The organism is Sphingopyxis sp., from assembly GCF_034380315.1.
In the GTDB taxonomy this organism is placed as follows: domain Bacteria; phylum Pseudomonadota; class Alphaproteobacteria; order Sphingomonadales; family Sphingomonadaceae; genus Sphingopyxis.
Genome location: NZ_JAXMPB010000001.1, coordinates 1 through 55,633 on the forward strand (window position 1 = coordinate 1; position 55,633 = coordinate 55,633).

Consider the following 55,633-nt stretch of genomic DNA (forward strand, 5'->3'; position numbering starts at 1 on the left):
CCTTCGTGATCCAGGACCATCCGGACCGCACGTGCGCGAACCTCAGGTGCAAATTTGTTCGTTGTCTTACTCATTACAGGCCCTTCCTCTCAGGAGTTAGGGCCTCCGGCAATCCCGGGGCGGTTCAGAACTATTTGATCGCTATATCTACGTGGGAGCCACACGCGCCGCGACTTTCCTGGGATTAACTTGCCAGGAATCGACGCTCCCGGCCACGCTAGAACACCCTGAGTTGTGCTACGGGGCAAAATGGTGAGCCATATACTGAGTCGTCATTGGGTGGCCTACCGTATGATTTTGGCCGCAGCCGGTATCGTGCAACGGAGGGAATGCTGATTCAATGAGCGACCTGAAGCTTTTTCGCACCGGCGCTGGTTCCGTCACCGAAATTTCTGGCGGCGCAGTGGCGCTGGAAAAATCGTTGCAAACGCTTTTCGAGGCTAATCTGGAAGCTCTGCTCGGCGTCCGTTTCCTGGCGTCCGAATTCGGAACCAATACCGGCGGACGGATGGACACGCTCGGTATTGACGAGAACAACGCGCCGGTCGTCATCGAGTATAAGCGCGCGTCGAACGAGAACGTGATCAACCAAGGGCTGTTCTATCTCGACTGGCTGATGGGCCACCGCAAGGACTTCGAGTGGCTGGTTATGGAACGCCTGGGCAAAGAGGTTGCCGAGAAAGTCGATTGGTCTGGATCTCGCCTGATCTGTGTCGCGGGCGATTTCCAGAAGTGGGATGAACATGCCGTAAAGCAGATGAATCGGACGATCGACCTGGTGCGCTACCGCCGATACGGCGAAGACCTGCTACTTCTGGAACAGCTGACCGCGACAACCGCCAGCGGCGCAGGCGCCGTCTCCTCGGCGGCGACCTCGACCGGCAATTTGCCGCCGGCCAAGAAATACAAAACTATATCCCGGCAACTCGAGGAGGCATCGCCCGCTTTGCTCGACCTCTATCACGCCGTCGCCGATTATCTTCAGGCCCAAGGCGATGATGTGCAGGTGAAAACGACCGACTTCTACGTCGCGTTCCGACGGCTCAAGAACTTCGCTTGTGTGGAGTTACGCAATCAGATCGGCAAGCTGCTGGTTTATGTCCGGATTGATCCAGACACGGTCACTATCGAATCCGGCTTCACGCGCGACGTTCGCGGGATCGGCCACTTCGGAACCGGCGATCTCGAGATAACGATCCAGTCGATGGGCGATCTGGACAAGGCTAAGCCCCTGTTCGATGCAGCGTATCAGAATAGCTAGCCTCGATCTCGGAGAACAACGGTGGCGAAAAGCGCCCTTCTTATCGATTTCGACAATATATTCAGTGCGCTTTGGTCCCTAGACCAGCGTATTGCGATAAAGTTCGCCGCCGAACCGGGAGATTGGCTTCAAATTCTCGCTAACAGCTATTTGAGCGAGGACGCGCGCCGATGGTTATTCGCACGCTGCTATCTTAACCCGGCGGGCTTTGTTAGTGGACCGGGGGATGCGGGCGAACGTCTATATTTTTCCAGATTCCGGCCCGGATTTGTCCGAGCTGGCTTTGAGGTCGTCGATTGCCCTGCCGTGTCGCGAGGCAGAAAAAATGCTGCCGATATCCGGATCGTAATCGACGCACTGGATTTGCTCTCCCACCGCACGCGCTTTGACGAATTCGTAATCGCATCCGGCGATTCGGACTTCACGCCGCTGCTTCAGCGCTTGCGGGCCGAAGACCGACGTATAGCCGTTCTTTCACCGGGCTATCTCGCGGCGGCCTATTCTGCGGTGGCAGATCGGATCATAGGGTTCGAAGCGCTTGAAACCATTCTGAACGCTGACATAGAGAACGACGCCCCCTCGTCGCAGACAGGGCCAGAGCCGGCCGGAATGGGCCAGGAAAATGCTGTCAGTGATGAGGCGAGCAACTTTGCCGCCTTCATCAGGACGCGATATGACCAAGCGACGGAACCGCTAAATCTTGCTGCATTAGCGTTCGAGACTGCGAGGATTTGCCCAGCCGCAAAGCAATCTGCGTGGTTCGGAAAGGGTTTCAAAGGCGCCGTTTCGGATTTGCACCTCCCCAATGTGCGGACATCCCAGCATCACATTTGGGATGACGAACGGCATCAGCCTCCGTCCGCCGCGCCCACTTCGGAAAGCTCCATTCCTAATTCCGTTGCCGAATTGAGCAGGCAGCTCGAGCTTCCTCGCCTCGAAACCGGTGGTTGGCAGGCGCTCTTTGCAACGTTGGAACTCTATTCCGACAGCCATGAATTTCGTCTTTCCGAGGCCACCCGTTGGACTCGCGACAAACTTGCTGAGCAGGGTGTGCAGATCGCGCGCGCATCGATCGGTCAAGTGGTTCGCGGCGCGCAAATCGGCGGAGCCCCGCTAAACGAAAGCGCAATTCCGAGCGCGAAGGCGATAGGAGATGCGTATCTTGCATCATTAATGGGGCGCGCTGAGACTCTAGGCGTATCGATTGATAAACCCACCGAAGAGACTCTCGCGGCCCTGTTCGGCATATCCGACGGTCATCGCCAAGAGGGATAGAGCCGCGCGCTCCCAAGCGGCTGCGAGCAGTCAAATATCATTGCAAACGCCCCGATCAAATCTGCTCTTGCAATCTCGTCCGCGTAGATTCATCGTAGACCTACAGGGGCCACGGCCAGGTGCCACGGGGTGCGGCCTCCGTATTTCATACGCAGAAATTCGTTTTGATTATCAAATAGTTGAAATAACAGCACCGACTGGCTGGGGCGGCAGGATTCGAACCTGCGCATGGCGGTACCAAAAACCGCTGCCTTACCGCTTGGCTACGCCCCATCGGCCGGTGCGAGCGGGTCTATAACGCCGCCGCGCCGATTGGCAAGGCAGCGTTGCATATCCCCTCTCTTAAAGGCGCGTCACCCAACCGTGCGGATCGGCGGCGCGGCCGCGCTGGATATCGACGAGCTTGTCCTTGAGCATCCCCGTAATCTGTCCCGGACCGCCCGCCCCGATGGTGAAGCTTGTTTCACCGCGCGTCACGCGCCCGACCGGCGTAACCACCGCGGCGGTTCCGCAGGCAAAACTTTCGGTTAGGCGCCCGCTTTGCGCATCAGCCTGCCACTGGTCGATTGCATAAGGTTCCTCACGCACGGTCAGGCCGGCGTCACGCGCCAGAGTCATGATCGCATCACGGGTGATGCCGGGCAAGATACTGCCGGTCAGTGGCGGCGTGATCAGGCTGCCATCGTCGAACACGAAGAACATGTTCATGCCGCCCAGTTCCTCTATCCAGCGATGTTCGGCCGCATCGAGAAACACGACCTGATCATGCCCCTTGGCAATCGCTTCCTGCTGCGCGATCAGGCTGGCGGCGTAGTTGCCGCCGCATTTGGCCGCGCCGGTACCACCTGGTGCCGCGCGGGTATAATCCTCTGACACCCAAAGCGAGACTGCCGGTGCGCCGGATTTGAAGTAGTTTCCGACCGGCGACGCGATAACGAGGAAATGATATTCCGACGCCGGCTTCACGCCCAGAAACACCTCGCTCGCGTACATGAAGGGGCGCAAATAAAGCGCACCGCCATCGACCTGAGGGAACCAATCCGCATCGGCGGCAACGATTTCCTTGACCGCAGCGATGAACAATTCTTCGGGAAGTTCAGCCATTGCCATGCGGCGCGCCGAGGCGTTGAAGCGCGCGGCGTTCGCTTCGACCCGGAACAGCGCCATCGAGCCATCGTCAAGCCGATAGGCCTTTAGCCCTTCGAAAATCTCCTGCGCATAATGAAGCACCGCGGTTGCGGGATCGAGTGACAACGGACCGCGCGGCATGACCTGCGCATCGTGCCAGCCCCGACCTTCGGTATAACGGACCGACACCATATGGTCGGTGAACACCCGTCCGAACGCCGGATCGGCGACGGCCGCAGCCCTGATACCGTCCGCTGTCGGATTGGGGTGCGGCAAACGGGCGAAAGCGGGTGCGGACATTGCGGAAACCTGTGTTCTGAAGGTTGATGGCTGCGCGCCTCTTGCCAAAGGCGGGCGCGGCGCGCAACGGTAGTGATTATGATCGAGGAAAATTTTCTTTCACAAGTCCCCGCTGCATCAGCCCTTTTCTTACGCGAAGAAGAGGTGCGTCGAGGAATCGAATTTCTGTTTTTCGCCCATGGTTCCTTGTGGCGCGCCATCGACGCGCGGTTGGGGGAGCATTGTTTGGGGCGGGCTCATTATCGTTCTCTCTATTTTATCGCGCGTCAGCCCGGGCTGACGATCACCGATCTGCTGACGCTGCTCGGCATCACCAAACAGTCGCTGGGTCGCGTGATCAAGGAGCTGGAAGCGCGCGATCTGGTGACGACGCGCCCCGGCAACCGCGACCGGCGACAAAAGGAGCTGCGCCTGACCGACGCCGGACGGGCCATCGAAAAATCGATCTTCACCGCGCTGCGCGACGCGATGAGCCGCGCCTATACCCACGCGGGTCAGGCGGCGGTAACGGGATTCTGGCAGGTCAGCGAAGCGCTGGTGCCGCCGCGCGACCGGGCGCGGGTGATCGCGCTAGGCCGCGCCCCGGACTGACCGCGGCCAGCCCCGGCGCCCCCGCCCTTCCCGCGCTTTTTCAGCCGTCGCCGCGGGCGATATCGGCCAGTTCGCGTCCACGATCGCGCGCGGCGCGCAGCACATTGGTCATCAACGCCGCGAGTTGGCCGCCCTCGTCGAGCACGTCGAGCCCGGCCTGTGTCGTGCCGCCCCGGCTGGCGACCTGCGCGATCAGCCCCGCCGGCCGTTCACCGCTGTCGGCAAGCAGCGCGGAGGCACCGCCGAAGGTCGCATTGGCAAGCACGAGCGCGTCTTCGGAGCTGAGGCCCAGCCGTTCGCCCGCCGCCGCATACGCCTCGATCAGGCGGAACACGAAGGCAGGGCCGCTGCCGGTAAAGGCGGTAACAAGATCCATCGTCGTATCGTCGGCGAGTTCGACGACCCGGCCGAGCGGGGCAAGCAACGCGCGGATCGCCGCGTGATCGGCATCACCCAGGCTGGCCACCGCCGAAACCCCGGCGCCGATCCGCGCGGCAAGGTTGGGTAGGATGCGCACATGCGCCCCTGCTTCGGGAAAACGGGCAGCTAGATCGGCGAGCGAGACCCCCGCGAGGATCGACAGCAGGCGAACGTCGGGCGCGAGTTGCGGCGCCAGTTCGCCGGCTACCTCGCCAAGCTGTTGCGGTTTCATGCCCAGCATGATCCAGTCGGCCCGGCCGCCGGCAGCCTGCCATTCGGCGATCGATCCATGCTGTGCCACCCCGTCGCGCGGTGTCGCGCCCGGATCCACGATCGCCACCTGCGCCGCGTTCAGCCCCGATGCCAGCCAGCGATCGAGCATCGCCCCGGCCATGTTCCCGCATCCGACCAACAGAAGCTGGCCGGAAAAATTCCGCAAACCCTTTGTCATTGTCTTTCTTTTCGTTCCCTATCGGCAACTGCTCTCTGGCCCCGACAACAGGTCGAGGCAGCGGCCGTCAATCTTTGCCGGATCGACCGGCAGGCCGATCAACGACGCCAACGTCGGCAAAATATCCACCGTCATCACGGCATTGGGCTGTTCGAAACCGGCCAGTCCCTTGCGCCAGAAGATGATGGGCACGCGGCGGTCATAATCCCACACCGAACCATGTGTCGCGACATAACCGACGCCCGGTTCGGCAATCGGGGTGACACGCGGCTTGAGCGCGATGATGAAATCGCCCGAGCGGTCGGGGTGCCAGGATGCGCGCAGCTTGTCCATCAGCGTCCAGACGTCGGCCGGACGCTTGGAAATCGGGTGCGCCGCCAGTTCCTCGCGCGTGACCACGGCCTCGATCTGCGGATGCGCGCGCAGACGCGGCAGAATCTCGGCCAGCGCCGCCTTGCGCTGTGCCGGGGTCAGCGATTTCGAGAGATAATAATCGCCGCCATCGCCGACCAGAAGCGGTTGCGGCAGGCCGAGCTTTTCGGCCACCACCTTGCCCAGCGCCTCGGGATCGAGCGCCCGGTCGACGCGCTGCGCGTCGGGCCAGGCGTTCTGGCGATTGCGTTCGGGCAGGTCGTGACCGCCGTGATCGGCCGTGAGCGCGACAGCATAGTCGATGCCGGTGGCATCGAGCCGCGCGAAGAAATCGCCCAGTTCGCGGTCGAGCCCCGCCATCTGCAGACACATTTCGCTGCCTTCGGTGCCGGTGCTGTGGCCGACATAGTCGGTCGCCGACAGGCCGACGATCAACAGGTCGGTGGTATCGCCTTCGCCCATCTTGCGCGCAGCGCGCAGCGCAGCCGCCGTGGCGAGCACCGCACCGTCAGCCTCTGGAGAGGCGCGGAAACGATTGAAATCGCCGGCATCGCGCGCCATCCGCCCCGTGCCGACCGTACCGCCCTTGGCCAGCGGAATCGCGATGTCATGGCCCGCGCAATCGGCGGGCAGGACAAGACCCGGACGCGGCTGTGCCAGCGCTGCCACGATCGCCGCGCTCGCCTTTTGCGCGGTCGGCGACAGGGTGGTGCCACGATAGCTGGTCAGCCCGCCGGCCGTCAGCCACATCAGTTCATCGGCCTGACGCCCGCCCATCATGATGGCCGCGCGATCCTTGCCCGCGACCGACACCACCTGCGCACGCGGATCGCGCGCCTTCATCAGATCGCCCAGCGTCGGGACGAGCAGATGCTCGACCGAAGCAGCATATTGTTTCGACGACGTGCCGGGCACGGTTTCATCTTCGGCGCAATAGATGCGCTTGTCTTCGCGCGCCGCCGACAGGTCGATATAATTGTTCGCGATGATCCCGGTGTGGGTCGGATGGTTTCCGGTCAGGATCGTCGAATGGCCGGGGCAGGTTTCGGTGGCGCCATGCGCCTGATACCCCGAAGGAAAGACGACACCGCTGGCAAGCCGGGCCAAGCCACCGGTAAAACTGCCGCGATATTCGGCGAAGATATCGGCCGAAAACTGGTCCACGGCGATCATGACAACCAGCTTGGGCGCCGGTGTCGCCGCCGTGACCTTGGCCGCCGGCGGCGCGACATTCTGAGCAAAACCGGTTCCGGTTCCCGCAACGCTGAGGAGCGCCACAAGGGGAAGAGCAGCAAGAGCGGTGGTCAGACTTTTGAGCTTCACGGGCGAATTCTCCGTCAGGGGTCGTCGGCGCGGGCTGTCCTCTCGGCCAAACCCGCCTATATGGCAAGCCTTGAACGACGCATGATGACAGGATGGCCATGAATTTCGGCAGGCAGGACAGCGCAATTCGGGGATGGCGCGCGGCGATCGCCCTGATGATCCTCGCGCTGTTCGCGGTCGCGCCGGCGCGGGCGCAAATGCCCAATATTACCGCTCAGCTTGTCGCCGAAACCCAGACGCCCGCCCCCGGCAGCACGACCAGCATCGCGCTGACCATGGACCCGGCAAAGGGATGGCACGGTTATTGGGTCAATGGCGGCGACGCCGGATTTGGCCTGTCCGTCGAATGGAACGCGCCCGAAGGCGTCCATATCGCCCCCTTTCAATATCCGGTTCCCGAACCGCTGATCCTGTTCGGCATGATGAACCATGTCTATGAGCATCCCTATGCGCTGCTCGCCGATGTGCGCGTGGACAAAAGCGTCGCACCGGGCACCGACCTGACCGTGTCGGGCATCGCCAACTGGCTGGCCTGTACCGACAAAGTGTGCGTCCCCGAAAAGGCGGTGATTTCGGTCAAGCTGGTAGCAGGCAACGGCGCAATCGCCGCAGCCGAGCGCGAACGCTTCGATGCCTGGCGCGCCCGGTTGCCCCAGCCGCTGGGCCAACCGGGCCGCTGGGAACGGCGCGGCGACATGCTGCGCTTTGCCGTTCCCCTGCCCAAATCCATGTCGCTGACCACGCCGCACCTGTTCGCCGAAACGCAGAATCTGGTCGATTATGCCGCCCCGCAAAGCTTTAGCCGCAACGGCGATGATATCATCATCGAAACCAAGGCAAAGGGCGAGGCCGCCGGCATGGTGGCGGCTCTGCTCAAACTGGATGCCGCGCGCGGCCTGTCGGTGCGGTTCGAACCCGGCGCCGTGCCCGCGCCCGGCGAGCGGATCGCGACCGGCACGGCGAGCGGCGCCAGCGCGTTCGACATGGCGCTGTTCTGGACGGCGCTCGGCGGCGCGATTGTCGGGGGGCTGATCCTGAACCTGATGCCCTGCGTTTTTCCGATCCTGAGCCTGAAGGCGCTGAGCCTGGCGCGGTCGGGCGGCGAGCCGCGCGCGGCGAAGGTCGAGGGGCTGGCCTATACGGCGGGTGCGGTCATCACCGCCCTGTTGCTCGGCGGCCTGCTTTTGGGCCTGCGCGCGGCGGGCGAACAGGTAGGCTGGGCCTTTCAGCTTCAGCACCCGCTGAGCGTGCTGATCCTGTTGCTGCTCGCCGTGGCGATCACGCTGAACCTTGCCGGAACCTATGAACTTCCGTCCTTTGGCGGGGGCGCGAAGCTGAGCGAAAAGGGCGGAGCGACCGGCGGTTTCTGGACCGGTGCGCTCGCCGCCTTTGTCGCGACGCCGTGCAGCGGGCCGCTGCTCGGCGCGGCGCTGGGCGCGACGCTGGTGTTGCCCGCCTGGGCCGCGCTGCCGATCTTCGGCGGGCTGGGACTGGGACTGGCCCTGCCCTTTCTGGCGATCGCCTTTCTGCCCGCCCTGCGCAACCGGCTGCCCAAGCCGGGGCCGTGGATGGCAAAATTTCGCCGATGGATGGCGGTGCCGATGGCGCTGACCGCGCTGGCGCTGGGCTGGCTGTTGTGGCGGCAGCTCGGCGGGGCGGCGATGCTGGCCTATCCGGCGATCGCGACCATCATGGCCGCGCTATTCCTGTGGCATTATGGCGCGATCCAGCGCGGCGACCGTCGCCATTGGGTGTTGGGTGCCGCCGGGTTGCTGTTCGTCGGCAGCTTTGCCGGAGCCGCAGCCGAAAGCCTGACCTTTGAACGGCAGGCCAGCCTGTGGGGATCGACCTTTTCCCCCGAAGCGCTGGCCAAGGCACAGACGACGGGCCAGCCGGTTTTCGTCTATTTCACCGCCGACTGGTGCCTGTCGTGCAAGGCGAACGAGGCCGGAGCGATCAACCGCGAGGCGGTGCAAAAGGCGTTCGACAAGGCGGGCGTCGTCACACTGGTCGGCGACTGGACCAATGGCGATCCCGTCATCACCCGGACGCTGGCCGAGCATGGGCGCAACAGCGTGCCGCTGTACCTGTGGTACGCGCCGGGTGCCGCAAAGCCCGAGATTCTGCCGCAAATCCTGACACCCGGGATGCTGGTGGAAAAGGCGAAGGAACGCTGATGGCCAAGGTGCGCGCCGACCAGTTGCTCGTCGACCGCGGGCTCGCCGAAAGCCGGACGCGCGCGCAGGCGCTGATCCTGGCGGGACTGGCCTTTGTCGGCGACCGCAAGATCGACAAGGCGGGGCAACAGATCGCCGAGGAAGCGGCGATCAGCGTCAAGGGCCGCGACCATCCGTGGGTCTCGCGCGGCGGCATCAAGCTCGACCATGCACTCGCCCATCTGGGCTGGGACGTCGCGGACGCCGTCGCGATCGACGTCGGATCGTCGACCGGCGGCTTTACCGACGTGCTGCTGAGCCGCGGCGCGGCGCGCGTCTATGCCGTCGATTCGGGGACCAACCAGCTCGCCTGGAAACTGCGCCAGGACGAACGGGTGATCGTCCACGAACAGACGAGCGCGCGCATCCTGACCGCCGATCATATCCCCGAGGCGATCGAGCTGATCGTGTGCGATGCGAGCTTTATCGCGCTGTCCAAGGTGCTGCCGGTGCCGATGGGCTTTGCCCGGACCGGCGCGCGGCTGGTCGCGCTGATCAAGCCGCAGTTCGAGGCCGAACGCCACGAAGTCGGCAAAAAGGGCGTCGTCCGCGACAGCGCGGTCCATGCCCGCGTCTGCGAAGCGGTGCGCGACTGGCTGGATGGCGCGGGCTGGACGGTGATCGATCTGGTCGAAAGCCCAATCACCGGCCCCGAAGGAAATGTGGAATTTCTGATCGCCGCCGAGCGGCGAGCCGCTTGACGCTGGCGCTGCTTGTCGCGACATCTGTGCGCAAAGATTCGTGAGAGGGGACCAGCCGAGCATGAGTGAAATCGCCACACCGGGCCAGCTACGCATGTCCTATTGGCGCTGGGCGATGATCACGGTGCCCGCCATCGTGCTGGTCGGCAGCCTGATGGGGCTTGTTTCGAACAGCGGTTATGACAATCGCTGGTTCGCGGCGCTAAACCTTCCCGCCATCACCCCGCCGGGCTGGGTGTTCGCGACGGTCTGGCCGCTGCTTTACGTCTGCCTCGGCCTGTCGCTCGCGATGATTCTCCATGCCCGCGGCGCGCAGGGGCGGGGGTTTGCTTTGATCCTGTTTTTCGTTCAGCTGTTGGCAAATTTCGCCTGGTCGCCGCTGTTTTTCGGGGCGCATCAGGTGACGACGGCCTTTTACCTGATCATCTTCATCCTGATGGTGACGATCGCCACCGCCTTTGCCTTTGCGCCGATCCGCAAGGCGGCGGCGTGGCTGCTCGTCCCCTATATGGCCTGGCTGAGCTTTGCCGCGATCCTGAATTTCCAGATCGATCAGCGCAATCCCGACGCCGAAACCCTTGTCCCCGCCGCCGCCAGCACCCAAATAGGATGACGGCAAGGGGGTCCCCTCCCCCCACAAAGGAATGGATGACATGCAGAGCGAAAACCGCATTTTCGACGATCTGGCCAAGATGGTGAACGGCCTTGCCGGAACCGTGGCCGGGGCCGGCCGCGAGGCCGAGGCGGCGATGCGCGAACGCGCGCGCGAATTCATCGGCAGCATGGATTTCGTGAGCCGCGAGGAATTTGAAGCGGTGAAGCAGATGGCCGCAACCGCCCGCGCCGAGGCCGAAGCACTGAAGGCCCGGATCGACGCGCTGGAAGCGGCCGCCAAGCCCGCCGCGCCCAAGCCCGCCGCCAAGAAGCGCGCAGCCCCGGCCAAGGACGCCTGAACCCGCAGGCCCGAACGGGGCGGCCGAACGCGGCGGCAGACGCCCCGCATTGGCCGCCCGGCAGGACCGGGCGTTTGTATGGTATTATGTATGGTACGGATCGACCGGACCATGGCTTTGCCGCACATCGCGCACGGATCGCGCAAGCAAGCGCGCCGCCCGCGACACCCCAAAGCCGATCACGCGACTCGCGTCCGGAGGCAAGTAAGGCTAAAGGCCAGCGCATGAGTGACGATATTTACGACGATGACGACGGCCAGGACGCTGCGCCGCTGGACATGCTGGCATCCTATTTCGGGGCGCACGACTGGCCGCACGAGATGGTCGGCGAGGACGAGATCGTCGCCACCGCGCAGGGCAGCTGGACCACCTATGAACTGCGCGCGGTGTGGCGCGCCGACGACGGCGTCATTCAGTTGCTCGCCTTTCCCGACATTCGGGTGGTCGAGGACAAACGCAGCGTCGCGCACGAAGCGCTGGCGATGATCAACGAGCAACTGTGGCTCGGCCATTTCGAACTATGGTCGAACAGCGGCACCATCCTGTACCGCCACGGCATGTTGCTGGGCAGCGAGGCGACGCTGTCGCTGGAGCTGGCCGAAACGCTGGTCGAAAGCGCGATCGACGAATGCGAGCGTTTCTATCCGGTGTTCCAGTTCGTGCTGTGGGGCGGCAAGACGCCCGCCGAGGCGCTGGCGGCTTCGCTGATCGAAACGCGCGGCGAGGCGTAAGCCCCCACCCCATGCCCTTGCTTCCTGCCTCGGCTTCGTGCCTTGGCGTCGTTCGGCACGAACGGGGAAGGAGCGGCAGCGGCCGGGGGCCTGGCGCCTGTCCCTAGCGCCTTTCGTAGCGCGTCAGACCCGGCCCGAGATCGTTGGCGCCGATCGCCAGTTCCTCTCCGCTCCAATCCGCGACGAACGCCGATTTGCGCCCGATGCCCTGCGGCAGGCTGGCGCGATTGCCCTCTATCACCAGTCCGCGCGACGGATTGCGGCGTTCCTCTGCCGCCACCGCGATCAGCGCCGAATAATTTTCCTTGTCGCGGCCCTGGACAAGCAGATTGTTCGCGATGCGGCCGGTGGACCCGGCGGGCAGATCGATCAGATAGTTGGTCGTGCTGCCCTGGCTGTCGTCGAAGCTGTTGTCGCGAATATCGACCCGCGTCGCGCGGGTTTTCAGATAATGGCCGCCGCTGCCCTTTTCGAAGCGCGTCCGGGTCACGGTGACGCGGCCATATAGGCCGGTATAGACGCTGTGCGCGCAGCTGAGCCCGCGATCGCAGCGCCCGAGGCGCGAAAAGGTCGAGCGATCGATGGTCAGCGCGCCGCCGGGATCTTCGGCAGTCAAAATACCTTGTTCGCTGCCGCGGAACAGGCTGTTGACCACATCGAGATTGCTGCGTTCGAGCCGGATGCCCGCGCCATTGCCGTCGGGCACGCGCATATTCTGGAACACCAGCCCGTCAACGCGCGCGCCGCCGCCGCGCAGCACCAGTGCCGCCTTTCCTTCGCAGGTCACGCCATCGAAGATCGCGCGGCCGGGTTCGGCGGCGACAAAGGCGATGCGCCCCGCCGTCTGCACCGCGCATTGTTCGTGATAGCCGGGGGCGATGCGGATCGTGCCTTCGCCGCCGCCGATCGCATCGACGGCATCCTGCAACCGGGCGAACCCCTGCCCCGTTTCGGCGACCACATAGGGTGCGCCGCCCGATTGCGCGGGCGCAGCGCCGGGCACGAGCAGGAACGGAAGGGCGAGCAGCGGCAGCAACGGCCGACGAAGGGAGCGTTTTACCATGGCGCGACCCTATCGCATCGCGCGCGCCAAGTCTTTCGCGAAGGCGGTTAACGGCGCGGCCGTCCCCATATCGGACAGGCGCGGCGCCGCGCCTTAACGCCAGTTGAGCGCAACCAGATAGAGGCTGGACCCGACGATCCACAGCCCGTCGAGCGTTTTCAGCCGCAGCGCGCCGAGCCAGAGCGCGATCGGCCGCGCGAGGAAGCCGCCGACCATCGCGCCCGGCCCGGCGAGCAGCACAACCTCCCACGGGATGGTTCCCGCATCGACATGCCATATCGCGCCCGCCAGCACGCTGACCGCCGAAATGACGCAGGCGGCGCCGGTGCTGAGCAGCACCGGATAGTGGCGCGTGAACAGGTAGAGCGCGACCAGTTCGCCGACCCCGACCGAGAAAAAGGCGGTCACAAAGCCGCCGGGCACCGCGAGCAGCGCGACGACCGCCAGATCGACCGGCGCCAGTTGGCGGCGTTCAGGAAGGTCGCGATTGACGGTCCATGTCGCGATCAACAGCACGCTGCCGAACAGGATCGAAAAGCCCTTGAACCCCAGCAGAACCGACTGGGCGTCAAAGGCGGCGAGGCGCTGGGTCGCCAGCATCACGGGAAGCGAAATGAGCAGCACCACCGCGCATATCCGCGCATAATCGCCGAGGCGAACGGGCGCGTCGGGGCCCGCGGGCTGGTGGATCAGCCGATCGGTCCAGCGCGCCGCACCCATCGTCATCCCGAAACACTGGATCAGGAAACTGGCCGCCGTCACCTCGATCGGCGAGAGGTCGAGCACGCCCCATTCGCGAAAGATACTGAACACCGGGACGAAAACGACCCCGCCCCCGGTCCCCGAGGTGTTGGCGATGATCGCGCCCGCCGTCCCGATCAGCGGCAGGAACCAGAGCCGGGCGAGCAGCGGCCAATCGACCGGCGCCAGACAGAGGATGGCGAGCCAGATCGACGCAGCGAGCGTCAGCGCAAGATGCGGAAGCCTGACGCGCGCCACCGGCCCGGTCAGTCGAGATTGGGACGCAGCCAGCGCGTCGCGGTGTCGATATCGACCCCGCGCCGCAGCGCATAATCGGCGAGCTGGTCCGGCCCGACCCGCGCGACGCCGAAATAGGCGGCGTCGGGATGACCGAAGTAGAAGCCCGACACCGCCGCGGTTGGCAGCATCGCAAAGCTGTCGGTCAGCGTCGCGCCCGAATTATTGCCGGCATCGAGCAGATCGAACAGGATCGGTTTCAGGCTGTGGTCGGGGCACGCCGGATAGCCGGGCGCGGGACGGATGCCGCGATATTCCTCTTTGACGATCGCCTCGGGCGTCAATTGCTCGGCGGGGGCATAGCCCCACAAATCGGTACGGACATGCGCGTGCAGCCGTTCGGCAAAAGCCTCTGCAAAACGGTCGGCGAGCGCCTTCAGCAAAATATCGCTATAATCGTCGTGCGCCGCCTTGAAGCGCGCGAGATGCGGCTCGATGCCGTGGATCGCGACCGAAAAGCCGCCGATCCAGTCGCCGTCGTGGCTGACGAAATCGGCAAGGCACATGTTCGCCCGCCCCTCGCGCTTGGCGATCTGCTGACGCAGGAAGGGGATGCGGACATGCTCCTCGCTATCCTCGAGGTGGATGATGACATCGTCGCCCTCGCGGCGGCACGGCCACAGCGCCGCGACACCGCGCGCGGTCAGCCAGCCTTCGCCGACGATTTTGTCGAGCATCGCGCGCGCATCGGCATAAAGGCTGCGCGCGCTTTCACCGACCACCTCGTCGTCGAGGATCGCGGGATAATTGCCCGCGAGTTCCCAGGCGCGGAAGAAAGGCGTCCAGTCGAACCATTCGACGAGGTCGGCCATGTCCCAATTGTCGAAGACATGGACGCCCGGCTGTTCGGGCGGAAAGGGCCGGATATGTTCGTCGATCGCAAAACCGTTGGCGCGCGCGTCGGCGATGGGGACGAGCGCGCTTTGCCCCTTGTTCGCGCGCACGTCGCGGACATGGGCATAATCATCCTTATAGCCCTTTACATAGGCGTCGCGCCCGGTGTCGCTGACCAGCGCGGTCGCGACCCCGACCGCGCGGCTGGCGTCGAGGACGTGGAGCACCGGCCCCTGATAGGCGGGATCGATGCGCAGCGCAGTATGGACCTTCGACGTCGTCGCGCCGCCGATGAGGAGCGGCATCGTCATGCCCGCGCGCTGCATCTCTTCCGCCACCGTCACCATTTCGTCGAGCGAGGGGGTGATGAGGCCCGAAAGGCCGATCATGTCGGCGTCATTTTCGTTCGCCGCCTCTAGGATCTTCGACCAGGGCACCATGACGCCGAGGTCGACGATTTCAAAGCCGTTGCACTGGAGCACGACGCCGACGATATTCTTGCCGATGTCGTGGACGTCGCCCTTGACGGTCGCCATCACGACCTTGCCCTTGCCCTTTGCCCCCGGTTCCTTCGCCGCTTCGATGAAGGGCAAGAGGTGCGCGACCGCTTTCTTCATCACCCGCGCCGATTTGACGACCTGGGGCAGGAACATCTTGCCCGACCCGAACAGGTCGCCGACGACGTTCATGCCGTCCATCAGCGGCCCTTCGATCACCTCGATCGGGCGGTCCATCGCCTGCCGCATCTCTTCGGTATCGGCGACGATATGCGCGTCGATGCCCTTGACCAGCGCATGTTCGAGGCGCTTTCGCACCTCCCAGCCGCGCCATTCCTCGGCCGCCTTTTCCTGCGCGGCGTCCTTGCCCTTATAGCGTTCGGCGAGCGCGATCAGCCGTTCGGTCGGGCTTTCGGCCTCCCCCTCCACCTTGCGGTTGAGGATGACGTCCTCGCACGCATGGCGCAGTTCGGGGTCGATCGTGTCATAGACGTCGAGCTGACCCGCGTTGACGATCGCCATGTCGAGCCCGGCGGGGATCGCGTGATAGAGAAAGACGCTGTGCATCGCGCGGCGCACCACTTCATTGCCGCGAAAACCGAAGGAGAGGTTCGACAGCCCGCCCGAAAAATGCGCGTGCGGGCAGCGGACACGGATTTCCTTCACCGCCTCGATAAAATCGACGGCGTAATTGTCATGCTCCTCGAGCCCCGTCGCGACCGCGAAGATATTGGGGTCGAAGATGATATCTTCTGGCGGGAAGCCGATGGTCATCAGCAATTTATAGGCGCGCTCGCAGATTTCGATCTTGCGCTCCTTCGTGTCGGCCTGGCCGACCTCGTCGAACGCCATGACAACGACCGCGGCGCCATAATCCATGCATTTGCGGGCGTGGGCGAGGAAAGGCTCCTCCCCCTCCTTCATGCTGATCGAATTGACGATCGGCTTGCCCGGCACGCATTTCAGCCCGGCCTCGATCACGTCCCATTTCGAGCTGTCGATCATCACCGGCACCCGCGCAATGTCGGGTTCGGCGGCGATCAGCTTCAAAAAGGTGGTCATCGCATATTCGGCGTCGAGCAGGCCTTCGTCCATGTTGACGTCGATGATCTGGGCGCCGTTTTCGACCTGCTGGCGCGCGACCTCGACCGCCGCGGTGTAATCGTCGGCAAGGATCAGCCGCTTGAACGCGGCCGACCCGGTGACGTTGGTGCGTTCACCGATATTGACGAAGCTGGAAGAAGACGAGGGAGTCATGAAACGGTCCGGATAAGGGGCGTCAGCGGGTTATGGGGCGGGCGAGAACGACGTCGTCATATAATTTCCCCCCGACATCGAACTGACGTTCGGCGATCGGTTCGAAACCCTGTTTGCGGTAAAAGGCGATGGCCCGCGCATTGCCCGCATAGACGCCGAGCAGCAGCCGTTCATATTCCGCCGCGGCATCGACCGCCGCCTTCATCAGCGCGGCGCCCAGCCCGCTGCCGTGAAAGCGCGACAGCGAATAGATGCGCTTCAGTTCATAATCGCCCGGGCGCGCGCCAGGAAGGTCGGGCGCCGACGACAGCGCAAAACCCACCGGCGCGTTGCCCGTGCCGATTTCGGCCAGCCAAGCGAGCGCGCCGCTGTCGATATAGGCTTCATAGGCGGCCCGGCTGTGCGCGCGTTCGCAATGCGCGACGATGGCATCGCCGTCGAGAATGCCCGCAAAGGTTTCCAGAAAGGTCGCCGCGCCGATCAGCGCCAACGCGCCCGCGTCCGCGCGCGTCGCCGGGCGGACGCGCCATTCCACTGCATTTTCCATGTTTCAAGCCACCATTGTAAAGGGTTCAAGTCCCGCCAGGCGGGTGCGCACCGGCACGTCGGGAATCGATCGCGGCGTCAGCCCCGCAACGGCGCGCGCCATCGCGGCGATATGCGCCGGGGTCGAGCCGCAGCAACCGCCGAGGATATTGACCTGGCCATGATCCGCCCATTCGCGGACCAGCCCCGCCGTCGTGTCGGGCAGCTCGTCATATTCGCCGAGTTCGTTGGGCAGGCCGGCGTTGGGATAGACCATCACCAGCGTATCGGCGAGATCGGACAGCACGCGGACATGCGGGCGCAGCTGCGCCGCGCCGAACGAGCAGTTGAGCCCGATGGTCAAAGGCCGCGCATGGCGCACCGCATACCAAAAGGCCTCGACCGTGTGGCCCGACAGGTTGCGGCCGCTGAGGTCGGTGAGGGTCATCGAGATCATCAGCGGCAGCTCGCGGCCGATCTGTGCCTCCGCCTCCAGCGTCGCGGCGATCCCCGCTTTCGCATTCAGCGTGTCGAAGATGGTTTCGATCAGGATGAAATCCGCCCCGCCCTCCGCAAGCGCGACAACCTGTTCGCGATAGACATCCTTCAATTCGTCGAAGTCGATCTCTCGATAGCCCGGGTTGTTGACGTCGGGCGACAGCGACAGCGTCTTGTTGGTCGGGCCGACCGCGCCCGCGACGAAGCGGCGGCGGCCGTCCTGCGCCTGGAATTTGTCGGCGGCTTCGCGGCCCAACCGGGCGCTTTCATGGTTGATGTCGGCGACCAGCGCCTCGGCGCCGTAATCGGCCTGGCTGATCCGGTTGGCGCTGAAGGTGTTGGTCGAGACAATGTCCGACCCCGCCGCCAGATAGGCCTCGCCGATCGCGGTGACGACATCCTGGCGGGTCAGCGCGAGAATGTCGTTATTGCCTTTTTGGTCATGCGATAGGCCGAGCGATCCCGCATAATCGGCCTCGTCCAGCTTGCGCAGCTGGATCTGGGTTCCCCAGCCGCCGTCGGTCAGCAGGATGCGCTCGCGCGCCGCCGCATGCAGCGCTTCGCGGGCGCCGGTCATGCCGCCTTCTCCGCCAGCGGCGCGGCGCCCCTTGGCCGCATGCCGAGCAGGTGGCAGATGGCATAGCTGAGCTCGGCCCGGTTGAGCGTGTAGAAATGGAAATCGCGCACCCCGCCCGCATAGAGGCGGCGGCACAGTTCGGCGGCGATCGTCGCGGCGACGAGCTGGCGCGCCGCCGGATGATCGTCGAGCCCGTCGAACAGCGACCCCATCCAGGCCGGAATCGCGGTGCCGCACATGTCGGCCATGCGGCGCGTCTGCGACACGTTCGATACGGGCAGGATGCCGGGGATGATCGGCGCGTCAATGCCCGCCGCCGCCGCCGCGTCGCGAAAACGCAGAAAGGCGTCGGGCGAAAAGAAGAATTGGGTGATCGCGCGGGTCGCGCCCGCGTCCATCTTGCGCTTCAGATTGTCGAGATCGGCCTGCGGACAATCGGAATCGGGATGGACTTCGGGATAGGCGGCGACCGAAATGTCGAAGGGCGCAATGGCTTTCAGCCCGGCGACCAGTTCGACCGCATTGGCATAGCCCTGATCGTGCGGGCGATAGGGCGCCCCGCCCGGCATGTCGCCGCGCAATGCGACGATATGGCGCACCCCGGCATCCCAATAGGCACGCGCCACCTCGTCAATCTCGGCGCGCGACGCCTCTACACAGGTGAGGTGCGCGGCGGGCGGCACGGCGCTTTCCGCCGCGATGCGGGCCACCGTCGCATGGGTGCGCTCGCGCGTCGACCCGCCCGCGCCATAGGTGACCGAGACGAAGCGCGGCGCCAGCGGTTCGAGCGTGTGGAAGGTGTCCCACAGCTGCGCCTCCATCCGGTCGGTCTTCGGCGGAAAAAATTCGAAGCTGACGCCGATGTCGCCTTCGAGATTGGCGAAAAGCGGCGACGCCGCGGCGCGGCGAGCCTCCGCAAGCGAATCGAGATTGGTGGTCATGCCGCAAGCCTTTTGCGCTGGGCGTCGCCGTCATGGGCGACCGGGGGTTGATCTTCATCGCTGCGACGGCGGCCGAGCCAGAGCTTTACGGCCAGCTCTCCGCCTTCGAGCGTCTGGGTGTTTTCAAGGAGCAGCCCGTTCGAGGCGAACCAGCCGCGGATCTGCGCGTCCGAGAAGCCGAGGCGGGCGTGCGCCGCGAGCGTGCGCAATTCTTCATCCTCGTGCGGGGCGAAGTCGACGACAAGCAGATGCCCGCCGCCGCGCAGCACCCGCGCCGCCTCTGCGATCACGCGGTCGGGTTCGTGCGCGAAATGCAGCGCCTGGTGGATGACGATGCTGTCGATGCTGGCATCGGCCATCGGCAGGTTGAGGAAATCGCCCTGTATCAGGTCGACCGGCACGCCCTGATCGGCGAGCTTGGCGCGCGCGATCCGCAGCATTTCGGGGCTGCGGTCGAGCGCGGTGATGTGGCGCGCAGTCGGCGCGAAGATTTCGGCCATCCGCCCCGTCCCGGTGCCGATGTCGAGCAAATGGCCGAGACGGCGATTGTGCATCATCGCCAGCATCGCCGCCTCCACCTCGCTTTCGGCGACGTGACGCGAACGGATCGCATCCCATTCGGCGGCATGATCGGCGAAATAGCGTTCGGCAGCCGCGACGCGGTCGGTCCGGATCGCGGCCAGACGGCGCGCGTCATGCGCGATGACCAACGCCTCGCGCGAGGAAAAGGGCCAGTTTTCAGCGCGCGCAATGATATCGCCAACCGGCCCTTCGCGCGCTATGCGCAGAAAAACCCAGCTTCCTTCGCGGCGGCGTTCGACGATCCCGGCCTCGACCAGAATGCGGACATGGCGCGACACGCGCGGCTGGCTTTGGTCGAGCACGACGGCAAGTTCGCCGATCGCCAGCTCCATCTCGCGCAAAAGCGCCACGACTCGCAGTCGGGTCGGGTCGGCCAGGGCACGAAAAATGTCGAGCAACTCGTTCACGGGATGACATATAAAGCTTTCTTTATATCCGGTCAACCGAACGCGACCCCGCTTTTCCCGCCGCGCAGCGCCCCTCGACACCATGATTGCGACGAATCGTCGCCCGGCATTCCAAAAAGGACGTTGCGCCTGTTTTTGCGAAACGATAATCCTGCAGGTGATTGGCAATTTGCCGGATCGAATTGTTCGTATCCAGATGCCGATCGATCAGTTTAATCGAGAGGGGTATTCCCATATGAAGAAGTCGATCACTCTGTCGCTCGTCCTTGCCACGTCGCTGGGCCTCGCCGCTTGCGCCGAAAAGGCCGCTGACGACGCCGCCGCCACCGACACCTCGACCGAAACGGTCGAAGGCGCTGCCGACGGCGCGATGGAAGCAGCTGCCGGCGCCGCCGACGCTGCTGCTACGGCCGGCGAAGCCGCCGACGCGGCTGGCGATGCCGCTGCTGCTGGCGATGCCGCGACCGCGACCGACAAGGCCGCCGAAGCTGCCGACGCCGCCAAGGAAGCTGCCGACGCCGCCAAGGGCGCGATGGAAGAAGCCAAGAAGTAAGCTTTTTCCAGCCTTCAGGGCTTTTGAAAAAGTTGGGGGTCGTCGGCACGCCGACGGCCCCTTTCTTTTGCCCGGCGCCCCCCGCGCGGCGATCCGCGCAATGGACCATTTGTCCCATAGCGCGCACCGCGGTTGCCAAGGCCTTCATCCGGGGTTAAGCCTGCGCGCAGCGTGGCCGGTTCAGGCCACCGGGGTAATCGAAAGGAATTTTCATGCGCAAACTGATCATCGCCTCGATGGCCGCCGCGGCCTTCAGCCTCACCGCCTGCTCGGAAAAGGCGCAGGAAGAAACGTCGGAAGCCGGCGCCGCCGTCGCTGACGACGCTGCCGCTGCGGGTGACGCGATGGCTGAAGGCGCTGCCGATGCCGCAGCCGCAACCGCCGATGCCGCCAATGACGCGGGCAACGCCGTCGAAGGCGCCGCCGCTGCTGCTGGCGACGCCGCCGCAGCCGCCGGCGACAAGGTTGCCGAAGAAACCGCCAAGGCCGAAGCCAACGACAAGAAGTAAGTCGCTGGCGCGCCCTGAGCGTGTTACGAAAAGGGGGCTCCATCCACCGCGGATGGGGCCCTTTTTCATGGGAGGTCCGAACATGACGCATCGCCGAAGCCTGGCCGGATGGATGATCGCCGTTGCCGCGACCGGCCTTGTCAGCGGCTGTAGCCGGACCGACAATGAACCCGGCCCCGGCGGGGTCACGGTCAGCGAGGCCAAGGCGCTGGACGACGCGGCCGAGATGCTGGAAAGCCGCGACGGCACCGCCGACGCCGCGACCGACGGACAAGAATAGCACTCCCCTTCCCCGCGCGCCCTTTCCTCGTGTTCCTCTTTCCCCGCGTTCCGTGCGCGCCTATCATCGCCGCGTTCCGCGACTGGCGCTGAAGATGGAGTCCCATCGGGAAGCGGAGCCGCCCCCGCCCTTTCCGGCGGAGGATGACGGGCCGCGCGCCTGGGCCATCCATCGCACCGAAGGAGACGCCCATGGCCGACCAGCCCATCCAGATCGTGTTTCTGCTGTTCCCCGGCATCACCCAGCTTGATTTCACGGCGCCTGCCCAGGCGCTTTGCCGGATGCCGGGCGCGCGTATCGCCGGGGCGGCGGCCAGCCTGGCGCCGATCGCCACCGACAGCGGATTTTCCATCGTGCCGACGCATGATTTCGCGTCCTGCCCCGCCGCCGACATCCTGTGCGTGCCCGGCGGGCACGGCATTGCCGACGCCCTGGCCGACCCCGCCACCATCGCCTTTGCCGCGCGGCAGGGCGAGGGCGCGCAATGGGTGACGAGCGTTTGCACGGGCGCCTTTCTGATCGGCCGCGCGGGCCTGTTGCGCGGCAGGCGGGCGACCACCCACTGGGCCTATACCCATTTGCTGCCGCTGGTCGGCGCCGTTCACCAGCCCGCACGCATCGTCGAGGACGATCATGTCGTGACGTGCGGCGGCGTGACATCGGGGCTCGATTTCACATTGACCCTGATCGCCCGGCTGAAAGGCGACATGGTGGCGCAGACGATCCAGCTTGCGATCGAATATGATCCCGCCCCGCCTTTTACCGGCGGCCATCCCGACCGGGTACCCGCCGCGATGACCGCCGCGTTGAAGGCGCGGGTCTATGACGCGGCGGCCGGACGGATGGAGGCGGCGTTGCAGGCGGCCGATTGACCGCCAACGGGGTCAGGACGGCGGGGTCGGGGCGCTAGGCGCAATCGGCGAGTTCGATCTGATAGAGTTTCGGCCAATATTTGCCAGTGACGAACAGGCGGCGCTTTTCGGCATCCCAGGCGATGCCGTTGAGCACGCTGTCGGTGCCGTGGGCGCCCGCATCCTGTTTCAGCCCCGACAGGTCGATATAGGAGAGGATCGCGCCCGAGGCGGGATCGATGCGGACGATAAGGTCGGTCATCCAGACATTGGCCCAGATTTCGCCCTCCACCTGCTCCAGCTCGTTGATCATTCCCAGCGGACGACCGCCGAAGGTGACGGTAACGCGCCGCTGTTCGGTCATCGTCGCGGGATCGAAAAAGCGCAGCGTCGGGGTGCCGTCGCTGAGCACCAGGCTGTCGCCGTGGAGCGTGACGCCCCATCCTTCGCCTTCGTAGCGGAAATTGCCGATCGGTTTCAGGTCGCGAACCCGCCAGCGATGGCCGACGCCGCCCTGCCAGGTGACGCCGATGATCTGGTCGCGCCAGCGGACGATGCCTTCGCCGAACTGGTCGTCGGGCAGGCGCGCGCTGCGCAGCGCCTTTCCGGTCCGAAGATCGATGCGCGCGACGCGCGAATGGCCATATTGCCCGGTGCCTTCGTATAAATGCCCATCGTGCCAGAAGAGACCCTGGGTGAAGGCGGCCGGGTCGTGCGGAAAGGTTTCGACGATGCGATAGCCGCAGCGTTCGATGGACGCAGGATCGGCAACGGCGGCCGCGAGGGCAAGAAAGAGGCTCATCGCCCCTTGCTATGGCGCACCATCTGAACTGGCAATGGCCCAGATGCGCAGCCCGACGCCGCTTGATGGAGCGGGAAGCGCAAAGAAAAGGGCCGGTGGATCGCTCCACCGGCCCTCTTTCTCGTTTGGCAGGATGCCGAACGGCGCGGACTTAGAAGTCCATGCCGCCCATGCCGCCCATGCCGCCAGCGCCGCCCATCGGCATCGCGGGCTTGTCTTCGGGCAGTTCGCTGACCGCCGCTTCGGTGGTGATCAGCAGGCCCGACACCGACGCGGCGTCCTGAAGCGCGGTGCGCACGACCTTGGTCGGGTCGATGACGCCAGCAGCCTTCAGATTTTCATAAACGTCGGTCGCGGCGTTGAAGCCCTGGTCCTGGTTGTTTTCGCGCAGCAGGTTGCCAGCGACAACCGCACCGTCGTGGCCGGCGTTGGCCGCGATCTGGCGCAGCGGCGCTTCGATCGCCTTGCGGACGATGTCGATGCCGCGGGTCTGGTCGTCGTTCGCGCCCTTCAGGCCGTCGAGGGCCTTGGTGGCGTACAGCAGCGCCGTACCGCCGCCGGGGACGATGCCTTCTTCGACCGCAGCGCGGGTCGCGTGCAGCGCGTCGTCGACGCGGTCCTTGCGTTCCTTCACTTCAACCTCGGTGGCGCCGCCGACCTTGATCACCGCAACGCCGCCGGCGAGCTTTGCCAGACGTTCCTGCAGCTTTTCACGGTCATAGTCGCTGGTCGTGGTTTCGATCTGGGCGCGGATCTGTTCGACGCGAGCCTTGATCGCATCGGCTTCACCGGCACCGTCGACGATGGTGGTGTTGTCCTTGTCGATGGTGACGCGCTTGGCCTGGCCGAGCATGTTCAGCGTGACCGATTCAAGCTTGATGCCCAGATCTTCGCTGATCATTTCGCCCTGCGTCAGGATCGCGATGTCCTGCAGCATCGCCTTGCGGCGATCGCCGAAGCCCGGTGCCTTGACCGCTGCGACCTTGAGGCCGCCGCGCAGACGGTTGACCACGAGGGTCGCGAGCGCTTCGCCTTCGATGTCTTCGGCGATGATGAGGAGCGGACGGCCCGACTGCACAACCGCTTCGAGGATCGGAAGCATCGACTGGAGGTTCGACAGCTTCTTTTCGAAGATCAGGATGTACGGATCAGCCAGTTCGACCGTCATCTTTTCGGGGTTGGTGATGAAGTAGGGCGACAGGTAACCGCGGTCGAACTGCATGCCTTCGACGACGTCGAGTTCAAACTCGAGGCCCTTGGCTTCCTCGACGGTGATCACGCCTTCCTTGCCGACCTTTTCCATCGCTTCGGCGATCTTTTCGCCGACTTCGGTGTCGCCATTGGCCGAGATGATGCCGACCTGGGCGATTTCCGACGTACCGGCAACCGGGGTCGAACGGCCCTTCAGATCTTCGACGACCTTGCCGACCGCGAGGTCGATGCCGCGCTTCAGATCCATCGGGTTCATGCCGGCGGCAACCGACTTCATGCCTTCGCGAACGATCGCCTGGGCGAGCACGGTCGCGGTGGTGGTGCCGTCACCGGCCTTGTCGTTCGCCTTCGAGGCCACTTCGCGCAGCATCTGCGCGCCCATGTTTTCGAACTTGTCCTTGAGTTCGATTTCCTTGGCGACCGACACACCGTCCTTGGTGATGCGGGGGGCGCCGAAGCTCTTGTCGATCACGACGTTGCGGCCCTTGGGGCCCAGCGTGACCTTGACGGCGTCGGCGAGGATGTCGACGCCCTTCAGGATGCGCTCGCGCGCGTCGCGCGAAAATTTTACGTCCTTGGCAGCCATGGGGATGCTCCTTTAAAAAATCGCAGAAAACTGCGTAACTTTACACTGAAATCGACAGGTCCGTTCAGGCGAGAATGCCCAGGATGTCCGATTCCTTCATGATGATCAGCTCTTCGCCATCGACCTTGACCTCGGTGCCCGACCACTTGCCGAACAGGATGCGGTCGCCAGCCTTGACGTCGAGGGGGATACGATCGCCATCATCATCGCGAGTGCCTTCGCCGACGGCGACGACTTCGCCTTCCTGCGGCTTTTCCTTGGCAGTGTCGGGGATGATGATGCCGCCAGCCGTCTTTTCTTCGGCTTCGATACGGCGGACAAGCACGCGGTCGTGCAGCGGACGAAATTGCATGGAAGTCCCTCCAATAATGCAACGGATGTCATTTAGCACTCGCAGGAGGCAAGTGCTAACAGCGGCCATATGGGCAGCCCCTGTTACAGGGTCAAGGCAAGGCCGAGAAAATTTTCGGCGCCGCGTTGCAGACGTCAGATGGGCCGCCCCGCCGCCGCCTTCAAGGGGCCGTCAGCCGGCCGCCGCGGCGGGCAGCAGCCCCAGGCGTTCGCGCTGCATCCAACGCACGAGCATCAGCACCGCGACGATGCCGAGCCCGGCCGCGAGACCGGTCCAGATACCGACGCCGCCCCAGCCGCGTTCGAACGCCAGCCACGCGCCGACCCCGATGCCGATCACCCAATAGCCGAGCAGCGCGAAGAGCATGGGAACGAAGGTATCGTGCAGGCCGCGCAGCATCCCCTGCCCCACGACCTGCGCGCCGTCGGCGACCTGAAACAGCGCCGCGACGATCAGGAAGCTGACCGCGAGGTCGGCCACCTCGGCATTGGCGGGATTGGCGCGATCGATGAACAGCCCCGCGAGCGGGCCGGGAATGGCGAGCATGATCAGCGCCATCAGCGCCATGAAACCGGTCCCCAGGGTGAAGCTGGTCCAACCCGCACGGCGGATATGTTCGGCATCGCCACGGCCATAGCCGATGCCGACGCGCACCGTCGCCGCCTGTGCCAGCCCCATCGGCACCATGAAGGTCAGCGATGCGAGTTGCAGCGCGACCGCGTGCGCCGCGACCGCCGCGGTCGAAATCCACCCCATCAGCATGACCGCGGCAGAGAACACCCCCGCCTCGAACGCATGGCTGACCCCGATCGGTATGCCGACGCGGACCATCTGCACGAAACGCGGCCAGTCGCTGCGCCACCAGCGGCCGAGCAGATGATAGCGCCGGAAGCTGCGGTCGCGGTACACGACGGCAACCATCAGGAACAGCATCACCATATTGGTCAGCACGCTGCCCACCCCGGCGCCGACGACGCCCAGCGCGGGCATACCGAATTTGCCGAAGATCAGCGCATAGTTGAACAGGATGTTGCCGAGCACCCCGATCACCCCGACAACCAGCGACCACATCGGCCGTTCGAGCGCGGCGAGGAAGTTGCGGAATGCCAGCGTGCACAGGAACAGCGGCACCGACCACATATAGGCGCGAACATAGCTTTGCGACAGCGCGGCCAGCGCCGGGTCCTGGCCCAGCAGGATCAGGATCGCCCCGGTGTTCCAGAGCACCACCAGAATCGCCACCGAAAGGATGGCGACCAGCCAGAGCGCCTGGCGAAAGGTGCGCCGGATATCGCGCACCGAATGAGGCCGCCGCCCGATCTCGCTGGCCATCAGCGGCGACGCCCCCGCGACAAGCCCCATGCCGAAGATCGCGAACAGCATCGACAGGTTGAAACCGAGCGAGGCGGCCGCAAGCTCGGTCGGCCCGAGCCAGCCGACCATCAGCACGTCGGTCGCGCCGATCAGCGACATCGACAAATTGGTGAGCACCAGGGGCCAGGCGAGCGCCATCGTCGCGCGCAATTCGGCAGCATAGCCCTGTGGACGATCCACGGCGATCCGGTTGACCTGGCGCAGCATAGCCGTCCCGGATAGGCGCGGCGATGGCGCGCTTCAATAGTCGCGCGACATCAAGGGCCTATTTCAATCGGGTGGTTGCAGAATGGCAACAGCAAGCGCGCCGCATCAGCGCCCCCAGAGCAGCGCCATTTCGGCGCCGAACGCCACGAAGGTCAGCGTCAGCCCGACCACGAACAGGCGATAGGCATAGGCAAGATAGCGATATTTGCGCCGCGCCAGCACCATGCCGTTCTGATGCGTGTCGCGCAGCATCGTTTCGTACATATCTTCCTCGCTGCGCATCCGTGCCTTGACCGCCGCGATGAATTCATCCTCCCCCATCTGGGCAAAGCGGCCGAAGAACAGGATGTTGCTGTGGTCCTTGCCATCGCGGTAATCGACCGGCGGCGCCTGGCCGACGCGCGGCAGCACCGCCGAAATGGCGAGCAGCGCGGACAGGAAGGAAAAGGTCGCGAGCAGCATCAGCGGGATCGCCAGCGCCCCGCCGCCGCGCGCCTGACCGATCGCGAGCGTGAAGACCACGAAGGTCGCGCCCATCAGGATCGACGCCTTTTGATCCGCCATCTGCGACAATTGCATGGTCAATTGCTGGCTGGTGCGCACAAGATGGACCGCATTGGGCGGAAAGCCCCCGGCCTGTTTCGCGCCATCGTCGATCCCGCCCGTCCTGTCGTCCATTCGCCGTCCCCCATCATTCCATCAAGAGGTGCGTCCCGCCGCAGCGATGACATGTTCGGCGATTTGCGGCAAGATGCTGCCCGATTGCCGCCGCAATCGCTTGCCAAGTCGGCAGGCGCGCGGCATTCCCGCGCGCAAGTTTCTTTCATGATGGGACACCCCTATGAGCACCGCCCTGCGCGACCAGATTTTCGGCCTGATCACCCCTTTCAACAAGAAGGGCGTCGAACTGACCGAGGCGACGACCTTTGCCGGCGACCTGGAATGGGACAGCCTGACGGTCATGGATTTCGTGGCCGAAGTAGAGGATAGCTTCGACATCATCATCAGCATGAACATGCAGGCCGAAATCGAGAATGTCGGCCAGCTCGTCGCCGCGGTGGAAAAGCTGCAGGGCTGAACCCCCTTCCCGTTTGCATGACGCAAAGTCGATATGCCCCTCGACCCCGCGCCATGCCAACGGGTGTCTCGCCTTCGACCGCAAGTCGAAGCTTATCCTGAGCGCCTGCCAAGGCAGTCGAAGGGATCGACACAAACGGGCAATGGATGTTTGATATGACCGATCTTTTTTCGAAATTCGACCCGCTGATCGAACAGCGCGCGGCGTTGCTCGCCACCGGCGTCACCGACCCGTTCAGCCTGGTGATGGAAAAGGTGCTGTCGCCCACCGTCGCCATGTGCAACGGGCGCGAGACCATCCTGCTCGGCACCTATAATTATATGGGGATGACCTTTGACGAGGAGGTCATCGAGGCGGGCAAGCAAGCGCTCGACCGCTTTGGCAGCGGCACCACCGGCAGCCGCGTCCTCAACGGCACCTATCAGGGCCACAAGGAGTGCGAGGACGCGCTGAAGGAATTTTACGCCATGGACCATGCCATGGTGTTTTCGACCGGATATCAGGCGAACCTGGGCATTATTTCGACGATCGCGGGCAAGGGCGATTATGTCATCCTGGATATCGACAGCCATGCGTCCATCTATGACGGGTGCAAGATGGGCGACGCCGAAATCGTCGCCTTTCGCCATAATGACGTCGAGGCGCTGGAAAAGCGGCTGAAGCGCCTGCCCCCCGAAGCGGGCAAGCTCGTCGTGCTGGAGGGCGTCTATTCGATGCTGGGCGATGTCGCGCCCTTGCAGGAGATGATCCGCGTTTCGAAGGAAGCCGGCGCGATGGTGCTGGTCGACGAGGCGCATTCGATGGGCTTCATCGGCGAACATGGCCGCGGCGTCGCCGAGGCGCAGGGCGTGATCGACGATGTCGATTTCATCATCGGCACGTTCAGCAAGAGCGTCGGCACCGTCGGCGGTTTCTGCGTTTCGAACCATCCGAAGTTCGAGATCATGCGGCTGGTCTGCCGCCCCTATGTGTTCACCGCCTCGCTGCCGCCGAGCGTCGTCGCGACCGCCGCGACCAGCATCCGCAAGCTGATGCGTGGGTCGAACAAGCGCGCCCACCTGTGGGAAAATTCGAAGAAGCTGCACGCCGGGCTGCGCGGCCTGGGTTTCCAGCTTGGCACCGACGAGCCGCAGTCGGCGATCATCGCGGTCATCATGCCCGACCTCGAAAAGGGAGCGATGATGTGGGAGGCGCTGCTGGAGGAAGGGTTGTACGTCAACCTCGCCCGCCCGCCCGCGACCCCCGCGGGCATGACCCTGCTGCGCTGTTCGCTGTGCGCCGAGCATTCGAGCGAGCAGGTCGACGAAATCCTGGGCCGTTTCGAACGCGCCGGCAAGCGCGTGGGAATTATCGGCTGAGCCGAGCGTTCGCGCCGACCAGCGGATTCCTTTTCGGGCCGAGTTGAAAGACATAGGCCCGCAAAGGGCGTTCGCCGCTTTGCGGCGTCGGGCTTGTCCGGTAAGAGACGCAGGTGTTCGAGCGGGATCTGGATCCGGAAACCGAAAACCGGCGAGAGCGGATACGCTTCTGGCTGACCATCGGCGTGGCCACCATCCTGACCGGGGTCGTCGCCGCGCTGTTGCTGTTGCTCGCGCGGGCCAACGACAATTACGAACGATCGCTGGGCTGGCAGACGCAAAGCCTGGAAGTCATCGCGCAGACCCGTTCGGTCGACGCCGCGCTGGGCCGGGCCGAAGCGGCGCTGGGGCGCTTTGCGGTCGGCCTGCAAAAGGAAGACGGGCGCGTCTATGAACAGCAATGGGGCCGCGCGCGCCAGTTTCTGGCGCAGTTGCGGCGCAATGTGCGCGACAATCCCGAACAGACAGCACTGGTCGAACAACTGGCCAAGGAAATCGAGAGCCGCGGCGCGCGGCTGGGCGATGCGGCGCTGAGCGCCAATTACAACCAGACCGTCGCCGCCATTTCGAAATATCATGCCGCCGGTCACGACCAGGGCCTGACGCGCATCGACCGGATGCTCAACAGCATCATCACCAACGAACGCGCGCTGCTGAGCCAGCGCAACCGGATCGCCGCCGCCGACCGCGCCAGCCTGAACCGCGCCATGTGGCTTTTCTCGCTGCTCGGCGCGGTGGCCGCGATCCTGGCGATCGGCGCCACCTTCTCGCTGATCCGCGCCGAGGCCGAACGGCGGCTGGCGCGGCGCGAACAATTCGCCGAAAGCGAACGCGCGATGCAGCTGGAGGCCGCGGTCGAGGAGCGCACGGTCGAGCTGGAACAGGCGAACCGCGCGCTGCGCAGCGAAATGGGCGAGCGCGAGGCGGCCGAGGCGCGGTTGCGGCAGGCGCAGAAGATGGAGGCGGTCGGCCAGCTGACCGGCGGCATCGCGCATGATTTCAACAATATGCTGGCGGTCGTCGTCGGCGGGCTTGAACTCGCGGGGCGTTGGTTGCCCGGCCAGCCCGACAAGGCGCAGCGCCACCTTGCCAACGCGCTCGACGGGGCCAACCGCGCCGCCGACCTGACGCGGCGGCTGTTGACCTTTGCCCGCGCCGAACCCGCGCGTCCCGAACGCACCGCGATCGACGATTGCGTCGCCGGTTTTGCCCCGCTGATCGAACGGACGATCGGCGACCGTATCGCCCTGACGCTCGAGCTTGATGCGGCGGGACTGGCCAGCCGCCTCGACCGCCAACAGTTCGAAAATGCGCTGCTCAACCTGGCGGTGAACGCCCGCGACGCGATGGACGGGCACGGCGCCTTGACGATCCGCACCCGCCGGCAGGACCCCGACGCGCTGGCGGTCGAGGTAATCGACACCGGTTGCGGCATGTCGCCCGAGGTGCTGGAGCGGGTGTTCGACCCCTTTTACACGACCAAGCCGGTCGGCCAGGGAACGGGACTGGGCATGAGCCAGGTCTTTGCCTTTTGCCGCCAGTCGGGCGGCGAGGTGCAGCTGAGTTCGGTCGAAGGCGAAGGCACGCGCGTCGCGATGCTGCTTCCCCTCGCCCGGTCCGCCGACGATATGGCGAGCGACGACGGCGCCGACGAGGTGAGCCCGACGACCGCCGCGTCGCATGCGCTTGAGATTCTGGTGGTCGAGGACGACCCCCGGGTGTTGACCGCAACGGTCGATGCGGTGATCGAGCTGGGGCACAAGGCCGTCGCATGCGGCAATCCGCTGGACGCCGAAGGGCTGGTCGAACGGCAGGGCGGATTCGACCTGGTGCTGAGCGATGTGCTGATGCCCGAACTGACCGGCCCCGAACTGGTCGAACGGTTGAAACAGCGGTGGCCCGACATGGCGGTGCTGTTCGTCACCGGCTATGCCGGCGACGCCAGCGAGATCGCCAGCTTTGGCGACCATGACGTTCTGCGCAAACCCTTTACCCTCGCCGCGCTGGACCAGGCGATCCAGCGCAGCGCCGACGCGCACGCCCCCGCCGCCTGATCGCGCCGCGCCGGTGCGCGTGCCGCGGGGAAAGGCCCCAGCGACTGGCCCCTAGCGAATGGCGCCGCCGCGGATCAGGCGGGGAACCAGCGTCAGCGCGGCCAGCAGCGGCCAGCGGCGTTGCCACGGCTTGATCTCTATCTGCGTTCCGGCGTGCCGGTTGATCTTCCACGCCAGATAATCGATGCCGCCGGCATAGGTCAGGCTGGCCTTGGCGAGGCGGGCGACGCTGAGCGCCTTGCCCTCGGCCCGGCGGCGGGCCCAGCCGCCGCTGCGCACGCCGGGCTCGATCGCCGCCGCCGCGGGCGCGGTGAAATCGCGATAACGCTGGGGATCGGCATCGACCACCGACTGCGCCCGGTGGGTGCGTTCGGCGCGAAGCTCCACCGAATAGGTGAGCGAAAAGGCGCGGCGCCACCAGTCGAGCGCATCCTCGCCCGCCGCCGCCCCGGCCGCCGCGAGCAGCGTCGGCGCCGCCCGCGCAACCGCCGCCACCGCACGCGCGGTCGCGACATGATCGACGCTCCAGACCAGCCGCGAAGGCTGCGCAAAGCGTGCCCAGACCGACACATTGCGGGTTTCGGGACCGTTCAGGCGATGAAAATCGGCTTCGTTGAGCACCGCATATTTGGCCATCAGCCCGTCGTGCTGAAAGGGAAAGACATTGGGCGGGATCAACCGGTTGGCGAACGCCATCCAGCGCCTGGCATAGGCGTCGCCATAGTCCGACACGATCAGGTAGAAATCGAGCATCAGCCCGTCGAGCCGGGTTTCGCGCAGGCAGCTGCCATAGAAAAGCACCGCCCGCGCGCTGCCCGGATATTGCGCGGCGAGCGCCGACGCCATCGCGGTCACGCGCGGATCGACCGGCTCCGACAGTTCGGCGCCAACCAGATCGGTCAGGCTGGAAGCATCCGCCATCGGCGCCGCCCCCCTATGCCGCGAGGCGCAGGAAGGGCACCGGCTGGGTCGAGGTGAGGATGATCGGTTTCCCGTTCGTCGATTCGAAAATCTCGCCATCGAGGATCACGTTCGAACGTTCGCCCTCGATCCGGATCTCGTCGCCCTGCTGGAAATGGACGCCCTCCAGCTGTTTTTGCCCCAGCGTGCCGCGCCAGGTCGCGCCGAGCATCCGGAACAGCGCGCCGACGCTGCTCTCGGTCGCGAGCAGCTTCATATGGCCGTTGGTGCCATGGCTTTCGCTGGTGCGGATACTGAGCAGCAATTTTTCGAGCGTCGTGACGATGAGCAGCGAGAATTTGCCCTTGAACTCGCCCTGCCGGATCAACGACACGGTCATCGGTTCGGGCTTGGGCGGCAGGCGCCCGCCGCCAAGGCCGAAGACGATCGCGAACAACCCCAGGATCGCCGCCAGAAAATGCGACAGACCGTTGGGCAGACCGAGCGGATAGATGCGGTGGCGGCAATAGAGCATGACATCGGCGAGATAGGCCCCGCCGAGGAACATACCGAGCACCGGACGGGCGCCGTCGCGGTCGAGCGCGATCAGCTGGCGTTCGATGACATGATCCTCGAGCCGCCCTTCGCCGACCAGTTCGACGACGCGCGCGAGCGCCTTGATCGGATCACCCTCCGCCCCAAGGTCGAGCGCGATCAAATTGGTCTTGCCATTGGGAAGCACCGCGACCGGCGGCGGCGATCCGCCGAAATGGCCGCCCGAATAAAGCTCGGTCAGCGCGGCCTGAACCGTGCCGTCGCCGCCGTTGATCGCGACGACGCGCGGGCCAACCATCGCGATGGTGCGGATCGCCTCGCCAATCTGGTCGACGTCCTCCACCTCGTAATGAAAAATGTCCGGATGCGCCGCGCAATATTCGCGAACCCGCGGCAACAAGGCACGGTTGCCCGTCGAACGCGGATTGGAAAGAAGGGCGACGCTGGCCATAAATCTTACATATATTTCATGGTGATGGAGAGGTTCTTCGGCGCATTTCCAACCGCAAAAGCCGTTTTCTTGTAGCTCGGCTTGCCCAGGTTGAAGATGTTGATGCTGGGGTTGTTCGACATCCCGCCGCCGTCCGACCGCAGATCGGTCTTGCCATTGCCGTTCACATCGTGGCGCACCGCAATGCCATAGCTGCCCGCTTCCGGAAGCGGGACGCAGACGGTCATCGACCCGGCCCGCGCCGGCACCTCGACCCGCGAGAGCCAGCGTCCCTTGGCAAGCCAATCCGACGAGGTCGCCCGATAGCTTTGGATGCGCAGCTTGCCCGAACTCGATTTGATACCGTCGATCTGAATCAACGCCGAAGGGCCACGCTGGCACTGCGACAGGTCGTTGGACAGGACGCGCCCCCCCGCGGTCGCCGCGACCGGAAGGGTCAGCAAAGCGGCACACAAGATGGTAGGCACAATTTTCGACATGACCTCAATACCTCCAGAGGTTATAGCCACGCCAACCGCGCGAAAGCGCGAGCCGACATGGGTCCCTGTCGCCCTTGAATCGGCATATCGGAAACATTTGCGGCCAAATCATGGTGATGGGGCGACGAAAGCTTGAATAGACTACCCGCCATCGACCGCTATATCGCGCGGCTCATCTTCTTTCCCATGCTCGGCACGCTGATCCTGTCGGCCATGCTGCTGGTGCTCGAGAAGATGCTGCGCCTGTTCGATTTCGTCGCGACCGAGGGCGGCCCGGTCAGCGTCGTGTGGCGTATGCTCGCCAACTTAATCCCAGAATATCTGTCGCTTGGCATTCCAATCGGGTTGATGCTCGGCATCCTGCTGGCGTTTCGCCGCCTGGCGACGTCGAGCGAACTCGACGTACTGAAAGGCGTCGGGATGAGCTTTGGTCGGCTGTTGCGAATGCCCTATGTCTATGCGATCGCGCTCGCCGCGCTGAACCTTGCGATCGTCGGCTTCATCCAGCCCTATGCCCGCTATGCCTATGAAGGATTGCAGTTCGAACTGCGCTCGGGCGCGCTGGGCGCGTCGATCAAGGTCGGCGAATTCACCAAGCTGGGCGACCGCATGACGCTGCGGATCGAGGAAAGCCACGACGAGGGCCGCCGCCTGCAAGGCATTTTCGTGCGCGGCGAAAACAAGGACGGCCAGGCGGTGTCGGCCACCGCGTCGCGCGGACAGTTCCTGGCCACCGACGACCCCAACACGATCATCCTGCGCCTGTCGCAAGGCGTGCTGATCCACGAATCGCCCAAATTCCCGGTGCCGCGCGTCCTGACCTTCGACAATCACGACCTGCCGATCCCGCTGCCCAAGATCGAGGCGTTCCGCCTGCGCGGCGGCGCCGACCGCGAATTGACGATCCCCGAGCTGTTCGTCGCCGGCCAAGACGAGAATGAATCGCTGAAGACGCGGCTGGAGCTGCGCGCCAATTTCCATTTCCGTATCGTCGAGGTCGCAACGATGCTGCTGATCCCGCTGATCGCGATCGCGCTGGCCATTCCGCCCAAGCGCTCGACATCGTCGCTTGGCGTGTTCCTGTCGATCGTGATGCTGGTGACGCAGCACAAGATCAACCAATATGCCGAGGATCTGGGCGCGCGCGGCACGGTCGATCCGTTGATCGCGCTGTGGGTGCCGTTCCTGTTGTTCGCCGCCCTGTCGGTGTGGATGTACTATACCGTCGCGCATGTGCCGGGCGGCCAGCCGATCGGCGCCCTGGAGCGCGTCGCGGCCAAGACCGGCCAGAAAATCCGCCGCCTCGCCACCCTGTTCCAGCGCAAGCAGACCGCCGCCTGATGCACCAGCTTCACTTCTTTCCCTCGCGCACCATGGCGATTTATGTCGGGCGCCTGTTCCTGATCCGCAGTTTTGCGATCCTGTTCGCGCTGGTGCTGATCCTCCAGACGCTCGACCTGCTCGGCGAAAGCGGCAAGATATTGGCGGTCGCGGGCAACAGCGACAGCGATGTATGGCGCTATGTCGGGCTGCGCCTGCCGCAGATCATCGAGACCTTCCTGCCCTTTTCGGTGCTGCTCGGCACCATCCTGACCCTCGCGACGCTGAACCAGAACAGCGAGGTGATCGCGATGAAGGCGGCGGGCATGTCGGCGCATCAGGTGCTGGCGCCCCTGTTCCTGGCCGCCTTCTTGGTCGCCGCGATCAGCTTTGTCTTCAACGAACGGATCGTGACGCGCGCCAATGCCGCACTCAGCGCCTGGCAGAAGGTGCAATATGCCGAAATTCCGACCGACAATGGCGTGCGCAGCAACATCTGGGTGCGCGCGGGCGACGACCTGATCTATGCCGGGCGGGTCGAAACCGGCGGTGCGGCGGTGCGGCTCGCCCAGGTCAAAATCTATGAGCGCACCAGCGGCGTGCTGTCGTCGATGCTGTCGGCCGACAGCGCGCGCCCGGTTTCAGGCGGATGGGAACTGACGGGAGCCAAGCGCTTCGTCCGCCGGTCGGGCACCGTGACCGACCTCGGCACCATCGTCGCCGCGAAAGGCGTGCGCCCCGACCAGTTCACGCTGGCGCAGGTCGATGGCGACGAGCTGCCCTTCGGCCAGCTCAAATCCGCGATCGCCGACCTGGAGGCCGCGGGGCGCCCGGTCGATGCCCTGAAAGGCGTGCTGTGGCACAAGATATCGGGGCCGCTGTCGGCGATTTTGATGCCGCTGCTCGGCGCGGTCGCGGCCTTTGGCCTTGCCCGGTCGGGCAAGCTGTTCGTGCGCGCGATCCTGGGCATGGGGCTGGGTTTTGCCTATTTCGTCGCCGATAATTTCGCGCTCGCGATGGGCGATCTGGGCGCTTATTCCCCCTTCCTTGCTGCCTGGGGACCGTTCATCCTGTTCGCGCTGATCGGCGAGATGATCCTGATCCGGACCGAGGAATAGGGCGCCGCAGCGGATTGCGGGGGCACAGCGGGTAGCGGGCGGCATGATCCTCCCTGTAAGGTGGTAGCCGCGTAGCGGCTGACCAAGGGGCGATTTGCGCAACCTCGCCGCGCCTCCACCCTCCCCATCGCTTCGCGACAGGGAGGCCGTTCAGGCAGGCGCGCCCTTTGCCGAACCCGCGACAAGGTTCATCACCAGCTTGGGCAGGCTGCGGTAATTGGCCTTGTGATATTGCGAATCGGCGGGCAGCGTTGCCTGCAGACGGCGGTGCGCCTCGGGCAACGCATGATAGGGTACGCCGGGCAGCAGATGGTGGAGCGCGTGATAGCGCAGCCCCACCGGCGCCCAGAGTTCGGGCAGCAGGCCCGGCGGCGGGACGTTGACGCTGTCGAGGAACTGGCCGGTCACGGTCAGCACTTCGCCGTCATTTTCCCACAGGTGCGCGACCAGCGTGCGGATCTGGTTGAGCACCACGGTCGCCGCGGCAATCCCGCCGAAAATGGCGAGCGCGCGCAGCGGCACCCAGCCGAAGGTGCCCGCCGCGATCAGCAGCGTCGCCCACGCCCAGGCGCCGCCTTCCTGCCACGCCCATTGGCGGCGAAATTCGCCCTCGGGCGGCTTGCGGCGGAACACCGGATTGATGATCAGCCCCGAATAGCGTTCCATCACCACGCGGCGCAGCGGCGGAATGGCAAGCGACAGCGGGGTCAGCACGCCATAGCGGAACAGAAGCGCCAGCGGCGCAAAGGCGGCGGCGACCACGAACAGCGGCACCGTCCACGGCTTCATCAGCGCGAGCGGCAGATATTCCGGATCCTCGACCGTCCCATATTTGGTGCGGTTGTGGTGGAGGCTGTGGATCCCTTCGTACATGAAGGAGGGGATGAGGAGCGGCACGCCGATCAGCATGTTCCACGCGAGGCGAAAGCCGGGCAGCGCATTTTTGCGGATATGGGTGAGTTCGTGGATGAAGCTGCCGGCGCGATAGAGGGCGAGCACCGCGACGAACGCCGCCGCCAGCATCCACCCGGTCGAGGGCGCGAGGATCGCCGCCGCGACGCCGGCATAGCCGACCGCGGCCGACGCAAGAAAGTCGGTCCAATAGATGCGCGCGCTGGGCGTCACCAGTTCGCGGGTCAGTTCCGCAACGGCGCGAATCATCGCCATATCGTCCGGAATCGACGATTTGGGCGGTTTGGCAGCCGAGGGTGCAGCAGGCGGCGCGACCCGGTCGGCAGGGGGATGGATCGTGGTCATAAGCGTTTCTTCATCATGATTTCGTGGCAGCATAATGGCCGAATGCGGGTCGCCAGTGCCGCAACTATGCCCTAATGCACTGCCACAAAATATAGGAAGCCCAGTTCAGGAAACCAGCATGGCGGCGCATAACGAAGGTCCGATCACCATCCACCCGGTCAAGGACAAGGCCGCGCTGCGCGAATTTGTCGAGCTGGCCTATCGCCTGAATCGCGGCGATCCCGCGTGGGTTCCGCCGCTGAAGGGCGAGGTGTACGCGCTGCTGACTCCCGGCAAGAATCCGTGGTTCGAACATGGCAAGGCGCAATATTTCCTGGCGCGCCGCAACGGGCGGACGGTCGGCCGCATTTCGGCCCATATCGATGCCCTCGCGCTCGAACAGCCCGCCGAACAGGGCATGGGGCCCGGCACCGGAAACTGGGGCCTGATCGAGGCCGAAGACGAGGAAAGTGCCACCGCGCTGATCGCGGCGGCCGAGAACTGGCTGCGCGAACAGGGCATGACCCGCGCGCTCGGCCCGCTTTCGATTTCGATCTGGGACGAACCGGGGCTGCTGACCGCAGGGTTCGAAACCCCGCCGACGATCATGCTGGGCCATAACAGCGTCCTGTATCAGCCGTGGATCGAGGCAGCGGGGTATCGCCCCGCCAAGCAGCTGTTCAACTATGTCGTCGATATCGTCGACGGTTTTCCCCCGCTGGTAAACCGGATCGTCGCGGCGGGCGAAAAGAACGGCCGCATCCATATCCGCCGCGTCGACAAGAAGCGCTTCGACGACGAGGCCCGGCTGATCATGACGATCCTGAACGATGCCTGGTCGGACAATTGGGGCTTCGTCCCGCTGACCGACGGCGAGATCGCCCATGTCGGCAAGAAACTGAAAACGCTGGTGTTCGAGGATCTGATCCGCGTCGCCGAACTTGACGGCGAACCCGTCGCCTTCATGATCGTGCTGCCCAATATCAACGAATTGCTGATCGGGATGGAGGGATCGCTGCTGCCCTTCAACTGGGCGAAGCTGCTGTGGTGGCTGCGCAAACCCAAGAGCCGCCGCCTGCGCGTCCCGTTGATGGGCGTGGTCAAGAAATTGCAGAACAGCCGCATGGCCAGCACCCTGGCCTTCATGATGATCGAATATATCCGCCGCGACGGCGTCGCCCATTATCGCGCCGAGCAGGGCGACATCGGCTGGGTTCTGGACGATAATCAGGGGATGAAGGCGGTCGCCGATGCCATCGATGCGCGGGTCAACCGCGTCTATCAAATCTATGACAAGCCGTTGAACGGCACCGACGGGCACTGAACTCGGGGCACCGGTCGTCCGGTGCCGCGCGCTGGGACAGCTTTGCGACAAAGACGGGGCATGGAGCCTTTCTTCCGGAAAGGAAAAGCGATTCCATGGCCATGCAGTATCTTGCCGCGCACCGTTTCGGGCTAGGCAACCGACAGGAATACCCGCCGATTGCCGATCCGCGCGGCTGGCTCGCGCGCCAGATTGGCGACTATGATCCCACGCCCGCGACGATCCGCGCGCTGCCCGGACGCGGCGCGATCGCCGCTGCCTATGCCGCCTATCGCGAGGACCGCCAGGCGGCACGGCGCAGCGCGGCGCAGAGCGGCACCGGGGATGCCCAGCCGGACGACGACATGCCCCGCGACGAACAGCGCCCGTCGCGATCCGAAATTCGCGGCCATTACACCGACGCGGTGCGCGCGCGGCTGGACAGCGCGGTGGCGACGCCGACCCCCTTTGCCGAACGGCTGGTGCATTTCTGGGCCAATCATTTCGCGGTGTCCGCCGACAAGCTGGCGGTGATCGGTTTTGCGGGCAATTATGAATTCGAGGCGATCCGCCCGCATATCATGGGCAAATTTTCGGACCTGCTGATCGCCGCGATCCGCCACCCCGCCATGCTGCTGTACCTCGACCAGGCGCAAAGCTTTGGCCCCGACAGCCCGGTCGCCGCACGGGCACGCGACCGGCGCGGCCGCCCCGGTCCGGGGCTGAACGAAAATCTGGCGCGCGAGATACTGGAGCTGCACACGCTGGGGGTTCGCAGCGTTTACAGCCAGGCCGACGTGACCGCTTTCGCCAAGGCGCTGACCGGGCTGACCGTCGCGGGACTGGGCCGGGGCGCCGGACGGCGGCTGATGCCCGCCGCCGCCCGCGACGGCGACACGGTTTTCATCGACCGGCTGCATCAGCCGGGACCCCAGACCATCATCGCCCGGCGGTACGACCAGCCGGGCGAGCAGCAGGCCGAGGCGGTGCTGCGCGATCTGGCGGTCCACCCCGCAACCGCGCGGCATATCGCAACCAAGCTGGCCCGCCACTTCGCGGGCGACACGCCCCCTGCCCCGCTGGTCGAGCAGCTGACGACCAGTTTCCTGGACAGCGGCGGCGACCTGTCCGCCGTGTATCGCACGCTGATCGCGGCGCCCGAGGCATGGACGGCGGAACCCGCGCTGTTCAAATCGCCGTGGGACTGGACGGTGTCGATGCTGCGCGCGCTGGCGATGCCGGCGCTGGGCCAGCGACAGAATGTCGCTGCGATGTTCACCCAGCTCGGCCAGCCGGTGTGGCGGCCCGGATCGCCCGCCGGATATGACGACCGCGTCGCGACATGGGCGGGATCGGCGGCGCTGATGCAGCGCGTCGAACTGGCCAGCCGGATCGCGGGCCGGATCGGCGACAGGGCCGACGCCCGCAGCCTGGCGCCGATGGTCCTGACCGACGCGCTGACCCCCGCGACAGCACAGGCGATCGCCCGTGCCGACAGCCCTGGCCAGGGCCTCGCCATGCTGTTCGCCAGCCCCGCCTTTTTGCGGAGATAAACGCCATGATCCTGCCCCGCCGTTCCCTGATCCTGTCGAGCCTGGGCCTGGCCGCCATGGGCGCCCTGCCCCGCGTCGCCTGGGCCGCCGCATCGACCCCGAAAAGGCTGGTCTTCATCATCCAGCGCGGCGCCGCCGACGGATTGGCCATCGTCGCGCCGACCGGCGATCCCGGCCTGGCCGCCGCGCGCCGCGCGCTGGCCGACGAGGCCGCCGAAGGGCGCAAGCTCGACGCGATGTTCACCCTGCACCCCGCGCTGTCCGGCACTGCCGCGCTATTCGGCGCCCGCCAGGCGCATTTCGCGCACGCCGTGGCGACCGCGTATCGCGACCGCTCGCATTTCGACGGCCAGAACATGCTGGAAGGCGGCGGATCGCGTCCCTATGGCCGCGCCGATGGCTGGGTCGGGCGGTTGCTGACGCTGTTGCCCGAAGCCGAGCGCGAGGCACTGGCCATCGCCCCCGCCGTGCCGCTGGCGCTGCGCGGCGCGGTGCCCGTCGCCACCTATGCCCCCAGTCGCCTGCCGCAGGCCGACGCCGACCTGATCGCGCGGCTGTCGGCGCTTTATGCCGACGACGCGCTGCTGCACCCGCTGTGGGACAGCGCGGTCAAGACGCAGGAACTGGCGAGCGACATCGGCGGCAACAACGGCCGCAACGGCGCGGACCTCGGCGCGCTTGCGGCGTCGCTGATGACCCCCGCCGACGGCGCGCGGGTGATGATGGTCGAAACCGGGGGATGGGACACGCACAGCGGCCAGCGCGGCCGGTTGGCGGCGCAGCTGCGCGGGCTGGATCAGCTTGTCGGCGCCTTGCAGGCTGGCCTGGGCGCGGCGTGGGCGGATACGCTGGTGATCGTCGCCACCGAATTCGGCCGCACGGTCGAGGTCAACGGCACCGGCGGCACCGACCATGGCACCGCATCGGCGGCCATGCTGCTGGGCGGCGGCCTGGCGGAAGGCGGCAAGGTGTCGGCCGACTGGCCCGGCCTGATGCCCGCCGCCCGCCACGAAGGCCGCGACCTGAAACCGACGCGCAAGCTGGAGGATGTGATCGCGGGCGCGGTCGCGCATCATTATGCGCTGGACCCGGCGCGGGTAAGGAAGGCGCTCTATCCCGACGCCTGAACGATAGGGTGCGGTATCCTTCGCCCGTCATCGCGAGCGCGGCAGCGCCGCGCCGGAAGAATCAGGCGAAACGCGCCCAGGTCGGGGCATGGTCGCTCGCCTTTTCGCGGCCGCGATAATCCTTGTCGACCTGGGCATCGACCAGCCGATCGGCCATCGCCGGGCTGAGCAGCAGATGGTCGATACGAAAACCGTGATCGCGCTGCCACCCGCCCGCCTGATAGTCCCAGAAGGTCCAGACATGTCCCTGCGGATGGCGGCTGCGGATCGCGTCGGTCCAGCCGTCGCCGAGCAGGCGAAAATAAGCGTCGCGCGATTCGGGCTGCATCAGCGCATCGTCGGCCATGCCGCGCACGTCCCACACATCGTCATCATGCGGAATGACATTATAGTCGCCCGCAAGAACGGTCGGAATTTCGCTGGCCAGCAGCCGCTGTGCCCGCTCGCGCAGCCGCTTCATCCAGCGCAGCTTGTAATCGAATTTGGGCCCCGGATGGGGATTGCCGTTGGGCAGATAGATGGACGCGACGCGCACGCCATGGACGTCAGCCTCCAGATAGCGCGACTGTTCATCCTCATCCTCGCCCGCCAGGCCGCGCTGGACCTCCACCGGATCGGCCCCGCGCGCAAGGATCGCGACGCCGTTGAACCCCTTTTGCCCGTGATAGAGCGCGCCGTAACCCGCCGCCTCGATCTCCTTGGTCGGGATCGTTTCGTCGCTCGATTTCAGTTCCTGAAGGCAGGCAATATCGGGCTGCGTTTCGTCGAGCCATTCGACCAGACGCGGCAGCCGCGCCTTGATGCCATTGATGTTGAAGGTCGCGATTTTCATACCCACCCTATGACAGGAAGGGCGGGGGTAAGAAAGGCGTCAGATCGAAAAGCTGGAGCCGCAGCCGCAGCCTGCGGCGGCGTTCGGATTTTCGACCTTGAACGACGATCCGCCCAGCGAATCGACAAAATCGACGACGCAACCGCGAACCAGGTCGATGCTGATCGGATCGACGACCAGCTTTACCCCGTCGGTTTCGGTGACGATGTCATCACCGTCAATGCTGTCGGCGAGACCGAAGCGATAGGTGAAGCCCGAACAGCCGCCGCCATCGACGGCGAGCCGCAACGCGGGCTCTACCCCGCCCTTGCGCGTCGCGATCCAGCGAACCCGCGCGGCGGCGGCGGGCGACAGGGTGATTTCGGAAATCTGCGTGGCCATGATCGCAAGATAGGCGTTGCGGGGTAAAAGAAAAGGGCGCCCCGACCTTGCGTCGAAAGCGCCCCTCCTCTCCGACCCAGAGAAAGCTCAGTCTTCGGGACCGCCCATCGCGAGCTTTTCGCCCGTCAATGCTGCAACGGCCATCTGATCCGACTGAACGAAGGGCATCGGGTTGACCGGTGCGCCTTCAATGCGAACTTCATAATGCAGGTGATTGCCGGTCGAGCGGCCGGTCGAGCCGACATAGCCGATGACATCGCCCTTTTTCACCTGTTGTCCCGAACGGACGATATAGGAGGACATATGGCCGTAACGCGTCTGGATCGCGTTGCCATGTTCGATTTCGACGTAATTGCCATAGCCGCCCAGGCGCTGGGCGCGGCCGACGATCCCGTCGGCGGTGGCATAGATGGGCGTGCCGCGCGGCGCGGGAATATCGACGCCGTTGTGGCGGGCCAGACGCCCCGTCACCGGATGAACGCGCATGCCATAGGAAGAGGAAAGCGACATTTTTTCGATCGGGCGGCGCGACGGCACCGCAACGCCAAGCGATGCGCTGAGGCCGGTGTCGAGACGCTTCCACGCCTGGAACACCGCGCGGGCGTCGCTGTCTTCGCTGCGGGTGGTCGTGCCGGGAACAAAGCTTTCGTCATCGGGTTCGTCGGGAACGACGATCCCGGCATCGGAGCTGGTTTCATAGGCGTGAGCGGCAGGAGCGGCGGCCCCCATCAACGCGGCGGCACAAAAAAACAGTCCGGTTTGAAACTTCTGCGCCAGAAGAGAGTTCAGCACTTGTACGACCCCGCATTTTCCCCGTTGCCGGCAGCCTGTTTCCTGCCACCGGTACCGGTTGTATGTCGTGGATGGGATTATTCCCTGCCCGCGATGGTTTGTGCGTGCCGAAGTCTTACGAAGCAATAACGGCGTAGTATTCTTGCGTTAAACCGGCGTCGTGGCGCGCCGAGTCGTTGAACGGCGGCTTCAGCTGCCCGCGAAACCGCTCTTTTACGAGCCTTTGCCACGTTTCGACGGCCGGGAATCCCCGTTCGTCGCACAGCCAGCCGAACCATGATGTGCCCGCGCTCACATGCCGGATTTCGTCGGTATAGATTCGTTCCAGGATCCGCGCCGACGCCTCGTCACCCACCGCGCGAAACCGCTCGACAGTCGCCGGGGTGACGTCGAGCCCGCGCGCCTCCAGCACCATCGGGACGATCGCCAGCCGCGCCAGCACATCGTCGGCGGTCGCCTCTGCCGCCTCCCACAGCCCGGCGTGCGCGGGCAGCGCGCCATAATGGCTGCCGAGCGCGCGCAGCCGCCGGTCGAGCAGCGCGAAGTGCATCGCCTCGTCCGCCGCGACGCCGATCCAGTCGTCGACGAAGCCGCGCGGGAAAAGATCGCCGAATCGCCCGACCAGATCGACCGCGAGGTCGATGGCGGCAAATTCGATATGCGCCAGCGCGTGGAGCATCGCGATGCGCCCGCGTTCGGACCCGCCCTTGCGGCGGCGCGGCATCTGCGCGGGCGTCAGCAATTCGGGGCGGTCCGGCCAGGCCGGCCGGTCGGGCATGGCGACATCGCAGCGATGCGCCAGTTCCCCCCGGCGCCACGCACGCGCCAGACCGCGCGCCGCGCGGCGCTTGTCGTGCGGGTCCGCCGTCAACAGGACGACGCGCGCGGCTTCGCCCAAGCTTTGCATCAAAGCGCCTTCGCCGCCTCCAGCACCGCGTCGGCATGACCCTTTACCCGCACCTTGCGCCATTCCTTGGCCAGCTTGCCGTCGGCGTCGAACAGGAAGGTCGAGCGTTCGATGCCCATATAGGTGCGGCCGTAATTCTGTTTTTCGACCCAGGTGCCAAAGGCTTCGCACACCGCGCCATCCTCGTCCGAGGCAAGACGGACGGTCAGCCCATATTTGTCGCGAAACTTGCACAGCCGCGCGGGGGCGTCGCGCGACACCGCCAGAACCTGCGCATTCAGATGCGCAAAGTCGGGCGCGAGGCGCGTGAAATCCTGCGCCTCGGTCGTACAGCCGGGCGTGTCGGCCTTGGGATAGAAATAGACGACGAGCGGCGCGCCCTTCATCGCGGCAAGGTCGATCACCGCGCCGTCGGCATCGGCCAGCTTGACCGCCGGAACAGCATCCCCGATCGCGAGTACGCTCATTCTTCCATCTCCTGCTCTTGAATTTCGGCGCGGCGAATCGACGCCCACCAAGTCGCGACCTCCTGCCGTGCCGCGTCGTGCGCGGCAAGCAGTTGCGGCCATCCGGGCTCTCCGCACGCGCTTGCGACGAGTTGGCGCGCCGCAGCGGTCGCGGGCTCGCCATCAGGCGCGGTCAGGCGGAGCATCACCAGCATCCGGGCGAGCAGGCCATGGGCATCGACGACCTCTGCCGGGACCAGACCGGCGGCACGCATACAGCCAAGCGCCGACGCGATATTGGGGTCATGACATTGGCCCGTCGCAAGCTGGACAACCTGCATCGCAAATTCGAGGTCGACGAGCCCGCCCGGTCCGCCCTTGATGTCGAGCGCGCCCGCCGGGGGTTTGTGCGCCGCGATCTTGTCGCGCATGTCGCCGGCATCGCGGCGCAGCATCGCCGCATCGCGCGGCCGAGCGAGCAGGTCGGCGATCACCCCCGTCAAAGCGGCGCGCGCGCCGTCCGAGCCATAGACCGGCCGCGCCCGGAGCAGCGCCATATGCTCCCACGTCCATGCTTCCTCGCGCTGATAGCGTTCGAAGCTGTCGAGCGTGACGACGAGCGGCCCCTGCGCGCCCTGGGGGCGCAATCTGGTGTCGACGTCATAAAGCTTGCCCGCCGCGGTCGGCACCGACATCGCCGCAGTCACGCGCTGCGCAAGCCGGTTGTAATAGGTGGTGGCGCCGAGCGGACGCGGCCCGTCCGATTCGGCGAGATGGTCCCCGGTGAACAGATAGATAAGGTCGAGGTCGGAGGCGTGGGTGAGCGCGCGCCCGCCGAGCCGCCCGAGCGCGAGGATGACGAGTTCGCTGTCCGGCACCCGTCCATGCGCCTCGACAAATTCGGCGACGGTCGCATCGGCGAGCACGCGCAGCGCCGCTTCGGCAAGGTCGGAATAGCCGCGGGCGATGTCGAGCGGATCGGTCGCGCCCGCGACCAGTTGCGCCCCATAGGCAAAGCGCCGCTCCCCCACCCGGTCGCGCACCCGGTCGAGCAGCCGTTCATAGTCGAGCCCGGCGAGCCCCGGTGCCCATTCGGCCATCAATTCTTCCTGGGTCGCGGGCGCGTCGAAGGCGCGGCTGTCGATCAGCCCCTCGATCAGTTCGACCCGCGCCGCGAGCGCGTCGGCGAGGGTCGGGGCGAGCGACAGGATGCGCGTCGCGATCCGCGCGAGGGCGGGCTGCGCCGCGAGCAGGTGAAAGAAGTTGATCGCGCTCGGCAAGCCCGACACCAGCTTGTCAAAGCGCAGCAGGGTCGCCTGTGGATCGGGTGCGGCGCCCAGCGCCGTCACCAGTTCGGGCAGCACGGTTTCGAGCGCCCCCTGTGCCGCCGGGCTGCGCAGCGCGCGCAGCTTGCCGCCGCGCCATTCGGCGATCGTCTGAAGCGCCGCGGTGGGCGGATCGAACCCTGCCGCTGCCAGCCGCGCCGCCAGTTCCCCTTCGTCGCGCGGCAAGCCTTCGGTGACGGCGCGTTCGGCGACCAGCCGGTCGTAACAGGCGCCGACATCGGTAACGAGCGGACGCAGCGCGGCGAGCAGTGCCGCGCCATCGGCCTCTCCGTCGAGCCGCGCCACCGCGTCGAGCGCCGCATCCTGCACCGGCAGGCTGTGCGTCTGTTGATCCTCGATCATCTGCAACCGGTGCTCGATCCGGCGCAAGGCGGCGTAATGGCCCGATAGCCGCGCCGCGACATCGGTATCGATGCGGCCCGCCGCCGCCAGCGCCGCGAGCGCATCGACCGTCGCGGGCACGCGCAGCGCCGGTTCGCGCCCGCCATAGATCAGCTGGTGGACCTGGGCGAAAAATTCGATCTCGCGGATGCCGCCGCGGCCGCGTTTCAGGTCGAAACCCGGACCGAATTCCTGCCCTTGCGCAAAATGGTCGCGGATGCGGTCGCTCATCGCGCCGATTTCCTTGAGCTGCCGGAAATCGAGGCTGCGCCGCCAGATGAAGGGCTGGATCGCGGCGAGGAAATCTTCGCCCAGCGCGCGGTCGCCCGCCGAGGCGCGGCTGCGGATGAAGGCCGCCTGTTCCCAGGGCAGCGCCTGCGATTCATAATAGGATATGGCGGCGCTGACCGGCAGCACGATCGGCGTGACTTCGGGATGCGGACGCAGGCGCAGATCGACACGCAGCACATGGCCGTCGCCGGTCCGCGCCGACAAAATCTCGACCATCCGCCGCGCGATGCGCACCGCCGCCTCGTCGGGATCGTCGCGCGATCGGCGCGGCAGCGTTTCGGGATCAAAGATCAGGATCGGGTCGATGTCCGACGAATAGTTGAGCTCGTGGCTGCCAAGCTTGCCGAGCGCGATCACCGCCAGCCCGCGCGGCGCTTCGCCCGGCACCCGTTCGGCGAAGGCGGCGGCGAGCGCGGTGTCGCACGCGGTATCCGCGAAATCGGACAGGTGGCGCGTCGTTGCCGCGACATCATGCTCGCCCGACAGATCGCCGAGCGCGAGGAGCAGCGCGACACGCCCGCGCCAGCGGCGCAGCGCGGCCATGATGTCATCGTCGATGGCCGGCGGCACCACGGCGGCGCACGCGGCGTCGGTGCCCTTGGACAGGAAGCGCGCCACATCATCGGGATAAAGCTCTGCCAGGCGCGCCAGAAAGGGCGCATTGGCGATCAGCCGGTCGAGAGCCGACTGGCGAGCGGAAGCGTTCGAAACGGTCATCGACCGTTGCTATCGCCCGCCGCCCCGGCGGTATCAACCCCTGCCGGACGCGGCGGCGAGGACCGGTCAGGCCGGGACGGTGCTTTCGTCGAAGAACAGCACCTGCGAGATCGCCGCGCGCAACGTCGCGGGCTGATAGGGCTTGGTCAGCAGGAAGGCCGGTTCGGGCCGGTCGCCGGTGAGCAGCCGTTCGGGAAAGGCGGTGATAAAGATCACCGGCACCGTCATGCCGGTCAATATTTCCTGCACCGCCTCGATCCCCGAGCTGTTGTCGGCAAGCTGGATGTCGGCGAGGACAAGGCCCGGCTGATGCTTTTGCGCCTCTGCGACCGCCTCGCGGTGCGTGGTCGCGACCGCGACGACATCGTGGCCAAGATCGCGGACGATCATTTCGATGTCCATCGCGATGATCGGTTCATCCTCGATGATCAGGATGCGCGCGCGAGTCTGGCGGTCGATCTCGTCGGTCGCCTCGGCGATCAGCGACCGCACCGCATCGGCATCGCGGCCGATGATCCGGCCTGCGTCGTCGGCGCTGAAGCCTTCGACCGCGGTGAGCAGCAGCGCCTGGCGCGCGAGCGAAGGAATGCGCCGCAAACGCGCGTCGGCAATCGCGGTGTCCGCCGGGATCGCTTCGTCCGCCGGTGCCGCCTGTCCGGCGAGCAGCCCGAAATTGTCATGTACCATGCGATAGAGCTGAATGCGCAGATCGCCGCCGGTATCGACCGCGCCGGGATTGGCGACCAGCGTTTCCAAAAGCTGCGCGACCAGCGCATCGCCGCTCTGCTGGCTTCCCGAAATCGATCGTCCGTAGCGGCGCAGATAGGGAAGATGCGGCGCGATGGCCTGGCCCAATGACATATATTACCTCCTGAACAGGCCGCAGCCCGCCTCGAAACCCGCAGAAATACCGGTGTTCGGAGCAAAAATCACCCCGGCCTCCGGCTTAATTTCATCCGATGGGAACGAATTAGCCGGAAAATGGTTTCATGGGAAAGGAACAAAGCGCCATTGCGCTTTGGTTTAGGCGCGGTTAGCACGAGGTTCATGATCAGGGGATGCTTCGATAATGCCGTCTGAACCGGGCCACTCGTCGAAAAAAATGGCCGGGAAAGCAGGCGACGACCGGAAAGAGCAGGGAAAGGCGCGCGATGTGAACATCGCCTTGCGCCGCGCTTATGATTCCGCCGTCGACGAAAGCATTCCGCAGTCGATGCTCGACCTTCTGAACAAACTGAACTGACGCCGGTTCAAACTGAACTCAGCGGCGGTAGCGCGCCTCGAAATCGCTTTGGAACGCGGCAAAGCGGCCAGCCGCGATCGCATCGCGCATTCCCTGCATCAGATCCTGATAAAAGTGCAGATTATGCTGAGTCATCAGCATGGCGCCCAGCATCTCGCCCGACCGTACCAGATGGTGCAGATAGGCGCGCGACCAGGTGGTGCAGACGGGGCAACCGCACGCCTCGTCGAGCGGCCCCATATCCTCCGCATATTTGGCATTGCGGATGTTGATCGGACCGTTCCAGGTGAAGGCCTGACCGTTGCGCCCCGAACGGGTCGGCAGCACGCAGTCGAACATGTCGACCCCGCGCGCGACGGCGCCGACGAGATCGTCGGGCTTTCCGACCCCCATCAGATAGCGCGGCCGGTCCGCGGGCAATTGCCCCGGCGCATAGTCGAGAACGCCGAACATCGCCTCCTGCCCCTCGCCGACCGCAAGACCGCCGATCGCATAGCCGTCGAAGCCGATTTCCATCAGCGCTTCGGCCGAGCGGGCGCGCAGTTTTTCGTCGAGCGAGCCCTGCTGGATGCCGAACAGCGCGGAGCGCGCCGCATGGTCCTCGCCCGCGTCGAAGCCGGCGCGGCTGCGCGCGGCCCAGCGCATCGAGCGCTCCATGCTCGCCTCGGCTCGCTTGGCATCGACACCATTCGGCGGGCATTCGTCAAAAGCCATGACGATATCGCTGCCGAGCAGACGCTGGATTTCCATCGAGCGTTCGGGGGTCAGCATGTGGCGCGACCCGTCGAGATGGCTTTTGAACGCCACCCCTTCCTCGCTTTGCTTGGTGAGCGCCGACAGGCTCATCACCTGATAGCCGCCGCTGTCGGTCAGGATCGGGCGGTCCCAGCCCATGAAGCGATGCAGCCCGCCGAGCCGCGCCATGCGTTCGGCACCGGGGCGCAGCATCAGATGATAGGTGTTGCCGAGGATGATGTCGGCGCCGGTCTGGCGCACCTCGGCCGGGCGCATCGCCTTTACCGTCGCCGCCGTCCCCACCGGCATGAAGGCGGGGGTCCGAATGTCGCCGCGCTGCATACGGATCGTGCCGGTGCGCGCGGCGCCGTCGGTCGCGGCGATCGAAAAGGCGAATCTGTCGGTCATGGCGCGCGCCTATGGCGGGCGCAGCGCCAAAAGTCGAGGCAGCGAGGGCCCGGCGTCACTCGCGCGCGTGTTCGCTCGAAGGCTCCTCTGCCGCCGCCCGCGCCTTTTCCTTCGGCTTGGCGCGTTCGAAAATCTCGGCGAGTTCCTTTTTCCGGGCGCCGGACAGCCCCTCTGCCGCCTCGGGGAACATTTCCTCCTCCTCTTCCTCGATATGATGAAGATAGCGATCCTTCATCGTGCGAAAGCGGGTGAGCCAGCCGGTCGAGCCGAAATCCATTTCGTAAAGCTCGGTCAGCAGATCATCGATTTCCTTGTGTTCCGCGACGCTGTGCTGCGCCTCGTCGCGAAGGTCGGATCGGCCGAGCATCGCAGCATAGAGCGACATTTCCTCCGACGCCGCATGCGCCGTCACCTCGATACGGAATGTTTCGAACAGCTCGGCGCGCTCCGGGCTATCGCCCTGGGTGGCGTCGATCCGATCCAGCAGATCGCGATGGCGGTCATGATCGGCCTTGAGGCGGGCAAAGATCGGCTGCGTCGTCATGTCTGTCTCCGTTCCAAATCGTGTCGGAAGGAAAACGAATGGCCGCCCGGCAGGTTCCGGGTCGGTGGGGCCGGATCAGGCCGCCTGCCAGTCGCTGGTGCAGGTAAAGGCCGGCAAAGCGAGGGCGGGAGACAGATTCTGCCCCGCCGCCGCGATCAGATAGGGCGAAACGCGGTGGCGCGTGCACAGGCCGCCATTGCCGTCGCTGACCAGCGACTGTTCGAACTCGACCCCCTGCTGGTGCTTGCGCGAACGCCGCACGGTCGCGGTCGCAAGCTGGCCTTCGCCGAAATCGATCACGAACTGCGTCCCGACGGGAACATCGAGCAGCCCCTCGACGAAGGCGCCGGTCGCCGACAGATTCCGCATCACCACCGTATAACGGTGATTTTCGTGGATGGCGCCGACCTTGCGGAACATATGAAAACGGTCGTTGCGCTGTTTTGCGGGGCCCGCGGGCTTGATCGTCCAACTGCCCGATTCGGCATGTTGCAGCAGTTCGTCGTGCGGTACCGCCTTGCTGTACACATAGCCCTGAACATGGCTGACGTGCAGTTTGCGGATCAGGTCGAGCTGGTCGAGCGATTCGATCCCCTCTGCCGTGGTTTCCATGTCCAGCGCCTCGGCCAGCGCGACGATCGCCGCGATGATCGCGCTGTTGCGCGACCCCGCCACGGTCGCGCCGCGCACGAAGCTCTGGTCGATCTTGATCTTGTCGAAGGGGGCCGTTTGCAAATAGCCGAGCGAGGAATAGCCCGTGCCGAAATCGTCGAGCGCCAGCCGCACGCCGATCGCCTTCAGCGCCTTGAACATGTCGGCGGTTTCGTCGCTTTCGCCCAGAAACACGCTTTCGGTGATCTCCAGCTCCAGCCGTTCGGGCGGCAAGCCCGACGCCGCCAGCGCGCTCATCACGATTTTTGGCAGGTCGGCATTGGCGAACTGAATGGGTGAGACATTGACCGCGACCCGCATCGCCCCCGGCCAGCTCGCCGCGTCGGTGCAGGCACGCCGCAGCGCCCATTCGCCGAGCCCCCAGATCAGATTCGCTTCCTCGGCGATCGGGATGAACAGGGCGGGCGAAATCGGGCCGCGTTCGGGATGTTCCCAGCGCATCAGCGCCTCCATCCCCGTCACCGTGTCATTTTTCGCGTTGACGATCGGTTGATAGGTCAGCGCCATTTCGCCGCGCGCCAGCGCATCGCGCAGGTCATCCTCGAGCGCGCGGCGATCCTCCGCCGCCTGATGCAGGTCGCTGGAATAGAAACGGAACCGCCCGCGCCCCCCGCCCTTTGCGGCATAAAGGGCAAGGTCGGCGTTGCGCACCAGATCTTCGCTGCTGGTCCCGTCGAACGGGCTGATCGCCACCCCGACCGACGCCCCGATGATGCAGCGGCTGCCCTCGACCGAATAGGGCTGGGACAGGCTGGCGATGATGTCGGCGGCCATGTCGCCAAGCTGTCCCCGGTCCTCCATTTCGGGCAGGAGGATCTGGAATTCGTCGCCGCCCAGACGGCTGACCCGATCCTTGTCGCCGACGATCTTCAGCAAGCGCTGCGCCACCTGTTTCAACAGGGCGTCGCCCGCCGGATGGCCCAGCGTGTCGTTGACATGCTTGAAGCGGTCGAGGTCGAGCAGCATGATCGCGCAGCTGCGCTGTTGCCGCGCCAGCATCGCCAGCGTGGTGTCGAGCTTTTTCGAAATATGCAGGCGGTTGGCGAGGCCGGTGAGCGAGTCATAGAGCGCGAGGCGCGAGGCATCCTCGGCCGAGCGGCGCTGCGCGGTGATGTCGGCACCGCTGCCGCGATAGCCCGCGAAGCGTCCCCCCGCATCGAAAAAGGGCTGCCCCGAAACCGCCCACCACCGCTCCCCTCCATCAGCGGCGGTGCGCAGCGGCAATTCGTCGATCTTTGACTGCCGGGTCAGGAGGAACGGCAAGGTACGCTGGCGCTCGCAGCGGCTGTCGGCGGGCTGAAACAGCTCCGCAAAGGGTTTCGCCATCAGCGCGCGCGGGGTATGTCCCATCAGCCGCGCGACCGCGCCCGAAATATAGGTGATCCGCCCGGCCGCATCGGTCGACCAGAACCAGCCTTTCCCGCTTTCTTCGTAATTGCGCAGCAGCAGCATGGCTTCGCGCGTCGGCAGATTGGGCAGCTCGTCCCCTCGCGCGCGCGTCATGCGCGAACCAAGCTTTCCCAGAAAGCCCTTCGGACCTTCGGCCGCTTCCATGTCACCCCCACCCTCGCGTTCGAACCGCGCCGACATGTCCATCGCAAAAATTCTCTTGCTGACCCCACCTGACACCGCATTGCCAGCAATGGCTTGCAATTACGTAAATATGTGCGGGAAAAGGCGCTTGACCCTGACGCAGCGTGATAGCCGACACAGCCCTTCCACGATGAGGAGACGATAAGTGCGAACGGTACGTCAGTTGGCAAAGGCGGCAGGAGTGAGCGTCAGGACGCTGCATCATTATGATGCCATCGGCCTGCTCAAGCCCGGCCATATCGGTGCCAACGGCTATCGCTACTATGGCCGGGAAGAGCGTCTGCGGTTGCAGCAGATCCTCTTTTACCGCGAGCTTGGTCTGCCGTTGGCGGAGATTGGCGCGATCCTGGACGATCCCGCCTTTGACCCGCTGGTCGCGTTGCGCCAGCATCGCGCCGCGCTCGAAACGCGGATCGGCCATTATCGCGACCTCATCCTGACCATCGATCACACGATCGATTCACTCGAGAAGGATGAAGAAATGGACGACAATGATCTGTACGCCGGCATCGCCCCCGAAACGCGCGAGCGCTGGAACAGGGAAGCGGTGGAATTCTGGGGCAAGGATGCCGTCGAGGCCGCCCAGGCCCGCGCCAAGGCCCTGTCCAAGGAGCAGGTCGAGGCGCTGAAACAGGATATGGAGGCGATCCGCACCGACTTCACCCGCCTGTTCACCGAGGGCGCAGCCCCCGATTCAGCGCCCGTGCAGGCGGTGACGCACCGCCATTATCAATGGATGTCAACGAGCTGGACACCCGACGCCAAGGCCTTTGCGGCGCTCGGCCGCTATTATGTCGACAACCCCGAGTTCCGGGCCACTTACGAGCATGGCGAATTGCCGGGATGCCCCGAGTTCATCGCCGAGGCCATGGCCGTCTATGCCGAACGGTCGCTGTGATCCGGTAGCAACAGGCTGGCGTCGCCATAGCTGTAAAAGCGATAGCCCCCGGCGATCGCATGGGCATAGGCAGCCTGCATCACATCGAGCCCCATCAGCGCGCTGACCAGCATGAAGAGGGTTGAGCGCGGCAGGTGGAAATTGGTCATCAGCCCGTCGATCGCCCGAAAGCGATAGCCGGGGGTGATGAAGATCGAGGTGTCCCCGGCAAAGGGGGCGATCTTGCCATCGGCCTGCGCCGCGCTTTCGAGCAGGCGCAGGCTGGTGGTGCCGACCGCGATCACCCGCCCGCCCGCGGCGCGGACCGCGTTCAGCCGATCGGCGGTATCGGCCTCGATCCGCCCCCATTCGGCGTGCATGACATGATCGTCGGTGTCGTCGGCCTTGACCGGCAGGAAGGTGCCAGCGCCGACGTGCAGCGTCAGCGTCTCGCTGGCGATCCCCGCCGCGGCCAGCGCCGACAGCAGGTCCGGCGTGAAGTGCAGCGCCGCGGTCGGCGCGGCGACCGCGCCATCCTCGCGCGCGAACATCGTCTGATAATCGCTGCGATCTTCGGCATCGGTCGCCCGCTTGCCCGCGATATAGGGCGGCAGCGGCATCGTTCCCGCCCGTTCGAGCAGCACCTCGACCGGCTCATCCCCGGCGAAGGCAAGGATGAAGCTGCCGTCGGGCAGGCGATCTTCGGCCAGCGCGGTGACATCCGATCCGAAATCGACGGCCTCACCCACCCGCAGCCGCTTGGCGTTGCGCACGAACGCCTGCCAGCGGCGCAGGTCGATCCGCTTGTGCAGCGTCGCGCCGATCCTGGCCTCTCCCCGCCGCCCCTCGAGTTGGGCGGGGATCACCCGCGTATCGTTGAAGACCAGGCAGTCGCCGGGACGCAGCCATTGCGGCAGGTCGCGCACCCCGGCGTCGGTGATCGCACCGCCATCGACCACGAGCATCCGCGCCGCATCGCGCGGGCGCGCGGGACGCAGCGCGATGCGCTCGCTCGGCAGATCGAAATCAAAAGCATCGACGCGCATGGCGCGCCTTCCCCTTGTTGCTGAGCCCTGACCGATCCTATCGGATCGGCGCGTTGAGCTGGTCGACGCCAATGTCGGCGGCAGCCGCAGGGGCGGGCTGATCCTCGGTCAGCATCGCCGCGGGCGGCATCGGCTTGTTGTCGGCGGCGACCGCGACCTGGACCATCCGCGACATCACCGCCGGCGGTTCGCCCATGTGGATCGCATCGACATATTGCATCCCCGACACGACGCGGCCGAACACCGTGTAATTGCGATCGAGCGCGAAACGCGGCTGGAACATGATGAAGAACTGGCTGTTCGCGCTGTCCTCGCTCTGCGCGCGGGCCATCGACACGGTGCCGCGTAGATGCGGCGTCGCGTTGAATTCGGCCTTGAGGTCGGGAAGCTGCGAGCCGCCCTGCCCGGTCGCGGTCGGATCGCCCGTCTGCGCCATGAAGCCTTCGATCACGCGGTGAAACTTCACCCCGTCATAGAAACCGGCGCGCGCCAGTTCCTTGACCCGCGCCACATGATTGGGCGCGACATTGGGGTAAAGCTGGATCACCACCCGGCCGCCGGTCGAAAGGTCGAGGTTGAGCATATATTCGGGGTTGCCGATATATTGATCGGGGGTCATCGCCGGTGCGGCGGGAGCCTCGGCCACCGCGGCGGTTTCCGTATTGGCGGCGGGTGCATCCTGCGCCGTCGCGGATACCGCAAGACCCAGCGCAATGCCCGTCAGGACCAGGGGACGAAAAATGGATGTCATTCTGGATCGGCCTTTGTTTTGAAAACGGAACTGCGCCCCATCGGGCGCGACCTAGCGGGAAAAAGCTGAACGCTCAATGATTGCTGTCACCGCTCGCCCTGACGCAGCGCGCGTTCGGTGATCCGCGCCTCGACCGCATCGCGCACCGCTGGTGTCACGAACTTGTGAATTTCGCCACCAAAAATGGCGATCTCCTTGACCAGCCGCGACGCGATCGGTTGCAACCCGACATCGGCCATCAGAAAGATGGTTTCGATGCGGTCGTTGAGCTGCTGGTTCATCCCCGCCATCTGATATTCATATTCGAAGTCGGCGACCGCGCGGAGCCCGCGAACGATGACGCTTGCTCCCTCGCGCTCCGCGAAATCCATCAGGAGCGAGTTGAAGCCCACGACCTGGATGTCGCCGTCGATCGCCGCCACCTCCTGCTGCACCATGGCGATGCGTTCGTCGTCGTCGAACATCGGCGATT

General features: G+C 65.4%; 54 protein-coding genes, 1 tRNA gene and 1 riboswitch (1 of these 56 cut by a window edge). Of the genes, 22 read left to right on the forward strand and 33 right to left on the reverse strand.

All coding sequences use genetic code 11. The annotated features are described in order from the left end of the window. Positions 1–340: 340 nt before the first annotated feature. Both U0S50_RS00005 and U0S50_RS00010 read left to right on the forward strand, forming a co-directional pair. A complete protein-coding gene (locus U0S50_RS00005; protein WP_322306698.1) occupies positions 341–1,261 on the forward strand; it encodes a DUF5655 domain-containing protein in 921 nt (306 codons plus the stop codon). 21 nt (positions 1,262–1,282) lie between these two features. Beyond that, complete coding sequence (locus U0S50_RS00010; RefSeq protein ID WP_322306699.1) at positions 1,283–2,536, forward strand: NYN domain-containing protein; 1,254 nt, start codon at positions 1,283–1,285, stop codon at positions 2,534–2,536. A 198-nt stretch (positions 2,537–2,734) separates the two neighbouring features. Here the strand turns inward: U0S50_RS00010 and U0S50_RS00015 are convergent. Continuing rightward, positions 2,735–2,809: transfer RNA gene (locus U0S50_RS00015), tRNA-Gln, on the reverse strand. Positions 2,810–2,878: 69 nt separating this feature from the next. Then, entirely contained in the window at positions 2,879–3,964 is a 1,086-nt protein-coding gene (locus tag U0S50_RS00020; protein WP_322306700.1) for a branched-chain amino acid aminotransferase, read from the reverse strand. Between the two features lie 78 nt (positions 3,965–4,042). On the opposite strand from U0S50_RS00020, the gene U0S50_RS00025 reads away from it, so the two are divergent. Continuing rightward, the gene (locus U0S50_RS00025) at positions 4,043–4,555 is read left to right on the forward strand and encodes a MarR family winged helix-turn-helix transcriptional regulator (RefSeq protein ID WP_322306701.1); all 513 of its coding nucleotides are present in this window, start codon (positions 4,043–4,045) and stop codon (positions 4,553–4,555) included. A 40-nt stretch (positions 4,556–4,595) separates the two neighbouring features. On the opposite strand, the gene proC is transcribed toward U0S50_RS00025, so the two are convergent. Together proC and U0S50_RS00035 are read right to left on the reverse strand one after the other, a co-directional pair. Next, positions 4,596–5,426 carry a pyrroline-5-carboxylate reductase gene (gene proC, locus U0S50_RS00030; RefSeq protein WP_322306702.1) on the reverse strand — a complete coding sequence of 277 codons (831 nt, stop codon included), beginning with the start codon at positions 5,424–5,426 and terminating at the stop codon, positions 4,596–4,598. Between the two features lie 18 nt (positions 5,427–5,444). Continuing rightward, positions 5,445–7,121, reverse strand: coding sequence for an alkaline phosphatase family protein (locus U0S50_RS00035; RefSeq protein WP_322306703.1), 1,677 nt, complete (start codon positions 7,119–7,121; stop codon positions 5,445–5,447). A gap of 98 nt (positions 7,122–7,219) precedes the next feature. Here U0S50_RS00035 and U0S50_RS00040 point away from each other — a divergent pair, with 98 nt between their 5' ends. The 5 genes from U0S50_RS00040 (at position 7,220) to U0S50_RS00060 (ending at position 11,722) form a co-directional block, all read left to right on the forward strand. Then, positions 7,220–9,298, forward strand: coding sequence for a protein-disulfide reductase DsbD family protein (locus U0S50_RS00040; RefSeq protein WP_322306704.1), 2,079 nt, complete (start codon positions 7,220–7,222; stop codon positions 9,296–9,298). Next, on the forward strand, positions 9,298–10,038 hold the full coding sequence (locus tag U0S50_RS00045) for a TlyA family RNA methyltransferase (RefSeq protein WP_322306705.1): 741 nt from the start codon (positions 9,298–9,300) through the stop codon (positions 10,036–10,038). Before U0S50_RS00040 ends, U0S50_RS00045 begins: the two co-directional genes overlap by 1 nt. Positions 10,039–10,099: 61 nt before the next feature. Further along, a complete protein-coding gene (locus tag U0S50_RS00050) occupies positions 10,100–10,651 on the forward strand; it encodes a TspO/MBR family protein (protein ID WP_322306706.1) in 552 nt (183 codons plus the stop codon). A gap of 40 nt (positions 10,652–10,691) precedes the next feature. Beyond that, positions 10,692–10,991 (forward strand): accessory factor UbiK family protein, encoded by a 300-nt coding sequence (locus U0S50_RS00055; RefSeq protein WP_322306707.1) that lies wholly within the window; start codon positions 10,692–10,694, stop codon positions 10,989–10,991. A 224-nt stretch (positions 10,992–11,215) separates the two neighbouring features. Beyond that, positions 11,216–11,722: a YbjN domain-containing protein gene (locus U0S50_RS00060; RefSeq protein ID WP_322306708.1), complete on the forward strand. Its 507-nt coding sequence runs from the start codon at positions 11,216–11,218 to the stop codon at positions 11,720–11,722. A 103-nt stretch (positions 11,723–11,825) separates the two neighbouring features. Here U0S50_RS00060 and U0S50_RS00065 read toward each other — a convergent pair whose 3' ends face one another. From U0S50_RS00065 to U0S50_RS00095, 7 genes are all read right to left on the reverse strand, one after another. Continuing rightward, a complete protein-coding gene (locus tag U0S50_RS00065; RefSeq protein ID WP_322306709.1) occupies positions 11,826–12,785 on the reverse strand; it encodes a right-handed parallel beta-helix repeat-containing protein in 960 nt (319 codons plus the stop codon). 93 nt (positions 12,786–12,878) lie between these two features. After that, positions 12,879–13,784, reverse strand: coding sequence for a sulfite exporter TauE/SafE family protein (locus tag U0S50_RS00070; protein ID WP_322306710.1), 906 nt, complete (start codon positions 13,782–13,784; stop codon positions 12,879–12,881). Between the two features lie 8 nt (positions 13,785–13,792). After that, the gene (gene metH, locus U0S50_RS00075) at positions 13,793–16,411 is read right to left on the reverse strand and encodes a methionine synthase (protein ID WP_322306711.1); all 2,619 of its coding nucleotides are present in this window, start codon (positions 16,409–16,411) and stop codon (positions 13,793–13,795) included. Between the two features lie 22 nt (positions 16,412–16,433). Further along, positions 16,434–16,958, reverse strand: coding sequence for an N-acetyltransferase (locus U0S50_RS00080; protein ID WP_322306712.1), 525 nt, complete (start codon positions 16,956–16,958; stop codon positions 16,434–16,436). Positions 16,959–16,961: 3 nt separating this feature from the next. Further along, a complete protein-coding gene (locus tag U0S50_RS00085; protein WP_322306713.1) occupies positions 16,962–18,011 on the reverse strand; it encodes a homocysteine S-methyltransferase family protein in 1,050 nt (349 codons plus the stop codon). Continuing rightward, on the reverse strand, positions 18,008–18,952 hold the full coding sequence (gene metF, locus U0S50_RS00090; RefSeq protein WP_322306714.1) for a methylenetetrahydrofolate reductase: 945 nt from the start codon (positions 18,950–18,952) through the stop codon (positions 18,008–18,010). The genes U0S50_RS00085 and metF overlap by 4 nt, the downstream gene beginning before the upstream one ends. Next, positions 18,949–19,941: a metalloregulator ArsR/SmtB family transcription factor gene (locus tag U0S50_RS00095; RefSeq protein ID WP_322306715.1), complete on the reverse strand. Its 993-nt coding sequence runs from the start codon at positions 19,939–19,941 to the stop codon at positions 18,949–18,951. The genes metF and U0S50_RS00095 overlap by 4 nt, the downstream gene beginning before the upstream one ends. Positions 19,942–20,176: 235 nt before the next feature. Between U0S50_RS00095 and U0S50_RS00100 the strand changes: the two genes are divergently transcribed. From U0S50_RS00100 to U0S50_RS00115, 4 genes are all read left to right on the forward strand, one after another. Further along, positions 20,177–20,494 carry a hypothetical protein gene (locus U0S50_RS00100; protein ID WP_322306716.1) on the forward strand — a complete coding sequence of 106 codons (318 nt, stop codon included), beginning with the start codon at positions 20,177–20,179 and terminating at the stop codon, positions 20,492–20,494. A 212-nt stretch (positions 20,495–20,706) separates the two neighbouring features. After that, complete coding sequence (locus U0S50_RS00105; protein ID WP_322306717.1) at positions 20,707–21,003, forward strand: entericidin EcnAB; 297 nt, start codon at positions 20,707–20,709, stop codon at positions 21,001–21,003. Between the two features lie 82 nt (positions 21,004–21,085). Further along, positions 21,086–21,283, forward strand: a complete 198-nt coding sequence (locus tag U0S50_RS00110; RefSeq protein ID WP_322306718.1) for a hypothetical protein — start codon at positions 21,086–21,088, stop codon at positions 21,281–21,283. A gap of 68 nt (positions 21,284–21,351) precedes the next feature. Continuing rightward, positions 21,352–21,455, forward strand: a riboswitch (ZMP/ZTP riboswitch). A gap of 19 nt (positions 21,456–21,474) precedes the next feature. Next, positions 21,475–22,155, forward strand: coding sequence for a DJ-1/PfpI family protein (locus tag U0S50_RS00115; RefSeq protein ID WP_322306719.1), 681 nt, complete (start codon positions 21,475–21,477; stop codon positions 22,153–22,155). A 34-nt stretch (positions 22,156–22,189) separates the two neighbouring features. On the opposite strand, the gene U0S50_RS00120 is transcribed toward U0S50_RS00115, so the two are convergent. The 5 genes from U0S50_RS00120 to U0S50_RS00140 form a co-directional block, all read right to left on the reverse strand. Then, positions 22,190–22,936, reverse strand: a complete 747-nt coding sequence (locus U0S50_RS00120) for a glutaminyl-peptide cyclotransferase (protein ID WP_322306720.1) — start codon at positions 22,934–22,936, stop codon at positions 22,190–22,192. A 151-nt stretch (positions 22,937–23,087) separates the two neighbouring features. Then, entirely contained in the window at positions 23,088–24,734 is a 1,647-nt protein-coding gene (gene groL / locus U0S50_RS00125) for a chaperonin GroEL (RefSeq protein ID WP_322306721.1), read from the reverse strand. A gap of 64 nt (positions 24,735–24,798) precedes the next feature. Next, a complete protein-coding gene (groES, locus tag U0S50_RS00130) occupies positions 24,799–25,086 on the reverse strand; it encodes a co-chaperone GroES (protein WP_322306722.1) in 288 nt (95 codons plus the stop codon). 171 nt (positions 25,087–25,257) lie between these two features. Continuing rightward, positions 25,258–26,667 carry an MATE family efflux transporter gene (locus U0S50_RS00135; protein ID WP_322306723.1) on the reverse strand — a complete coding sequence of 470 codons (1,410 nt, stop codon included), beginning with the start codon at positions 26,665–26,667 and terminating at the stop codon, positions 25,258–25,260. A 105-nt stretch (positions 26,668–26,772) separates the two neighbouring features. Then, positions 26,773–27,345 carry a Pycsar system effector family protein gene (locus U0S50_RS00140; RefSeq protein ID WP_322306724.1) on the reverse strand — a complete coding sequence of 191 codons (573 nt, stop codon included), beginning with the start codon at positions 27,343–27,345 and terminating at the stop codon, positions 26,773–26,775. Between the two features lie 163 nt (positions 27,346–27,508). Here U0S50_RS00140 and U0S50_RS00145 point away from each other — a divergent pair, with 163 nt between their 5' ends. From U0S50_RS00145 to U0S50_RS00155, 3 genes are all read left to right on the forward strand, one after another. Next, positions 27,509–27,745, forward strand: a complete 237-nt coding sequence (locus tag U0S50_RS00145; protein WP_322306725.1) for an acyl carrier protein — start codon at positions 27,509–27,511, stop codon at positions 27,743–27,745. Positions 27,746–27,900: 155 nt separating this feature from the next. Further along, on the forward strand, positions 27,901–29,103 hold the full coding sequence (gene spt, locus U0S50_RS00150; RefSeq protein ID WP_322306726.1) for a serine palmitoyltransferase: 1,203 nt from the start codon (positions 27,901–27,903) through the stop codon (positions 29,101–29,103). Positions 29,104–29,216: 113 nt separating this feature from the next. Continuing rightward, the gene (locus U0S50_RS00155; RefSeq protein ID WP_322306727.1) at positions 29,217–31,157 is read left to right on the forward strand and encodes an ATP-binding protein; all 1,941 of its coding nucleotides are present in this window, start codon (positions 29,217–29,219) and stop codon (positions 31,155–31,157) included. A gap of 51 nt (positions 31,158–31,208) precedes the next feature. Here the strand turns inward: U0S50_RS00155 and U0S50_RS00160 are convergent, their stop codons facing one another. From U0S50_RS00160 to U0S50_RS00170, 3 genes are read right to left on the reverse strand one after another with little or no spacing between them, the layout of a single operon-like run. After that, on the reverse strand, positions 31,209–32,078 hold the full coding sequence (locus U0S50_RS00160) for a hypothetical protein (protein ID WP_322306728.1): 870 nt from the start codon (positions 32,076–32,078) through the stop codon (positions 31,209–31,211). Between the two features lie 13 nt (positions 32,079–32,091). Further along, positions 32,092–33,063, reverse strand: coding sequence for an acylglycerol kinase family protein (locus U0S50_RS00165; protein ID WP_322306729.1), 972 nt, complete (start codon positions 33,061–33,063; stop codon positions 32,092–32,094). Between the two features lie 5 nt (positions 33,064–33,068). Further along, positions 33,069–33,542: a DUF2141 domain-containing protein gene (locus U0S50_RS00170; RefSeq protein ID WP_322306730.1), complete on the reverse strand. Its 474-nt coding sequence runs from the start codon at positions 33,540–33,542 to the stop codon at positions 33,069–33,071. A 132-nt stretch (positions 33,543–33,674) separates the two neighbouring features. Here U0S50_RS00170 and lptF point away from each other — a divergent pair, with 132 nt between their 5' ends. Both lptF and lptG read left to right on the forward strand, forming a co-directional pair. Beyond that, positions 33,675–34,883, forward strand: coding sequence for an LPS export ABC transporter permease LptF (lptF, locus tag U0S50_RS00175; protein ID WP_322306731.1), 1,209 nt, complete (start codon positions 33,675–33,677; stop codon positions 34,881–34,883). Further along, positions 34,883–35,980 (forward strand): LPS export ABC transporter permease LptG, encoded by a 1,098-nt coding sequence (gene lptG, locus U0S50_RS00180; protein ID WP_322306732.1) that lies wholly within the window; start codon positions 34,883–34,885, stop codon positions 35,978–35,980. The genes lptF and lptG overlap by 1 nt, the downstream gene beginning before the upstream one ends. Positions 35,981–36,130: 150 nt before the next feature. Here the strand turns inward: lptG and U0S50_RS00185 are convergent, their stop codons facing one another. Next, positions 36,131–37,237 carry a fatty acid desaturase gene (locus U0S50_RS00185; RefSeq protein ID WP_322306733.1) on the reverse strand — a complete coding sequence of 369 codons (1,107 nt, stop codon included), beginning with the start codon at positions 37,235–37,237 and terminating at the stop codon, positions 36,131–36,133. Between the two features lie 118 nt (positions 37,238–37,355). On the opposite strand from U0S50_RS00185, the gene U0S50_RS00190 reads away from it, so the two are divergent. From U0S50_RS00190 to U0S50_RS00200, 3 genes are all read left to right on the forward strand, one after another. After that, positions 37,356–38,540, forward strand: a complete 1,185-nt coding sequence (locus tag U0S50_RS00190) for an N-acetyltransferase (RefSeq protein ID WP_322306734.1) — start codon at positions 37,356–37,358, stop codon at positions 38,538–38,540. A 95-nt stretch (positions 38,541–38,635) separates the two neighbouring features. Beyond that, positions 38,636–40,072 carry a DUF1800 domain-containing protein gene (locus tag U0S50_RS00195; RefSeq protein WP_322306735.1) on the forward strand — a complete coding sequence of 479 codons (1,437 nt, stop codon included), beginning with the start codon at positions 38,636–38,638 and terminating at the stop codon, positions 40,070–40,072. Positions 40,073–40,077: 5 nt separating this feature from the next. Then, positions 40,078–41,199, forward strand: coding sequence for a DUF1501 domain-containing protein (locus U0S50_RS00200; protein WP_322306736.1), 1,122 nt, complete (start codon positions 40,078–40,080; stop codon positions 41,197–41,199). Between the two features lie 61 nt (positions 41,200–41,260). On the opposite strand, the gene xth is transcribed toward U0S50_RS00200, so the two are convergent. The 7 genes from xth to U0S50_RS00235 all read right to left on the reverse strand — a co-directional run bounded on the left by xth (position 41,261) and on the right by U0S50_RS00235 (position 48,153). After that, a complete protein-coding gene (xth, locus tag U0S50_RS00205; RefSeq protein ID WP_322306737.1) occupies positions 41,261–42,031 on the reverse strand; it encodes an exodeoxyribonuclease III in 771 nt (256 codons plus the stop codon). A gap of 39 nt (positions 42,032–42,070) precedes the next feature. Further along, positions 42,071–42,412, reverse strand: coding sequence for an iron-sulfur cluster insertion protein ErpA (gene erpA / locus U0S50_RS00210; protein WP_322306738.1), 342 nt, complete (start codon positions 42,410–42,412; stop codon positions 42,071–42,073). Positions 42,413–42,499: 87 nt separating this feature from the next. Beyond that, entirely contained in the window at positions 42,500–43,204 is a 705-nt protein-coding gene (locus U0S50_RS00215; RefSeq protein ID WP_322306739.1) for a M23 family metallopeptidase, read from the reverse strand. A 115-nt stretch (positions 43,205–43,319) separates the two neighbouring features. Then, entirely contained in the window at positions 43,320–44,111 is a 792-nt protein-coding gene (locus tag U0S50_RS00220) for a ferritin-like domain-containing protein (RefSeq protein ID WP_322306740.1), read from the reverse strand. Beyond that, the gene (locus tag U0S50_RS00225; RefSeq protein ID WP_322306741.1) at positions 44,111–44,578 is read right to left on the reverse strand and encodes a peroxiredoxin; all 468 of its coding nucleotides are present in this window, start codon (positions 44,576–44,578) and stop codon (positions 44,111–44,113) included. The genes U0S50_RS00220 and U0S50_RS00225 overlap by 1 nt, the downstream gene beginning before the upstream one ends. Then, positions 44,575–47,292 carry a bifunctional [glutamine synthetase] adenylyltransferase/[glutamine synthetase]-adenylyl-L-tyrosine phosphorylase gene (locus U0S50_RS00230; protein ID WP_322306742.1) on the reverse strand — a complete coding sequence of 906 codons (2,718 nt, stop codon included), beginning with the start codon at positions 47,290–47,292 and terminating at the stop codon, positions 44,575–44,577. Before U0S50_RS00230 ends, U0S50_RS00225 begins: the two co-directional genes overlap by 4 nt. Positions 47,293–47,358: 66 nt before the next feature. Then, the gene (locus U0S50_RS00235; protein ID WP_322306743.1) at positions 47,359–48,153 is read right to left on the reverse strand and encodes a response regulator; all 795 of its coding nucleotides are present in this window, start codon (positions 48,151–48,153) and stop codon (positions 47,359–47,361) included. Positions 48,154–48,445: 292 nt separating this feature from the next. On the opposite strand from U0S50_RS00235, the gene U0S50_RS00240 reads away from it, so the two are divergent. Then, positions 48,446–48,535, forward strand: a complete 90-nt coding sequence (locus U0S50_RS00240) for a NepR family anti-sigma factor (protein WP_322306744.1) — start codon at positions 48,446–48,448, stop codon at positions 48,533–48,535. Between the two features lie 18 nt (positions 48,536–48,553). Here the strand turns inward: U0S50_RS00240 and tgt are convergent, their stop codons facing one another. From tgt to U0S50_RS00255, 3 genes are all read right to left on the reverse strand, one after another. After that, on the reverse strand, positions 48,554–49,678 hold the full coding sequence (tgt, locus tag U0S50_RS00245; RefSeq protein ID WP_322306745.1) for a tRNA guanosine(34) transglycosylase Tgt: 1,125 nt from the start codon (positions 49,676–49,678) through the stop codon (positions 48,554–48,556). A 55-nt stretch (positions 49,679–49,733) separates the two neighbouring features. Further along, positions 49,734–50,222 (reverse strand): hemerythrin domain-containing protein, encoded by a 489-nt coding sequence (locus U0S50_RS00250; protein WP_322306746.1) that lies wholly within the window; start codon positions 50,220–50,222, stop codon positions 49,734–49,736. A 75-nt stretch (positions 50,223–50,297) separates the two neighbouring features. After that, the gene (locus tag U0S50_RS00255) at positions 50,298–52,490 is read right to left on the reverse strand and encodes an EAL domain-containing protein (protein WP_322306747.1); all 2,193 of its coding nucleotides are present in this window, start codon (positions 52,488–52,490) and stop codon (positions 50,298–50,300) included. Between the two features lie 142 nt (positions 52,491–52,632). Between U0S50_RS00255 and U0S50_RS00260 the strand changes: the two genes are divergently transcribed. Continuing rightward, positions 52,633–53,385: a MerR family transcriptional regulator gene (locus tag U0S50_RS00260; protein ID WP_322306748.1), complete on the forward strand. Its 753-nt coding sequence runs from the start codon at positions 52,633–52,635 to the stop codon at positions 53,383–53,385. Here U0S50_RS00260 and queA read toward each other — a convergent pair. From queA to coaD, 3 genes are all read right to left on the reverse strand, one after another. Further along, positions 53,364–54,410, reverse strand: a complete 1,047-nt coding sequence (gene queA, locus U0S50_RS00265) for a tRNA preQ1(34) S-adenosylmethionine ribosyltransferase-isomerase QueA (RefSeq protein ID WP_322306749.1) — start codon at positions 54,408–54,410, stop codon at positions 53,364–53,366. The genes U0S50_RS00260 and queA overlap by 22 nt on opposite strands. A gap of 37 nt (positions 54,411–54,447) precedes the next feature. Next, a complete protein-coding gene (locus U0S50_RS00270; protein ID WP_322306750.1) occupies positions 54,448–55,161 on the reverse strand; it encodes a peptidylprolyl isomerase in 714 nt (237 codons plus the stop codon). Positions 55,162–55,247: 86 nt separating this feature from the next. Next, positions 55,248–55,633: the 3' portion of a pantetheine-phosphate adenylyltransferase gene (gene coaD, locus U0S50_RS00275; RefSeq protein WP_322306751.1), read on the reverse strand. The gene runs 121 nt beyond the window's last position; only the last 386 of its 507 coding nucleotides appear in the window; its start codon lies off the right edge, out of view — the gene reads right to left on this strand; its stop codon occupies positions 55,248–55,250.

Bases quoted from the DNA above. Each gene is read 5' to 3' on its own strand.
- U0S50_RS00005 (WP_322306698.1), top strand. From the start codon at position 341: ATGAGCGACCTGAAGCTTTTTCGCACCGGCGCTGGTTCCGTCACCGAA.
- U0S50_RS00020 (WP_322306700.1), bottom strand. From the start codon at position 3,964: ATGTCCGCACCCGCTTTCGCCCGTTTGCCGCACCCCAATCCGACAGCG.
- U0S50_RS00025 (WP_322306701.1), top strand. From the start codon at position 4,043: ATGATCGAGGAAAATTTTCTTTCACAAGTCCCCGCTGCATCAGCCCTT.
- proC (WP_322306702.1), bottom strand. From the start codon at position 5,426: ATGACAAAGGGTTTGCGGAATTTTTCCGGCCAGCTTCTGTTGGTCGGA.
- U0S50_RS00040 (WP_322306704.1), top strand. From the start codon at position 7,220: ATGAATTTCGGCAGGCAGGACAGCGCAATTCGGGGATGGCGCGCGGCG.
- U0S50_RS00045 (WP_322306705.1), top strand. From the start codon at position 9,298: ATGGCCAAGGTGCGCGCCGACCAGTTGCTCGTCGACCGCGGGCTCGCC.
- U0S50_RS00050 (WP_322306706.1), top strand. From the start codon at position 10,100: ATGAGTGAAATCGCCACACCGGGCCAGCTACGCATGTCCTATTGGCGC.
- U0S50_RS00055 (WP_322306707.1), top strand. From the start codon at position 10,692: ATGCAGAGCGAAAACCGCATTTTCGACGATCTGGCCAAGATGGTGAAC.
- U0S50_RS00060 (WP_322306708.1), top strand. From the start codon at position 11,216: ATGAGTGACGATATTTACGACGATGACGACGGCCAGGACGCTGCGCCG.
- U0S50_RS00065 (WP_322306709.1), bottom strand. From the start codon at position 12,785: ATGGTAAAACGCTCCCTTCGTCGGCCGTTGCTGCCGCTGCTCGCCCTT.
- metH (WP_322306711.1), bottom strand. From the start codon at position 16,411: ATGACTCCCTCGTCTTCTTCCAGCTTCGTCAATATCGGTGAACGCACC.
- U0S50_RS00080 (WP_322306712.1), bottom strand. From the start codon at position 16,958: ATGGAAAATGCAGTGGAATGGCGCGTCCGCCCGGCGACGCGCGCGGAC.
- U0S50_RS00085 (WP_322306713.1), bottom strand. From the start codon at position 18,011: ATGACCGGCGCCCGCGAAGCGCTGCATGCGGCGGCGCGCGAGCGCATC.
- metF (WP_322306714.1), bottom strand. From the start codon at position 18,952: ATGACCACCAATCTCGATTCGCTTGCGGAGGCTCGCCGCGCCGCGGCG.
- U0S50_RS00100 (WP_322306716.1), top strand. From the start codon at position 20,177: ATGAAGAAGTCGATCACTCTGTCGCTCGTCCTTGCCACGTCGCTGGGC.
- U0S50_RS00105 (WP_322306717.1), top strand. From the start codon at position 20,707: ATGCGCAAACTGATCATCGCCTCGATGGCCGCCGCGGCCTTCAGCCTC.
- U0S50_RS00110 (WP_322306718.1), top strand. From the start codon at position 21,086: ATGACGCATCGCCGAAGCCTGGCCGGATGGATGATCGCCGTTGCCGCG.
- U0S50_RS00115 (WP_322306719.1), top strand. From the start codon at position 21,475: ATGGCCGACCAGCCCATCCAGATCGTGTTTCTGCTGTTCCCCGGCATC.
- U0S50_RS00120 (WP_322306720.1), bottom strand. From the start codon at position 22,936: ATGAGCCTCTTTCTTGCCCTCGCGGCCGCCGTTGCCGATCCTGCGTCC.
- groL (WP_322306721.1), bottom strand. From the start codon at position 24,734: ATGGCTGCCAAGGACGTAAAATTTTCGCGCGACGCGCGCGAGCGCATC.
- groES (WP_322306722.1), bottom strand. From the start codon at position 25,086: ATGCAATTTCGTCCGCTGCACGACCGCGTGCTTGTCCGCCGTATCGAA.
- U0S50_RS00135 (WP_322306723.1), bottom strand. From the start codon at position 26,667: ATGCTGCGCCAGGTCAACCGGATCGCCGTGGATCGTCCACAGGGCTAT.
- U0S50_RS00140 (WP_322306724.1), bottom strand. From the start codon at position 27,345: ATGGACGACAGGACGGGCGGGATCGACGATGGCGCGAAACAGGCCGGG.
- U0S50_RS00145 (WP_322306725.1), top strand. From the start codon at position 27,509: ATGAGCACCGCCCTGCGCGACCAGATTTTCGGCCTGATCACCCCTTTC.
- spt (WP_322306726.1), top strand. From the start codon at position 27,901: ATGACCGATCTTTTTTCGAAATTCGACCCGCTGATCGAACAGCGCGCG.
- U0S50_RS00160 (WP_322306728.1), bottom strand. From the start codon at position 32,078: ATGGCGGATGCTTCCAGCCTGACCGATCTGGTTGGCGCCGAACTGTCG.
- U0S50_RS00165 (WP_322306729.1), bottom strand. From the start codon at position 33,063: ATGGCCAGCGTCGCCCTTCTTTCCAATCCGCGTTCGACGGGCAACCGT.
- U0S50_RS00170 (WP_322306730.1), bottom strand. From the start codon at position 33,542: ATGTCGAAAATTGTGCCTACCATCTTGTGTGCCGCTTTGCTGACCCTT.
- lptG (WP_322306732.1), top strand. From the start codon at position 34,883: ATGCACCAGCTTCACTTCTTTCCCTCGCGCACCATGGCGATTTATGTC.
- U0S50_RS00185 (WP_322306733.1), bottom strand. From the start codon at position 37,237: ATGACCACGATCCATCCCCCTGCCGACCGGGTCGCGCCGCCTGCTGCA.
- U0S50_RS00190 (WP_322306734.1), top strand. From the start codon at position 37,356: ATGGCGGCGCATAACGAAGGTCCGATCACCATCCACCCGGTCAAGGAC.
- U0S50_RS00195 (WP_322306735.1), top strand. From the start codon at position 38,636: ATGGCCATGCAGTATCTTGCCGCGCACCGTTTCGGGCTAGGCAACCGA.
- U0S50_RS00200 (WP_322306736.1), top strand. From the start codon at position 40,078: ATGATCCTGCCCCGCCGTTCCCTGATCCTGTCGAGCCTGGGCCTGGCC.
- xth (WP_322306737.1), bottom strand. From the start codon at position 42,031: ATGAAAATCGCGACCTTCAACATCAATGGCATCAAGGCGCGGCTGCCG.
- erpA (WP_322306738.1), bottom strand. From the start codon at position 42,412: ATGGCCACGCAGATTTCCGAAATCACCCTGTCGCCCGCCGCCGCCGCG.
- U0S50_RS00220 (WP_322306740.1), bottom strand. From the start codon at position 44,111: ATGCAAAGCTTGGGCGAAGCCGCGCGCGTCGTCCTGTTGACGGCGGAC.
- U0S50_RS00225 (WP_322306741.1), bottom strand. From the start codon at position 44,578: ATGAGCGTACTCGCGATCGGGGATGCTGTTCCGGCGGTCAAGCTGGCC.
- U0S50_RS00230 (WP_322306742.1), bottom strand. From the start codon at position 47,292: ATGACCGTTTCGAACGCTTCCGCTCGCCAGTCGGCTCTCGACCGGCTG.
- U0S50_RS00235 (WP_322306743.1), bottom strand. From the start codon at position 48,153: ATGTCATTGGGCCAGGCCATCGCGCCGCATCTTCCCTATCTGCGCCGC.
- tgt (WP_322306745.1), bottom strand. From the start codon at position 49,678: ATGACCGACAGATTCGCCTTTTCGATCGCCGCGACCGACGGCGCCGCG.
- U0S50_RS00250 (WP_322306746.1), bottom strand. From the start codon at position 50,222: ATGACGACGCAGCCGATCTTTGCCCGCCTCAAGGCCGATCATGACCGC.
- U0S50_RS00255 (WP_322306747.1), bottom strand. From the start codon at position 52,490: ATGGACATGTCGGCGCGGTTCGAACGCGAGGGTGGGGGTGACATGGAA.
- queA (WP_322306749.1), bottom strand. From the start codon at position 54,410: ATGCGCGTCGATGCTTTTGATTTCGATCTGCCGAGCGAGCGCATCGCG.
- U0S50_RS00270 (WP_322306750.1), bottom strand. From the start codon at position 55,161: ATGACATCCATTTTTCGTCCCCTGGTCCTGACGGGCATTGCGCTGGGT.